This window comes from Hymenobacter artigasi, assembly GCF_012275535.1.
GTDB lineage: Bacteria > Bacteroidota > Bacteroidia > Cytophagales > Hymenobacteraceae > Hymenobacter > Hymenobacter artigasi.
In genome coordinates this window covers 576,717-633,982 of sequence record NZ_JAAVTK010000001.1, presented here as the reverse complement: position 1 = coordinate 633,982, position 57,266 = coordinate 576,717, and the positions used below count along the sequence as shown (strand labels likewise).

The 57,266-nt window shown below is 60.1% G+C and carries 51 protein-coding genes (2 of these 51 cut by a window edge); 20 read left to right on the top strand and 31 right to left on the bottom strand.

The genetic code is table 11. From position 1 onward, the window contains the following. Positions 1-1,304: the 3' portion of an aldehyde dehydrogenase gene (locus HBN54_RS02520; protein ID WP_168671556.1), read on the top strand. 139 nt of this gene lie to the left of the window's left edge; 1,304 of the gene's 1,443 nt are visible here — the last part of the coding sequence; its start codon lies beyond the left edge, outside the window; its stop codon occupies positions 1,302-1,304. On the opposite strand, the gene HBN54_RS02515 is transcribed toward HBN54_RS02520, so the two are convergent. Next, complete coding sequence (locus HBN54_RS02515) at positions 1,301-1,888, bottom strand: Uma2 family endonuclease (protein ID WP_168671555.1); 588 nt, start codon at positions 1,886-1,888, stop codon at positions 1,301-1,303. The two genes, HBN54_RS02520 and HBN54_RS02515, sit on opposite strands and share 4 nt — an antisense overlap. Positions 1,889-1,980: 92 nt before the next feature. On the opposite strand from HBN54_RS02515, the gene HBN54_RS02510 reads away from it, so the two are divergent. The 6 genes from HBN54_RS02510 to rfbA all read left to right on the top strand — a co-directional run bounded on the left by HBN54_RS02510 (position 1,981) and on the right by rfbA (position 8,359). Continuing rightward, a complete protein-coding gene (locus HBN54_RS02510; protein WP_168671554.1) occupies positions 1,981-2,613 on the top strand; it encodes an acyltransferase in 633 nt (210 codons plus the stop codon). A 29-nt stretch (positions 2,614-2,642) separates the two neighbouring features. Continuing rightward, positions 2,643-3,938: a nucleotide sugar dehydrogenase gene (locus tag HBN54_RS02505; RefSeq protein ID WP_168671553.1), complete on the top strand. Its 1,296-nt coding sequence runs from the start codon at positions 2,643-2,645 to the stop codon at positions 3,936-3,938. A 108-nt stretch (positions 3,939-4,046) separates the two neighbouring features. Next, a complete protein-coding gene (gene galE, locus HBN54_RS02500) occupies positions 4,047-5,066 on the top strand; it encodes a UDP-glucose 4-epimerase GalE (protein ID WP_168671552.1) in 1,020 nt (339 codons plus the stop codon). A 96-nt stretch (positions 5,067-5,162) separates the two neighbouring features. Beyond that, positions 5,163-6,218: a dTDP-glucose 4,6-dehydratase gene (rfbB, locus tag HBN54_RS02495; RefSeq protein WP_168671551.1), complete on the top strand. Its 1,056-nt coding sequence runs from the start codon at positions 5,163-5,165 to the stop codon at positions 6,216-6,218. A gap of 118 nt (positions 6,219-6,336) precedes the next feature. Then, complete coding sequence (locus HBN54_RS02490) at positions 6,337-7,344, top strand: SDR family oxidoreductase (protein WP_168671550.1); 1,008 nt, start codon at positions 6,337-6,339, stop codon at positions 7,342-7,344. 139 nt (positions 7,345-7,483) lie between these two features. Further along, positions 7,484-8,359 (top strand): glucose-1-phosphate thymidylyltransferase RfbA, encoded by an 876-nt coding sequence (gene rfbA / locus HBN54_RS02485; RefSeq protein ID WP_168671549.1) that lies wholly within the window; start codon positions 7,484-7,486, stop codon positions 8,357-8,359. Between the two features lie 100 nt (positions 8,360-8,459). Here rfbA and HBN54_RS02480 read toward each other — a convergent pair whose 3' ends face one another. Further along, entirely contained in the window at positions 8,460-10,118 is a 1,659-nt protein-coding gene (locus HBN54_RS02480) for an FAD-dependent oxidoreductase (protein ID WP_168671548.1), read from the bottom strand. 103 nt (positions 10,119-10,221) lie between these two features. Continuing rightward, entirely contained in the window at positions 10,222-11,634 is a 1,413-nt protein-coding gene (locus tag HBN54_RS02475; protein WP_168671547.1) for an ATP-binding protein, read from the bottom strand. 174 nt (positions 11,635-11,808) lie between these two features. On the opposite strand from HBN54_RS02475, the gene radA reads away from it, so the two are divergent. The 3 genes from radA (at position 11,809) to HBN54_RS02460 (ending at position 16,207) form a co-directional block, all read left to right on the top strand. Then, entirely contained in the window at positions 11,809-13,206 is a 1,398-nt protein-coding gene (gene radA / locus HBN54_RS02470; protein WP_168671546.1) for a DNA repair protein RadA, read from the top strand. A 240-nt stretch (positions 13,207-13,446) separates the two neighbouring features. Continuing rightward, on the top strand, positions 13,447-15,063 hold the full coding sequence (locus tag HBN54_RS02465; RefSeq protein ID WP_168671545.1) for a TlpA family protein disulfide reductase: 1,617 nt from the start codon (positions 13,447-13,449) through the stop codon (positions 15,061-15,063). Positions 15,064-15,187: 124 nt separating this feature from the next. Continuing rightward, complete coding sequence (locus HBN54_RS02460; RefSeq protein WP_168671544.1) at positions 15,188-16,207, top strand: SPASM domain-containing protein; 1,020 nt, start codon at positions 15,188-15,190, stop codon at positions 16,205-16,207. 91 nt (positions 16,208-16,298) lie between these two features. Here the strand turns inward: HBN54_RS02460 and HBN54_RS02455 are convergent, their stop codons facing one another. The 6 genes from HBN54_RS02455 to HBN54_RS02430 form a co-directional block, all read right to left on the bottom strand. Continuing rightward, positions 16,299-16,640, bottom strand: a complete 342-nt coding sequence (locus HBN54_RS02455; protein ID WP_168671543.1) for a hypothetical protein — start codon at positions 16,638-16,640, stop codon at positions 16,299-16,301. A gap of 147 nt (positions 16,641-16,787) precedes the next feature. Beyond that, positions 16,788-17,000 (bottom strand): hypothetical protein, encoded by a 213-nt coding sequence (locus HBN54_RS02450; RefSeq protein ID WP_168671542.1) that lies wholly within the window; start codon positions 16,998-17,000, stop codon positions 16,788-16,790. A gap of 153 nt (positions 17,001-17,153) precedes the next feature. Continuing rightward, complete coding sequence (locus tag HBN54_RS02445; protein ID WP_168671541.1) at positions 17,154-17,957, bottom strand: inositol monophosphatase family protein; 804 nt, start codon at positions 17,955-17,957, stop codon at positions 17,154-17,156. Between the two features lie 212 nt (positions 17,958-18,169). Further along, on the bottom strand, positions 18,170-19,900 hold the full coding sequence (gene lnt, locus HBN54_RS02440; protein ID WP_168671540.1) for an apolipoprotein N-acyltransferase: 1,731 nt from the start codon (positions 19,898-19,900) through the stop codon (positions 18,170-18,172). Then, on the bottom strand, positions 19,878-20,648 hold the full coding sequence (gene rsmI, locus HBN54_RS02435) for a 16S rRNA (cytidine(1402)-2'-O)-methyltransferase (RefSeq protein ID WP_168671539.1): 771 nt from the start codon (positions 20,646-20,648) through the stop codon (positions 19,878-19,880). Before rsmI ends, lnt begins: the two co-directional genes overlap by 23 nt. 190 nt (positions 20,649-20,838) lie before the next feature. Further along, the gene (locus tag HBN54_RS02430) at positions 20,839-21,087 is read right to left on the bottom strand and encodes a 4a-hydroxytetrahydrobiopterin dehydratase (RefSeq protein WP_168671538.1); all 249 of its coding nucleotides are present in this window, start codon (positions 21,085-21,087) and stop codon (positions 20,839-20,841) included. Between the two features lie 120 nt (positions 21,088-21,207). On the opposite strand from HBN54_RS02430, the gene HBN54_RS02425 reads away from it, so the two are divergent. The 3 genes from HBN54_RS02425 to HBN54_RS02415 all read left to right on the top strand — a co-directional run bounded on the left by HBN54_RS02425 (position 21,208) and on the right by HBN54_RS02415 (position 22,782). Beyond that, the gene (locus HBN54_RS02425) at positions 21,208-21,711 is read left to right on the top strand and encodes a hypothetical protein (RefSeq protein WP_168671537.1); all 504 of its coding nucleotides are present in this window, start codon (positions 21,208-21,210) and stop codon (positions 21,709-21,711) included. 50 nt (positions 21,712-21,761) lie between these two features. After that, complete coding sequence (locus HBN54_RS02420; RefSeq protein ID WP_168671536.1) at positions 21,762-21,980, top strand: hypothetical protein; 219 nt, start codon at positions 21,762-21,764, stop codon at positions 21,978-21,980. Between the two features lie 103 nt (positions 21,981-22,083). Further along, entirely contained in the window at positions 22,084-22,782 is a 699-nt protein-coding gene (locus HBN54_RS02415) for a metallophosphoesterase family protein (protein WP_168671535.1), read from the top strand. Positions 22,783-22,824: 42 nt separating this feature from the next. Here HBN54_RS02415 and HBN54_RS02410 read toward each other — a convergent pair whose 3' ends face one another. Together HBN54_RS02410 and HBN54_RS02405 are read right to left on the bottom strand one after the other, a co-directional pair. Further along, positions 22,825-23,619: an anti-sigma factor gene (locus HBN54_RS02410; RefSeq protein ID WP_168671534.1), complete on the bottom strand. Its 795-nt coding sequence runs from the start codon at positions 23,617-23,619 to the stop codon at positions 22,825-22,827. 161 nt (positions 23,620-23,780) lie between these two features. Beyond that, entirely contained in the window at positions 23,781-24,302 is a 522-nt protein-coding gene (locus HBN54_RS02405; protein ID WP_168671533.1) for an RNA polymerase sigma factor, read from the bottom strand. Between the two features lie 230 nt (positions 24,303-24,532). Between HBN54_RS02405 and HBN54_RS02400 the strand changes: the two genes are divergently transcribed. From HBN54_RS02400 to HBN54_RS02390, 3 genes are all read left to right on the top strand, one after another. Next, entirely contained in the window at positions 24,533-25,825 is a 1,293-nt protein-coding gene (locus HBN54_RS02400) for a serine hydroxymethyltransferase (RefSeq protein WP_168671532.1), read from the top strand. A gap of 173 nt (positions 25,826-25,998) precedes the next feature. Next, positions 25,999-26,877: a twin-arginine translocase subunit TatC gene (gene tatC, locus HBN54_RS02395; RefSeq protein ID WP_317170157.1), complete on the top strand. Its 879-nt coding sequence runs from the start codon at positions 25,999-26,001 to the stop codon at positions 26,875-26,877. A 261-nt stretch (positions 26,878-27,138) separates the two neighbouring features. Then, positions 27,139-29,079, top strand: a complete 1,941-nt coding sequence (locus tag HBN54_RS02390) for an ATP-binding protein (protein WP_168671531.1) — start codon at positions 27,139-27,141, stop codon at positions 29,077-29,079. A gap of 103 nt (positions 29,080-29,182) precedes the next feature. On the opposite strand, the gene HBN54_RS02385 is transcribed toward HBN54_RS02390, so the two are convergent. Next, positions 29,183-31,234, bottom strand: coding sequence for a M13 family metallopeptidase (locus HBN54_RS02385; protein ID WP_168671530.1), 2,052 nt, complete (start codon positions 31,232-31,234; stop codon positions 29,183-29,185). 187 nt (positions 31,235-31,421) lie between these two features. Here HBN54_RS02385 and HBN54_RS02380 point away from each other — a divergent pair, with 187 nt between their 5' ends. Together HBN54_RS02380 and HBN54_RS02375 are read left to right on the top strand one after the other, a co-directional pair. Continuing rightward, positions 31,422-32,039 (top strand): hypothetical protein, encoded by a 618-nt coding sequence (locus HBN54_RS02380; protein WP_168671529.1) that lies wholly within the window; start codon positions 31,422-31,424, stop codon positions 32,037-32,039. Between the two features lie 322 nt (positions 32,040-32,361). Further along, positions 32,362-34,395: a tetratricopeptide repeat-containing sensor histidine kinase gene (locus tag HBN54_RS02375; RefSeq protein ID WP_168671528.1), complete on the top strand. Its 2,034-nt coding sequence runs from the start codon at positions 32,362-32,364 to the stop codon at positions 34,393-34,395. Between the two features lie 49 nt (positions 34,396-34,444). Here HBN54_RS02375 and HBN54_RS23175 read toward each other — a convergent pair whose 3' ends face one another. Further along, entirely contained in the window at positions 34,445-34,627 is a 183-nt protein-coding gene (locus HBN54_RS23175; RefSeq protein ID WP_210427906.1) for a hypothetical protein, read from the bottom strand. Then, positions 34,600-34,824, bottom strand: coding sequence for an aldehyde dehydrogenase family protein (locus HBN54_RS23170; RefSeq protein ID WP_210427905.1), 225 nt, complete (start codon positions 34,822-34,824; stop codon positions 34,600-34,602). Before HBN54_RS23170 ends, HBN54_RS23175 begins: the two co-directional genes overlap by 28 nt. Before the next feature lie 109 nt (positions 34,825-34,933). Here HBN54_RS23170 and HBN54_RS02365 point away from each other — a divergent pair, with 109 nt between their 5' ends. Further along, on the top strand, positions 34,934-35,362 hold the full coding sequence (locus HBN54_RS02365; protein WP_168671527.1) for a hypothetical protein: 429 nt from the start codon (positions 34,934-34,936) through the stop codon (positions 35,360-35,362). A gap of 87 nt (positions 35,363-35,449) precedes the next feature. Here HBN54_RS02365 and HBN54_RS02360 read toward each other — a convergent pair whose 3' ends face one another. From HBN54_RS02360 to HBN54_RS02280, 17 genes are all read right to left on the bottom strand, one after another. Further along, positions 35,450-37,171, bottom strand: coding sequence for a M28 family metallopeptidase (locus tag HBN54_RS02360; RefSeq protein ID WP_168671526.1), 1,722 nt, complete (start codon positions 37,169-37,171; stop codon positions 35,450-35,452). Between the two features lie 40 nt (positions 37,172-37,211). Further along, the gene (locus HBN54_RS02355) at positions 37,212-37,826 is read right to left on the bottom strand and encodes a TetR/AcrR family transcriptional regulator (protein WP_168671525.1); all 615 of its coding nucleotides are present in this window, start codon (positions 37,824-37,826) and stop codon (positions 37,212-37,214) included. Positions 37,827-37,904: 78 nt separating this feature from the next. After that, the gene (locus tag HBN54_RS02350) at positions 37,905-38,582 is read right to left on the bottom strand and encodes a carotenoid biosynthesis protein (protein WP_168671524.1); all 678 of its coding nucleotides are present in this window, start codon (positions 38,580-38,582) and stop codon (positions 37,905-37,907) included. A 109-nt stretch (positions 38,583-38,691) separates the two neighbouring features. Beyond that, positions 38,692-40,197, bottom strand: coding sequence for a 1-hydroxycarotenoid 3,4-desaturase CrtD (gene crtD, locus HBN54_RS02345; RefSeq protein WP_317170156.1), 1,506 nt, complete (start codon positions 40,195-40,197; stop codon positions 38,692-38,694). A gap of 119 nt (positions 40,198-40,316) precedes the next feature. Further along, positions 40,317-41,516 (bottom strand): class I SAM-dependent rRNA methyltransferase, encoded by a 1,200-nt coding sequence (locus HBN54_RS02340; RefSeq protein ID WP_168671523.1) that lies wholly within the window; start codon positions 41,514-41,516, stop codon positions 40,317-40,319. Positions 41,517-41,555: 39 nt separating this feature from the next. After that, the gene (locus tag HBN54_RS02335; RefSeq protein WP_168671522.1) at positions 41,556-41,996 is read right to left on the bottom strand and encodes an SRPBCC family protein; all 441 of its coding nucleotides are present in this window, start codon (positions 41,994-41,996) and stop codon (positions 41,556-41,558) included. A gap of 40 nt (positions 41,997-42,036) precedes the next feature. Continuing rightward, complete coding sequence (locus HBN54_RS02330; protein WP_235955372.1) at positions 42,037-43,512, bottom strand: carboxypeptidase regulatory-like domain-containing protein; 1,476 nt, start codon at positions 43,510-43,512, stop codon at positions 42,037-42,039. A gap of 77 nt (positions 43,513-43,589) precedes the next feature. Next, positions 43,590-43,952: a curli-like amyloid fiber formation chaperone CsgH gene (gene csgH / locus HBN54_RS02325; RefSeq protein WP_168671520.1), complete on the bottom strand. Its 363-nt coding sequence runs from the start codon at positions 43,950-43,952 to the stop codon at positions 43,590-43,592. Between the two features lie 137 nt (positions 43,953-44,089). After that, the gene (locus tag HBN54_RS02320; RefSeq protein ID WP_168671519.1) at positions 44,090-44,743 is read right to left on the bottom strand and encodes a hypothetical protein; all 654 of its coding nucleotides are present in this window, start codon (positions 44,741-44,743) and stop codon (positions 44,090-44,092) included. Positions 44,744-44,873: 130 nt separating this feature from the next. Beyond that, entirely contained in the window at positions 44,874-45,872 is a 999-nt protein-coding gene (locus tag HBN54_RS02315) for a hypothetical protein (protein WP_168671518.1), read from the bottom strand. Between the two features lie 253 nt (positions 45,873-46,125). Next, positions 46,126-47,445 carry a CsgG/HfaB family protein gene (locus HBN54_RS02310; protein ID WP_235955347.1) on the bottom strand — a complete coding sequence of 440 codons (1,320 nt, stop codon included), beginning with the start codon at positions 47,443-47,445 and terminating at the stop codon, positions 46,126-46,128. A 152-nt stretch (positions 47,446-47,597) separates the two neighbouring features. Next, positions 47,598-48,023, bottom strand: a complete 426-nt coding sequence (locus HBN54_RS02305) for a curli production assembly/transport component CsgF (RefSeq protein WP_168671516.1) — start codon at positions 48,021-48,023, stop codon at positions 47,598-47,600. A gap of 38 nt (positions 48,024-48,061) precedes the next feature. Beyond that, entirely contained in the window at positions 48,062-48,463 is a 402-nt protein-coding gene (locus HBN54_RS02300) for a CsgE family curli-type amyloid fiber assembly protein (protein ID WP_168671515.1), read from the bottom strand. Between the two features lie 472 nt (positions 48,464-48,935). Next, positions 48,936-52,955, bottom strand: coding sequence for an SNF2-related protein (locus HBN54_RS24100; RefSeq protein ID WP_168671514.1), 4,020 nt, complete (start codon positions 52,953-52,955; stop codon positions 48,936-48,938). A gap of 130 nt (positions 52,956-53,085) precedes the next feature. Beyond that, a complete protein-coding gene (locus HBN54_RS02290) occupies positions 53,086-54,318 on the bottom strand; it encodes an ABC transporter permease (protein WP_168671513.1) in 1,233 nt (410 codons plus the stop codon). A 169-nt stretch (positions 54,319-54,487) separates the two neighbouring features. Beyond that, a complete protein-coding gene (locus tag HBN54_RS02285) occupies positions 54,488-55,297 on the bottom strand; it encodes a class I SAM-dependent methyltransferase (RefSeq protein WP_168671512.1) in 810 nt (269 codons plus the stop codon). A gap of 98 nt (positions 55,298-55,395) precedes the next feature. Beyond that, positions 55,396-55,788 (bottom strand): ribosome-binding factor A, encoded by a 393-nt coding sequence (locus HBN54_RS02280; protein ID WP_235955346.1) that lies wholly within the window; start codon positions 55,786-55,788, stop codon positions 55,396-55,398. Positions 55,789-55,997: 209 nt separating this feature from the next. Here HBN54_RS02280 and HBN54_RS02275 point away from each other — a divergent pair, with 209 nt between their 5' ends. Continuing rightward, positions 55,998-57,266: the 5' portion of a hypothetical protein gene (locus HBN54_RS02275; protein ID WP_168671510.1), read on the top strand. It continues 141 nt past the right edge of the window; 1,269 of the gene's 1,410 nt are visible here — the first part of the coding sequence; the start codon lies at positions 55,998-56,000; the stop codon falls past the right edge of the window.

Genomic DNA, 57,266 nt, shown 5'->3' with positions numbered 1-57,266 from the left:
TAGCCGCCGCCGAAGCCGCTTTGCCCGCTTGGCGCGCGCTGCCCGCCGAAGACCGGGGCCGCCTGCTGGTAAAAATCGCCGACCTCATCGATGCCAGCCTCGACCACCTGGCCCGCGCCGAAAGCCAGGACAACGGCAAGCCCCTTAGCCTGGCCCGCGTGATGGACATCCCCCGCGCCGCCTCCAATTTCCATTTTTTCGGCACCGCCGCCGGCCACTTCGCCACCGAGGCCCACGTGCAGGAAGGCGTGGCCGTGAACTACACCGTGCGCCACCCCGTGGGCGTGGTGGGCTGCATCTCGCCCTGGAACCTGCCGCTCTACCTCTTCACCTGGAAGATTGCGCCGGCCCTGGCCGTGGGCTGCTGCGTGGTGGCCAAGCCCTCGGAAATTACCCCGGCCACGGCTTTTTTATTGAGTGAACTGTGCATTGAAGCCGGCCTGCCGGCGGGCGTGCTCAACATCATCCACGGCAACGGCCCCAACTGCGGGCAGGCCATTGTGGAGCATCCGAGCATCAAGGCCATCAGCTTCACGGGCGGCACGGCCACCGGGCGGCACCTGGCCCGCACGGCCGCGCCCATGTTCAAAAAGCTCAGCCTGGAGTTGGGCGGCAAAAATCCGAACATCATCTTCGCCGATTGCGACCTGGCCGCAGCCGTGGCCACCAGCATCCGCAGCAGCTTCGCCAACCAGGGCCAGATTTGCCTGTGTGGCTCCCGCATCTTCATCGAGCGCCCCATTTACGAGGCCTTCAAAACCGAGTTTCTCAAGCAGCTGCAGGACCAGAAAATAGGTGACCCGCTTGAAGCCGATACCAAACAAGGGGCGCTGGTGAGCGAAGCCCACCTGCACAAAGTGCTGGCCTACATCAAGCTGGCCCACGAAGAAGGCGGCACGCTCCTCGCCGGCGGCCACCGCGTCACCGTGCCCGGCCGCTGCGAGGGCGGCTACTTTCTGGAGCCCACTGTGTTCGAAAACCTGCCCTTCGACTGCCGCACCAACCAGGAGGAAATATTCGGCCCCGTGGTCACCCTCACGCCCTTCGATACCGATGAGGAAGCCCTGCTAATGGCCAACAGCACCGACTACGGCCTCTCGGCTACCATCTGGACCCGTGATTTGCAGCGCGCCCACCGCGTGGCCCACCAGCTACACAGCGGCATCGTCTGGATAAACACCTGGCTGCACCGCGACCTGCGCACGCCCTTCGGCGGCATGAAAAACTCCGGCGTCGGCCGCGAGGGCGGCTTGGAGGCCCTGCGGTTTTTCACCGAGGCGCAGAACGTGTGCGTGAAGCTTTAAAAAGGCACCCCCGCATATACCTCGGCCAGCGGCACCTGGCAGCTGATGCTGCTCAAATCCAGTACGGCGCTCAGGTCGCGGGTTTCGGTGAGGACCCAGCGGCCCAAGTCGTCCAGCGTATGTAGCTCGGCGTGGATGGCCTGGGCATCCAGCGTGATGTATTGGCGCAGGCTGGGCACCTGGCGGTAGAGCATGAACTTCTCGCTGCGGTCGTACTGGCTGGTGGTGGGCGAAAGCACTTCGACCAGCAGCGTGGGGTTCAGCAGGGTGTCGGGCTTTTTTTCTTCGTTGAATTCCGGCTTGCCGCACACCACCGTCAGGTCGGGGTACACGAAGGCGCTGCCGCTCATGATTTGCAGGCGCTGGTCGCTGCCCACCACCGAGCAGCCTTTGCCGCGTAGCTGGCTGCGTATTTCGCCGCCAAGATTCATGCAAATCAAATTGTGCATGTAACCCGCTCCGGCCATAGCGCGGATTTCACCCTGAAAATATTCGTGTTTAAATTCCGCCTCGCGCTCCAGGCGCAGGTATTCTTCGGGCGAAACGTAGCTGGTGGGTTCGGTTTGGAAGGCGGGCTGAGCCATAATACAAGGACAATAAGGGAATTACCCAAAAGTACGAAGCTAACCCCGCCCTTCTCCTTACCTTTGCGGGCTGAACCGCCCGACCGCCCCGAATGCCCCATACTACCCCCGATTATTACGCCCATCCCACGGCCATCCTCGACGAGGGGTGCCAGATAGGCCGGGGTAGCCGCATCTGGCACTTTAGCCACGTTTGCGCCGGGGCCGATATCGGCGAAGATTGCAACCTGGGTCAGAACGTGTTTGTGGCCGATGGCGTGACCCTGGGCCGCAACGTGAAGGTGCAGAACAACGTGAGCCTCTACGGTGGCGTAGTTTGCGAGGACGACGTATTCCTGGGCCCCTCCGTGGTATTCACCAACGTGAAAAACCCGCGCAGCGCCGTGCCCCGCAAAGGCCCCGGCCAGTACCAGACCACTTACCTGGAGCAGGGCGTCACGATTGGGGCCAACGCCACCATCGTGTGTGGCACGCGGCTGGGCCGCTACGCCTTCGTGGGCGCAGGCAGCGTAGTCACGCACGACGTTCCGGCGTATGCCCTCGTATACGGCACGCCCGCCCGCCCACAAGGCTGGATGAGTGCCTACGGCCACCGCCTCAACTTCGACCAGCAAGGGCACGCCACCTGCCCCGAAAGTGCCGAAAAATATGAGCTGAGCACCGACGAGCAATCGGTGCGGCCCGTGGTAACAACCACCGCCAAACGGCCCAGGGGGAATTCATAATTCATAATTCATAACTCATAATTTTAGCAGTGTACGACCAACTATTGCGCAAAGAGGCCACGCTGGCCGTTATCGGCCTCGGTTACGTAGGCCTTCCTATTGCCCTCGAATTTGCCAAGCAACTCAAGGTGATTGGCTTCGACATCAACGCCGGCCGCGTGGCCCAGATGAAAGAAGGCATTGACCCGAGCGGTGAGCTGGAAAAGAAGGATTTCGAAGGCTGCGACATCACCTTCACCGATTCGCTGGAGGTGCTGCGCCAGGCGCAATTCTACATCGTGGCCGTGCCCACGCCCATTGATGAGCACGCGCAGCCCGACCTCAAGCCCCTGCTGGGGGCCTCGGGCTCGGTGGGTAAAGTGCTGAAAAAGGGCGACTACGTGGTGTTTGAGAGCACTGTATACCCCGGCTGCACCGAGGAGGACTGCATTCCGGTAATGGAGCGCCTCTCGGGCCTGAAATTCCCGACTGATTTTAAAGTGGGCTACTCGCCCGAGCGCATCAACCCCGGCGATAAGGAGCACACGTTGCGCCGCATCGTGAAAGTGGTGTCCGGCAACGACGAGGAAGCCCTCGATACCGTGGCCAAAGTGTACGAGCTGGTGGTCGATGCCGGCGTGCACCGCGCCAGCAGCATCCGCGTGGCCGAGGCCGCCAAAATCATCGAAAACACCCAGCGCGACGTCAACATCGCGCTGATGAACGAGCTGTCGATGATTTTCGACCGCATGAACATCAACACCTACGAGGTGCTGGAAGCCGCGGGCACCAAGTGGAATTTCCTGAAATTCTCGCCCGGCCTGGTGGGCGGCCACTGCATTGGCGTGGACCCGTACTACCTGACGTACAAGGCGAAGGAGCTGGGCTACGACGCCAAAGTTATTCTGTCGGGCCGCACCACCAACGACAATATGGGAGCCTACATCGCCCGCAAAACGGTGCAGATGATGATTAAGAAAGGCAAGGACGTAGCCAAAAGCCGCGTGCTGGTGATGGGTGCCACCTTCAAGGAGAACGTGGAAGATATCCGCAATTCGAAAGTAGCCGACGTAATCCAGGAGCTGAAAAACTTCTCGGTCAACGTCGACATCGTGGACCCGCACGCCGACTCCGACGAGCTGCACCACGAGTACGGCTTCCGCCTGACCCACAACGACGACGTGCGCACCGACTACGATGCCGTGATTGTGGCCGTGAGCCACGCGCCCTACGCCGCCAAAGACGAGGCCTACTTCCAGTCCATCACCTCCGACAACGCCGTGCTGGTCGACATCAAAGGCCTGTTCCGGGGTAAAATGAAGGACCTGCAATACTGGAGCCTGTAAACTAGTGCGTGGTTGTTGGTGCTTGGTGCTTGGCTGTTCACGGCTTGGCGGCTTTTGCAAGCACTGATTAAAAACCAAGCACCAAGCACCAACAACTAAGCACCAACCATGAAAAAGATTCTTGTTACCGGCGGAGCCGGCTATATTGGCTCCCATACGGTGGTGGCGCTCCAGCAGGCTGGCTACCAACCGGTTATTGTGGATAATTTCAGCAACTCGGAAGAGTCAGCTTTGGCCGGTATCGAGTCAATTCTGGGCGTTAAGGTGCCGACTTACCGCATCGACTGCGGCAATGAAGCTGCGCTACGCGGCGTGTTTGAGGCCGAGAAGGATATCAAAGGCGTGATTCATTTCGCGGCTTACAAAGCCGTAGGCGAGTCGGTGGCTAAGCCGTTGGCTTACTTCCAGAATAACGTGGGGTCGTTGCTTACCCTGCTGGCAGTAATGCCCGATTTTGGCGTCGAAAACCTGGTGTTCTCGTCGTCGTGCACCGTGTATGGCATTCCCGATGCGCTGCCTGTGACCGAGGCTACGCCCACCAAGCCGGCCTCGTCGCCCTACGGCCGCACCAAGCAGATGTGTGAGGAAATCGTGCACGATGTTTCGGCGGCCCCGACCAACAAGCTGCGCACCATTTTGCTGCGCTACTTCAACCCCATCGGGGCGCACGAATCGGCTAAAATCGGCGAATTGCCCTTGGGCGTACCGAACAACCTGGTACCATACATCACCCAAACGGCGGCCGGCATCCGCGAGAAGCTGACCATCAATGGCAGCGACTACGAAACGCCCGATGGCACCAACGTACGCGACTACATCCACGTGGTGGATTTAGCCAAAGCGCACATCGTGGCCGTGCAGCGCCTGCTGGACCGCAAAGCCAGCGAGTCTGTCGAAACATTCAACGTGGGTACCGGGCACGGCAATTCGGTACTCGAAGTGGTGCAGGCCTTCGAAAAGGCCAGCGGCCAGAAGCTCAACTACAGCATCGGCCCGCGTCGCCCCGGCGATGTGCCCGCCATCTACGCCGATGCCACCAAGGCCGCGCAGGTGCTGGGCTTTAAAACCGAAACTTCCCTGGTTGATTCGCTAGCCAGCTCCTGGAAGTGGCAGCAAACCCTGAAATAAATATGGGAAATGGGAAAATGTGGAAATGTGCTGAATAAATAGCCAGCGCCATCATTTTCATATTCTCACATCAACTACATTTTCACATCTGAAAACATGAAAATCCTCATCACTGGCGGCGCCGGCTTCATTGGCTCTCACGTAGTTCGGCTCTTCGTTACGAAATATCCCGAGCACCAGATTATCAACCTCGACGCGCTGACCTACGCCGGCAACCTGGAAAACCTGCGCGATATTGAGAAGGCTGGAAACTACCGCTTCATTAAGGGCGATATTTCTGACCAGTCGTTTATCGACCAGCTGTTTGCCAACGAGGAGCCCGATTCTGTGATTCACCTCGCGGCCGAATCGCACGTCGACCGCAGCATTACGGACCCGATGGCTTTCGTGAAAACCAACGTCATCGGCACGGTGAATCTGCTGAACGCGGCCCGCAACCTGTGGCAGCCCGGCGGCTACGACGGACACGTATTCTACCACGTGAGCACCGACGAAGTGTACGGCTCGCTGGATTTCGGCCCCGAGATGTTCACGGAGGAAACTTCTTACGACCCCCGCTCGCCCTACTCGGCTTCGAAAGCCAGCTCCGACCACTTTGTGCGCGCCTGGCACCACACCTACGGCCTGCCCATCAAGCTGAGCAACTGCTCGAACAACTACGGCCCCAACCACTTCCCCGAGAAGCTGATTCCGCTGGCTATCCACCGCCTGCGCACCGGCCAGCCGGTGCCCGTGTACGGCAAAGGCGAAAACGTGCGCGACTGGCTTTTCGTGAAAGACCACGCCACGGCCATCGACGCGGTGTTCCACAACGGCAAAAACGGCGAAACCTACAACATCGGTGGCGTGAACGAGTGGCAGAACCTCAAGCTCATCGAGCTGCTCTGCGACGTGGTAGACGAGAAAACCGGCCAGGAGGTGGGCACCTCGCGCAAGCTTATCAAGTTTGTGACCGACCGCGCCGGCCACGACATGCGCTATGCCATCGACAGCAGCAAAATCATGAACGAGCTGGGCTGGAAGCCCTCCGTGACCTTCGAACAGGGCCTGGCCCAGACCGTGGACTGGTACCTCGCCAACGAAGAGTGGCTGAACAGCGTAACGAGCGGCGCGTACCAAGACTACAACCAGAAGCAGTACGCGGGCCGCTAGCGCTACGCGCTAATTATAAATTGTGAATTATAAATTATAAATGTGGTTCGAGTAATCTTGAACGCATTTATAATGAGCAATTTATAATTTATAATTCACAATTTATAATTCAAAAAAAGTGTACGAAAACCCCTTCCACGAGCAGCCGCTCGATAATCTGACCTTTCTCATTACCGGCGGCGCGGGCTTCATCGGCTCCAACATCGTGGAGTACCTGCTGAAGTACGGCGTGAAAAAAGTGCGGACGCTGGACAACTATTCCAACGGCTTTCACAAGAACCTGGCGCTATTTTCGGATGATAACCGGCTGGAAATAATCGAGGGCGACATCCGCGATGCGGCCACCTGCGCCGCTGCCTGCGCAGGCGTAGACGTGGTGCTGCACGAAGCCGCCCTCGGCTCGGTGCCGCGCTCCATTAAGGACCCGGTGCTGACGAATGACGTGAACGTGGGTGGCTTCGTACAGATGCTGACCGCTGCCAAAGACGCGGGCGTGAAGCGCTTCGTGTACGCGGCTTCCAGCTCGACCTACGGCGACCACCCCGGCCTGCCCAAGGTGGAGGACCGCATCGGCAAGCCGCTTTCGCCCTATGCGGTTACGAAGTATGCCAACGAGCTGTATGCCGACGTATTTGCGAAAACCTACGGCATGGAAATCGTTGGCCTGCGCTACTTTAATATCTTCGGCCCGCGCCAGGACCCCGGCGGAGCTTACGCGGCGGTCATTCCGCTGTTCATCGACGCTATTCTGCAAAACACGCCGCCCACGCTGAACGGCGACGGCGGCCAGACCCGCGATTTTACCTTCGTGGAAAACTGCGTGGAAGCCAACATCCGTGCCGCCCTGGTCACCAACCCCGAGGCGCTGGGCCAGGTCTACAACATTGCGGTAGGCGACCGCACCTCCTTGGTGCAGATGTACGACATTCTGCGCGAGGAGGCCGGCTCGGATTTGGAGCCCAGGTTTGGGCCTGACCGCGCGGGGGATATCCGTGACTCGTTGGCTGACATTTCGAAGGCCAACCGCCTGCTGGGCTACCAGCCGCAGGTGCGCATCCGCGAAGGTTTGCGGCAGACGCTGGCATGGTTCAAAGCCAATCAGGCGTTTATTCAGGAACGTAATTAAATCGTTGTCATGCTGACGAACCGAAGGTCGGCGTCAGTCAAGGAAGCATCTTATCATGGCTGCTTTCGTCAGAATCAGTAAATAATTGTAGCGCAGACGTGATAAGGTCCTTCGCTACGCTCAGGATGACAGAAGTATTATGAAAGGAATTATCCTCGCCGGCGGCTCCGGCACCCGCCTGCACCCGCTCACGCTGGCCGTTTCGAAGCAGCTGATGCCCGTGTACGACAAGCCGATGATTTATTATCCGCTCTCGATTCTGCTGTCGGCGGGTATTCGGGAAGTGCTGATTATTACCACTCCCCACGACCAGGAGCAGTTCAAAAAGCTGTTGGGCGACGGCAAAAACCTGGGCTGTGATTTCCAGTACGTGGTGCAGGACGTGCCCAATGGCTTGGCCCAGGCCTTCGTGCTCGGTGCCGATTTCATTGGTAAAGACAAGGTAGCGTTGGTGCTCGGCGACAATATTTTCTACGGCGCAGGCTTGGAAGAATTGCTGAAATCGAACAACGACCCCCAGGGCGGCGTGGTGTTCGCCTACCACGTTCACGACCCCGAGCGCTACGGCGTGGTGGAATTCGACGATAACAAAACGGCCCTCAGCATCGAGGAGAAGCCAGAAAAGCCTAAGAGCAACTACGCCGTTCCCGGCCTGTATTTTTACGACAACGACGTGGTAGAAATCGCCAAAAATCTCGAAATGAGCCCTCGCGGCGAGTACGAAATCACGGATGTGAACCGCGAGTATCTCAAGCGTGGCACGCTTAAAGTGGGCATCCTGGGTCGGGGCACGGCCTGGCTCGATACGGGCACGTTCGAAAGCCTGATGCAAGCCGGCGAATTCGTGAAGGTGATTGAGCAGCGTCAGGGCCTAAAAGTAGGTTCCATTGAGGAAGCCGCTTACCGCCAGGGATTTATCGATGCCGACCAGCTCCGCGCCATTGCCGCCCCGCTGCGCAAAAGCGGTTACGGCGACTACCTGATGAACCTACCCGACCAGTTGATGCTACAATAGTAAAATGGCAAATGAGTAAATGAATAAAGTTGACGTTCAACTGCCTGAAAATGTGCAAACAGAACGTCAACTTTACTCATTTACTCATTTGCCATTTTACCTACTCGTCCAAATACTGGTGCACGAACTTGATGGCCATGCTGCCTTCGCCAACGGCGGAGGCTACGCGGGCCATGGCCCCGGCGCGGCTGTCGCCGGCGGCGAAAATGCCGGGTACGCAGGTTTCAAGTAAGTAAGGCTCCCGGTCTTTTTTCCAGACTTCGGTGTAGCGCGGGTCGGTCACAATATCGCGGCCGGTGAGGAGGAAGCCTTTGCCGTCGCACAGCACCTGGTCGCAAATCCACTCGGTGCTGGGTTTGGCCCCGATGAACACGAACAGGGCCCGGGCGGGGCGTTTCTCGACGGTGCCGTTCACGTCCACCATCACGGCTTCGAGGTGGTCCTGGCCACACACTTCCTTGATTTGGGAGTGCGGCAGCAGCTCGATGTTGGGCGTAGTGCGAATCTGCTCAATGAGATAGGCCGACATGCTGGCCGCGAGGTTGGCCCCGCGAATGACGATGAACACCCGGCGGGCATAGGTGGCCAGGTACATGGCCGCCTGCCCGGCCGAGTTGCCGCCGCCCACAATGTACACATCCTGTTCATCGCAGCTGCGGGCTTCGGTGCGGGCCGCGCCGTAGTACACGCCCGCGCCGCTCAGGCGCTCCATGCCCGGCACGTCGAGGGTGCGGTAGCTCACGCCGGTAGTGAGGACCACGGCTTTGGTGCTGATTTCGCGGCCATCGCTCAGGGTCAGGACTTTGTAGCCGTCCTGAATGCATAGGCTGGCCACTTCCTGCGGGGCCAGAAACTCGGCCCCGAGGCGTACGGCCTGCGTCCAGGCGCGGAAGGCTAGGTCGGCTCCGCTAAGGCCGGTGGGGAAACCCAGGTAGTTTTCGATGCGGGAGCTGGTGCCCGCCTGCCCGCCCGGCGTCTGGCGCTCGATGATAAGGGTTTTGAGGCCTTCGCTGGCTCCGTACACGGCGGCGGCCAGCCCCGACGGCCCGGCCCCCACTACTACCACGTCGTACAGGTCCTGCAAGGGCTGGTTGGCAATGTTCAAATGCTCAGCCAAGGCGGCTTTGGTGGGGTTGGCCACAGCATGGCCATCGGCGCAGATAATCAGCGGTAAGTCGCTGGACGTGAAGCCCCGTGCTTTCACCAAATCTTTGGCTTCGGGGCTGGTTTCGTAGTCGAGCCACTGGTAGCCTACCATGTAGCCGCTCAGGAAATCCTTGAGCTCGTGTGAGAGCGGCGACCATTGAAAACCAATGAGCCGGATGCCGCCAAATGCAGGCCTGTAGGTGGCCTGCCAGGCCGTAAGTAAATCGTGCAGAATCGGATAAAGCAGGTTTTCGGGCGGGTCCCAGGGCTTCATCAAATAATGGTCGAGCCGGGCCGAGTTGATGGCGCGCACGGCGGCTTCAGTATCGGCGTAGGCCGTGAGCAGCACGCGCTTGGCATCCGGAAAAAAATCGCGTGAGGCCGTGAGCAGCTCCACGCCTTCCAGCTCGGGCATGCGCTGGTCGGCCACGATGAGGGCCAGCGGTTCCTCCTTCTCATACAGCTCCTTGATGGTAGCCAGCGCCTCGGGGCCGGAACCCACGCGCAGAATACGGTACTCGGCGCTGAATTCCTGGCGCAGGTCGCGGGCAATGGCGGCCAGCACCTGCGGGTCGTCATCGACGGCGAGGATGATGGGTTTTTTGTCGGACATGAGTTGTTTTCTTGAGTAAGCGCAGAAGTGGGGCACCGCCTTGTAGCATAAGCTTTAGCTTGTGCCCGTCAGGAGTTTTGTTCAACGATGCACAAGCTAAAGCTTATGCTACAAGCTCACCTGTTACGGGCAGCCAGGCGCAGAATTCGGTGTGGCCAGGTACCGACTGAACCTCCAGCCGCCCATCGTGCTGCCGGATAATTTGCTGCGCAATATCGAGGCCGAGCCCCGAGCCGTCGCCAGCCTGCTTAGTGGTGAAAAAAGGCTCGAAGATGTGCGGCAGCACATCGGCCGGAATGCCGGTGCCGTTGTCAATCAAAAATACGCGCACAAAGCTGCCTTCCAACTCGGTGCGCAGCGTGATTTCGCCGCCCTGCGCGGGCAGTGCATCAATGGCATTATCAAGCAGGTTGGTCCACACCTGGTTGAGGCTGCTCACCTGCCCGCGAATAGCAGGAAGGCCGGCCGCATAATCGCGGACAACCCGCACGTTCTTTTGCCGCAGCTGGAAGCCGAGCATATTGAGGGTGCTTTCCAAGCCAATCGTTACGTCAATGGGTTCGAAGATGCCGGCGCGGTCCATGTGCGAGTACGTTTTCACATCGGCCACCAGCTTGCTGATGCGGCCGCCGGCCTCCTGCACGTCGCGCACCAGCTGCATAGTGGTGAGTTGGCCTTCGAGCCAGGCAAAAGCCGCCGGGCGGGCGGCGGGCGGCAGCAGCCCGGCCACGGTGGCCAGAGCGGCGGGCAGTAGGCCGGCTTCGAGCAGGGCCGGGGCGAGGTGGTAGCCGTTGGGCACGCTGTGGGTGGCGAGCCAGTCGGCCAGCTCGTCTTCGCGGTCGGCACGGGCCAGGGCGCTTTGTGGGGGCTGGGCTTCGCTGCTGGGTACGGCTAAGGCGGTGAGGGCCAGCATGGCGGCGGGCGAGGGGCAGTGGCTCACCAGCTCTACAAACAGGGCGGGCTTGGCCCCCACGCGGTTGGCCAGGGCCTGGGCGGCGCGGGCAATGGCAGCGGCGGGGTTGTTCAGCTCGTGGGCCAGGCCGGCCGAGAGCTTGCCCAGGGCGCGCAGCTTGTCGTCGCGCTCCTGGCCGCGCACCTGGTCGCGGCTGCGGTCGTTCATAATGCCCACGAGGCGCTGCACCAGCTCGGGGCTGACTTGCTCCAGGGCCGGAAAATGGTCGCGATGTAATAGGTAGAGCACGGTTTCGCCGGTGGCGGTGCCCTGGTTTTTTACTTCGCGCAGCCGGGAATAAGGCAGCACGCCCGATACCTGGCCGGCGCCGACGCGGAACACTGGCGTGGCCGGCCCGCCCTGCCCGGCGTAGAACTGGATGCCGCCGCGCACCACGGCCATCATAAAGTCGGCAGCCGCGCCTGCTTCGATAATGACTTCATTGGGTGCGTAGCGGTTGGCCTCGCCGTGGGCCAGCAGCCACGTCAGCGTGTCGGGCGCCAGGCCGGCGAAGGCGATGATGGGGGCGAAGTCGGCGGCGGTGAGGACGAGCGGTTCAGGCATGGCAAAGCAACCCCGCGAAGGGAAGAAGGTTGAGTGGACGTAGGCCGGGGCTGGCCGTACCTTGCACGGGCAATTGTAGACGGATAGCCGCCTGTAATGCTTCGTTAGCAGGCAACTTTTTTGCTGCCGTCGGCCTTATAAATAGTCACTCAATTTAGCAAAAAACACCCTTTCATGGCCAAAGCCAGAACCGTCTATTTCTGCCAATCCTGCGGCGCGCAGTCATCGAAATGGATAGGCCGCTGCCCCGTGTGTGGCGAGTGGAATACTTACGTTGAAGAAGTTATCCAGAAGGAAACCGTGGCCACCACCACCGGTCAGTGGAAGCCCGCCAGCACCGTGCCCGGCGGCAACACCAAGAAAGCTGCCAAGTCCGTCCCCCTCAACAGCATTCTGGCCGAAGACGAGCCCCGCATCATCACGCCCGACGGCGAGCTGAACCGTGTGCTCGGCGGTGGCATCGTGCCGGGCTCCATTATCCTCATCGGCGGCGAGCCGGGCATTGGCAAGAGTACACTCATGCTGCAAATTGCCCTCAGCCTGCGCCAGATGAAGGTGCTGTATGTGAGCGGTGAAGAAAGCGAAGCCCAGATAAAAATGCGCGCCGAGCGCATGGCCGACGGCCAGCACCCCGGCTGCTACATCCTGACGGAGACAAACACCCAGAACATCTTCCGGCAGATTGACCAGGTGCAGCCCAACATCCTCGTCATCGACTCCATCCAGACCATGCACTCCACGCTGGTGGAGAGTGGCGCGGGCAGCGTGAGCCAGGTGCGCGAGTGCACTGCCGAATTCCTGAAATTTGCCAAGGAAACCAGCACGCCGGTCATGCTCATCGGCCACATTACGAAGGATGGCAGCATTGCCGGCCCCAAAATTCTGGAGCATATGGTAGACACCGTGCTGCAGTTTGAGGGCGACCGGCACATGAGCTACCGCATCCTGCGCACCACCAAAAACCGCTTCGGCAGCACCTCGGAACTTGGTATTTACGAGATGCAGGGCGACGGCCTGCGCCAGGTGAGCAACCCCAGCGAAATCTTGCTCTCGCAGCGCGGCGAAAGCCTGAGCGGCATGGCCATCGGGGCTACGCTGGAAGGCAACCGCCCGCTGCTGGTGGAGGTGCAGGCCCTGGTGTCGCCCACGTCCTACGGCACCCCGCAGCGCAGCAGCACCGGCTTCGACGCCAAGCGCCTGCAAATGCTGCTGGCCGTGCTCGAAAAGCGCGCCGGCCTGCGCCTGGGCCAGCACGACGTATTCCTTAACATCGCCGGTGGCCTCCGCCTCGACGACCCCGCCCTGGACATGGCCGTGTGCGCCGCCGTGGTTTCCTCGCTCAACGATGTGCCCATTCCCGGCCACGTGTGCCTGGCCGCCGAAGTGGGCCTGAGCGGCGAAATCCGGGCCGTGTCGCGCCTCGACCAGCGCCTGGCCGAAGCCGAAAAACTGGGTTTTCAGGAAATGTATGTCTCCCGATTTAATGGCAAGGGATTGGACTTAGCCAGGTTTGGCTTGAAAGTGCACGCGGTGAGCCGGCTCGACGAAGTGCTGGACGGATTATTCGGTTAAGGAAAACCTGCTTGATTATCAGGCATCAGCCGCAAGGGTTTGCGGCTGGTGGAAGCCGAAGTGCTGGGCAAGCCGTGAAAAGCCGGAATTTTGATTTGGATTTTATAAACCAAAAAGCCTTATCTTCGGAGTACTGATAGGCTTTTACCGCGAATGGCCTGGTAAACTCCGTTGGTTCTATCCATTGTCTAGGTAGCTGCTGAGGTTGTTAATAACTGCTCGGGGCTGGTTTTTATTGTCATGATATCATCTTTCGTCACTTGTACGCGCCGGCTGGTCGGAGCAGTTCTGGTTCTGGTCCCGTTGCTGGGCCACACCCAGGGCCGGACCACCACGGTAGTGGGTGCTGCCGCCAAAGCGGTTCCGGCTGCGGCTGCTGCCTCGGCGGGCATGGCCACCCTCACCGGGCGGGTGAGTGGTCCTACCACTGACTCTGTTGCGATTTCGCTGCGCGAAAACCCGCTTGACCCCAAGGAAAAGCTGTTTCGGGTGCCGCTCAGCGACAAGGGCGATTTTAAGTTGGTGGTGCCCGTGAGCGGTGCCACCAAGGCCGACCTGGTGTATGGCGACGACGTGGCCCCGCTCTTTCTGGACCCCGGCACCGACATGGACGTGCGCTTTAAGGGCAGCGACATGTCGGGCACGCTGAAATTTAAGCCCAATGACGTGCCCTCTGGCTTCGCCACCAAGCTTCGCAACCGCGCCAACCTGACCGACGAGCAGCGCCATCGCCAACAAGCCGCCAACGCCAACAACTACCTGGTGGAAGCCGATGCCCAGTTTGTGGAAAATGATGGTTTTCAGGTGCTGCCTGATAATATTCAGCTCTACGAAGCGCCGTTTCTGTCCTTCCTGGAGTACCGCCGCAAGCACGAATACGAGTTTCTGGAAGACCACGCGGCCAAGCAGTCATTCACGCAGGAGTTTTATAACTATGCCCATGCCGAAGTGGTGTATGCCTACGCCAATGATAAGCTGACCTTTCAGGACCTGCGCGAGCAGGTGGTGAACACCGAGGGCCGCCTGAAAATGGCTCCCGACTACTACAACTTTCTGCGTGAGCCCGGCCTGCTCAACGAGCCCAACGCCGTGCAGAGCGAGCTGTACCACGAGTTCCTGCTCAACTACGTGCACTTCACCGTGAGCCAGGACCACCACCAGCGCTCCGACCCCGACTTTTACCCGGCTTGCTACGCGCTGGCCAGCAAGAAGCTCACCGGTCCGTCGCGGGCGGTTATACTGGGCCGCGTGCTGCAGGAGTCGTTCCGTTTTGGGCACGTGAAGCAGTCGGCGGCCATGCTGGCCGATTTCCGCAACTACGACCCCAAAAATCAGTTCTATCCCACGCTGCAGGCCGATTTTAATCAGCACAAGGACTTCGCCATCGGCGCCCCGGCCCCCGATTTCAAGCTGCCCACCGCCAACGGCGACACCGTGCACCTGCACGACTTCGCCGGCAAGCTGGTGTACCTCAACTTCTGGAAAAGCACCAACGGCCTGTGTCTGCGTGACCTGGCCTACGCCCAGGAGCTGATGCGCAAGTTTGAAGGCAAGAACATCACCTTCATCAACATTGCCTTGGACGAGAACGAGCAGGCCTGGCGCTCGCTCGTGACCGTGAAAAAGCTGCCCGGCGTGCAGGTACGCATTCCTGGCGGCGGGCTGCGCTCGGCCGTGGCCCGGGAGTATGCCTTGCAGGAAGTGCCTACCTACATGCTGGTAGGCGAGGATGGTACCTTCCTCAATACCAAGCCCAAGCGCCTGAGCAGCCGCGCCGCCGTGGACGAAATCAACCAGTCGTTTGGCAAGGCCAGCACCTACACCAGCGCTATCGATTTTCCGGCCACCAAGAAATAAGCGTTCGACTGAATGCAACCGAAGTAGCGCGAACTTTGTAGTTCGCGTCCCCGCGCCACTGAAACCCCTTATGGCGCGGGGACGCGAACTACAAAGTTCGCGCTACTGCTTTTAGCCCCTTTCTATGTCCGTGCTCACCGATAGCCTCAATGTATTGTCCAAAGCCACCCCGTTGCGGGTCTGGAACGCGACGCAGATTGTGGGCTCCTACATCCTGAGCAAGATTACCGGCAAGGCCCGCCTGCGCGGCCTGCCCATGGCGCTCAGCTTCGAGCCCACTACCAGTTGCAACCTGCGCTGCCCGGAATGTCCCAGCGGTCTGCGCTCGTTCACGCGGCCCACGGGGATGCTGCCGGCCGATTTGTTCAAGCGCACGATTGATGAAGTGGCCAGCCGGCTGTGGTACCTGATTTTCTACTTTCAGGGCGAGCCCTACCTGCACCCGCAGTTCCTGGAGCTGGTGAAGTACGCGGCGGATAAGGGCATTTACACCGCCACCAGCACCAACGCCCACTACCTGAACGACCAGAACGCCCGCAAAACGGTGGAAAGCGGCCTCGACCGTCTCATCATCTCCCTCGATGGCACCACGCAGGAAGTGTACCAGCAATACCGCGTAGGCGGCAAGCTGGAAAAGGTATTGGAGGGCACCCGCAATATCGTGAAGTGGCGTAAGGAGCTGAAATCGAGCACTCCCCGTATCATTTTTCAGTTCCTGGTAGTGCGGCCCAACGAGCACCAGATTGACGATGCCCGGCAACTGGCCGACGCGATGGGCGTAGACGACGTGTGGTTCAAAACCGCCCAGATTTACGACCACGCGCAGGGCTCGCCGCTCATCCCCACCATCGACTACTACTCGCGCTACCAGAACAACGGCAACGGCAACTGGAGCCTGAAAAACAAGCTGGTAGACCACTGCTGGAAAATGTGGCATTCCTGCGTCATCACTTGGGATGGCCTGGTCGTGCCCTGCTGCTTCGACAAAGACGCCGAATACCGCCAAGGCGACCTCAAAACCGAAACCTTCCGCCAGCTCTGGCGCGGCCCCAAGTACCAGCAGTTTCGCGGCAGCCTCCTCAAAGGCCGCGACCAGATTGAGATGTGCCGCAACTGCTCGGAAGGCACCAAGGTGTGGGGGTAAGGTTGAGGCTAATTATAAATTTTGAATTATAAATTATAAATTCACCGAATGGTTATTTATAATTTATAATTCAAAATTTATAATTAGCCCCCTATTTGTCCTTCTTCGTCAGGTCTTTGCCGAGGTCTTCGACCTGCTTGAGGAAGTCGTCGGTGTCGGAGTCGGCGTAGGTGCCGTAGGCGTTTGAGATGGTGCCCTTTGTGCCGTCGTGGGCCTCAATGGCGTAGAGGACGGACATGTCGTCGGGGTTGCTTTCGCCCTCGAAGCGGTAGAAATCCACGATGGTTACTTCATCAGCAGCGTAGCTCTTTTTTGAGTCGCTGCCAATGGTATGCAGGCGGCCATCCATGACGTTGAAATCCTGGGTGAAACCGTCCTTGTTCAGTTTGTTCTCAACGTTGACAAGCGACCGTTCTTCTTCTTTGTCCTGCATGGCGATGGGGTGTTTGGGTAAGGATGATGCGGTGCGGGGGGGGGCGCGCAAAAGCCGTTCCCGCCCCGGCTATACGCAGCCGGGGCGGGAACGGGTTATCCCAAAGCCATAGAAAAATGCAGAAGTGCTATGTATCAGCGCCTCGCGCTATTTGGCTGCCGCGCGCGCCTCAATGGTGCGCTGCAGGCTATCGATATCCAATTGCCCGCAGGCCCCGCCGCAACCCTTGGCGCAGCCGGCCGCCGTTTTGCTGAAAAACGCCCGGTAGAAAATGCGCCCGACGTAAAACGCCGCCGCGATGAACAGCACGCCAATCAGCAGGTACTGAATTTCGACGGAGGTGATGGCAAGCAGGAGCATATTGGGTAAACTGCTGAGGAAAAGGAATAGTTTACATTCAGTTCGTCATGTCGAGCGCAGCCGAGACATCTCGCGTGCAATAGTAAATCAGTCGATGAAACGAAGTGAGCGAGATGTCTCGGCTGCGCTCGACATGACGGGTAGGCCGGCTTTTTACTGCCAGAACTCACCGATGGCGGCCTGCATCTCGGCGTGAATGAGCCCATTGCTGGCCACCAGCTCACGGCCGAACAGCGGGTCGCCATCGGTCAGAAACTGGGTGACGTGGCCGCCCGCCTCGCGCACCAGCAGAATGCCGGCTGCCACATCATAGGAGTTCAGGTTGAACTCGAAGAAGCCTTCGCAGCGGCCGGCGGCCACGTAGGCCAGGTCGGCAGCGGCCGAGCCTAGGCGGCGCACGCCGTGGCTGCGGGTGAAAAACGAGCCGAGGATTTTCAGGAAATCATCCATCTTGCCGAAATCCTTGTAGGGAAAGCCGGTGGCGATAAGAGAGTTGTTTAATTCGGCTACGTCGGTGACGTGGATGGGCTGGTCGTTGCAGAATGCGCCGCCGCCACGCACCGCCCGGAAGCTCTCGTCGCGGCCCACCTCGTGCACCACGCCCACCACCAGCTCCCGGTGCTGCACCAGCGCCACGCTGATGCAGTACACCGGCAGGCCGTGCACGAAATTGGTGGTGCCGTCGAGCGGGTCAATTATCCAGATAAATTCCTCGGTGTGGGCGTCGGGGCCGGTGGTGCCTTCTTCGGTGATGAAGCCGGCTTCGGGCAGCAGCTGGCGCAGGCCGGCCACAAGGCGCCGCTCGGTTTCCTGGTCCACGTAGCTCACGAGGTCGTGCACGCCTTTGTGCTCAATCTTGGCGCGGTTAAACGTAGTGGCTTCCTCGCGGATGAACTCGGCCGTGGTGCGGCACAGGGCGGCGAGGTCGTGGGAGAGTTGGGTAAAATCGAGGGACATTGAAAGCGTCGTAGAAGGAAAAACTCCCCTCCTTTTTTAAGGAGGGGATGTGAGCGCCGAAGAGGCGCGAACGGGGGTGGTGAAGGCGTTGGACGAAGTGAGAACGAACGGCTGGCTGGCTAGGACTTTAATCGATTTTTAGCAAATGCAACTAAGTGTTAATCAGTTGCCGCTCAACGCCGCAACCACCCCCATTCGCGCCTCTTCGGCGCTCACATCCCCTCCTTGAAAAGGAGGGAAGCTTTTTTCTTTCTCGTCCAGCCTACCACAATGGCAAATACCAGCAGCAGCACCGCCAGCCCCTGCGCGCCCCGCCCAATCAGCTCCCCAAAGCGCACATAAAACGTCACTTCATCATTGAGGTGCACGGTGGCGCGGCTGGCGGTGGCAATCCAGGCCGGCTCGCGCTGGGTGATTTCGCCCCGCTGGTTGATGAAGCCCGTGAAGCCGGTGTTGGCCGCCCGGGCCAGGTCGCGGCGCGTTTCGATGCAGCGCAGCTGGCCGTAGCTCAGTAGCTGGCGGTAGCCGGGCGAGTCGTGCCACCAGGCATCGTTGGTGACGAGGCCCAGCAGGGTGGCCCCGTTGGCCATGTACTCGCCGATAAAGTCGCCGTAGATGGATTCGTAGCAGATGACCGGGGCCACGCGCAGGGCCGGCGCATTGGTCGGGGCCGGATACACGGTGCGCTCGGACTGGCTGCCCACGCTGCCCACGGTGCCGCCCAGGTCGATGTGCGCGATGAGCGAGGCCAGCACGGGCGGAATCTTCTCCACGCCGGGCACGAGGCGCGACTTGTGGTAGAAGACCACCGGCGCGGTGGCACTGGCGAAGTACGCGCCGGTGTTGAAAAAGTCGTAGTAGCCGAGGTCGTCGCGGTAGCGGGCGGTTTCGCTGGCTGCCTCCTTGCTTGGGTAGGAGCTGAGCGTGGTGATGCCCGTGAGCAGGGCCACGCCGGGGTGCCGCCCCAGCCACTCGCGCACGCGGCGGATTTTGGGGTTGCTTTCGATGGCGTTTTCCCAGTAAGGCTCCTCCAGTGCCGTTTCGGGCCAGAGCACGAGGCGCGTGGCGGGCGTGAGGTGCTGCTCGGAAAGAGCCAGCAGGCGCGTGAGCTGCTCATCGTAGGGAATAAACTTGGGGCCGCCCTCGAACTTTTCCACATAGGGGTCGAAGTTGGGCTGCACCACTACGACTTCGGCCGTGGGGCCTTTTTCCTGGTACTTGCTGCTCATCAGGTAAGACAGCGCGAGGGGTAGCAGGATGAAAAAGAGGGGCGTATTGAACGATGGCTGCCACTCAAAAGCTGACTTTCGCCCGGTTTCGATGCTGGTTGCTTCAGCCGCCCCGGTAGCTACGGGCTGGAATGCCAGCCCCGGCAAGTGCTTAAGCAGAGCCTGGAAAAACAGCAGATTCACCACCCACACCCACACCGAGCCGCCCAGGAAACCGGTGTACTCGTACCACTGCACCCACTGCGGCGCGGCCGCGAAGCCATTGCCCAGCGTGAGCCAGGGCCAGGTGATGTCCCAATGCAAATGCAGCTGCTCGAACGCAATCCAGTAGATGGGCAGCGACAGGTAGCCCCAGCGGTTGCCCAGCCGCTTCTTGGTCTGACGGAAGGCCATGAGCGGCAGGCACATGAGCAGCGCATTGAGCACTACGGCGGCAATGCCGGCGGGCAGGTCGGCGTAGCTCACCCACCAGGTAGTGAGGGCGTTCCAGCTCACCAGTAGGAGGTAGGTGCTGGCAAACACGCGGCCCTTGCGGGCCCCGGTGAGGGTGAGCTGCCGCTCCATCAACAAATACGGCACCCAGCCGATGAACAGCAGCGGCACCAGCCAGGCCGTGGGCCACGGGGCCCAGCCACCGCTTAGCAGCAAAGCGCCCAGCACGGCCAGCAACAGCGGCTGTTGCAGCAGGGGGCTAGTCTTCGTAGGCGGTGTCATCGTCGTCGTCGTCGGCAGCGCGGCGGTATCGGTCTTCGCGGCCGGGGCGGGGCTCGCGGGGGGGCGGGATGAGGTTTCCTTCGACGACAACGACAATTTCTCCTTTAATGGCGGGCCGGGCCGCGAAGTCAGCCTCCAGGCTGGCCAGCGTGCCGGTCACGGTTTCTTCAAATAATTTAGTCAATTCGCGGCTGACGGAGGCCGGCCGCGTCGGGCCCAGTACCTCGGCCAACTGGCCCAGGGTTTTCACAATGCGGTGCGGCGACTCATAAAAAATCATGGTCCGGGTTTCTGAGGCCAGCTGTTGCAGGCGCGTCTGCCGGCCCTTTTTTACCGGCAAAAACCCTTCGAACGTAAACCGCTCGGCCCCAAAGCCCGACTTGAGCAGCGCCGGCACAAAAGCCGTGGCGCCCGGCAGGCACTCCACGCCCAGGCCCCGCGCCAGGCACTCGCGCACCAACAGAAACCCGGGGTCGGAGATTCCCGGCGTGCCGGCATCGGAAATCAGGGCCATTATTTCGCCCTTCTCCAGGCGCTCCAGCAGGCGTGGCACCTGCTGGTGCTCGTTGTGCAGGTGGTAGGAGAGGAGGGGCTTTTTGATGCCCAGGTGCTGCATGAGGCGGCCGCTGGTGCGGGTGTCCTCGCAGAGCACGGTGCCCACTTCCCCCAGAATGCGGATGGCCCGCAGGGTAATATCTTCCAGATTGCCAATAGGCGTGGGCACGAGGTACAGAACCGTGTTGGGCATAGCGACAAAGGTAGAGTAGGTTGAACATCAAACTCCCCTCCTTACCAAGGAGGGGATGCCAGCGCGTAGCGCTGGCTGGGGTGGTTGTGGCGTTGCGCAATATGTGTCCGATTCGTTCTGCTTTCGTCCAACGCCACCTTTTCATTGGCGCGAAAACATCCCCTCCTTGGTAAGGAGGGGAGTCGGTTGCTTATTGCACCTCATACCGCGCCGCCACCGCATCAATCGCCGCCGCCAGCCGGTGGTCGCGGGCCGTCACGGCATTGCCCGCGTCGTGGGTGCGGAGGCGGAATTCAACCACGTTGTACTCGTTGCTGAACCACGGGTGGTGGTCGAGGCGCTCGGCCTCGGCGGCTACTTCGGTGAGGAAGGCGAAGGCCGTTTTAAAGTCACTGAACCGGAAGCTGCGGCGGAGGCTATTGTCGACGTTATTCCACATGATTTATGCTATATTTAAGAAATGAGTAAGGAGGTATGAGCAGGGCGGTAGACAACCCAAATGCTTAAACCAAAGTACACCTTTCCTATACGCACTATCACGCAATCACTTTCAATTCTCATGGCCATCGACCCCAATAACCGCCCCATTCGCGTCATCAACGACGATACGACCAACGAAGAAATGGAGGCCGGCCATCACATTCCCAACGCCGACCCGCCCAAGAACGAGGCGGCCCGCGGTGGTTTCGGCAACCGCGACGGTAAGGAAGGCTTCGGTTCTGATACCTCTGGCGGCTCGACGGCCGTGGGCGTGAACGAAAATGCCGACGACATGGCCCCGCCCCGCGACAACATGCGCTCGGAGGACGAAGGCCGCCCCGACCGCCCCAACCAGGACATGCCCGCCCTCGACGACTACACCGATACCATTGTGCCCAGCGGCCGCCCCATCGATGAGCTCGATGCGCACGACCACCGCCCCGGCGTTGATGAAATGCTGAACCCCAACTCCCGCGTGGGCATGGGCCAGATGGAGCCAAAGCCCATCAAGCCCATCACCGGCACCGATACCAACGCCGAGCTCAACGACCCTAATGCCGCCGATACTGCTATCAGTCAATAGGTTGAGGTAGGAGTGTCCGGCTATCTTTTCACTATTTTTTCCCTCCAATCATGTCCAATACGAAATCCAACCAGCAATCCAGCGAAAACAAGGGTGCCCCCACCCAGTCCGAGCAGCCCAAGGGTGTCGGCGGCCTGCCCGTATCGGACATGGATGAGGAAACCCGCAAGCGCCTGGAACAGGAAGCCCTCGATGCTGGCATCCAGGACCCTAACCGTAACCTCGACAAACCCGAGCTGGACAAGCCGGCCTACGGCGGCGGCCACTAAATGCCGCTAAAGCCGGGCCATTGGTCCGGTCATAGAGAACGTGTCGAATTAAAAAGCACGTCATGCGGTGCATGGCGTGCTTTTCTTGTTGTAATTGCCTGCCATGAGCCGCTACGCTACTACCGACCTGCACGGCTGCCTGCATACCTTCCGCCACTTGGTTGAAGTAGAGCTCAAGCTCAACCGGAAAGACGAGCTTTACCTGCTGGGCGACTACGTGAACAAAGGCCCCGACAGCCGCGGCGTGCTCGACTACCTGATGTATCTGCAAGCGGCTGGCTACCAGGTGCACTGCCTGCGCGGCAACCACGACCAGGCCCTGCTCGACGCCGCCCGCCACCGCTGGCGCTGGGACTGGCTGGGGCCGCGCGGCCGCCTGCCCACGCTGCGCAGCTTCGGCGTGTCGCGCCTCTCCGACATTCCCGCGCCCTACCTCGACTGGCTGGCCAGCTTGCCTTATGAGATTGAGCTCCCCGATTTCATGCTCGTGCACGCCGGCTACAATTTCGCCCTGCCCCCCGCCGAAATGCGCCAGGACTACCCGACCATGATGAACACCAAGAGCTACGTGTACGACCCCGGGCGGCTGGGCGGCCGCCGCCTGCTGCACGGCCACGTGCCCACGCCCACCGCCCAGGTGCGCGCCAAAGCCGCCACCCACCCCGGCGCGCTGGGCCTCGACACCGGCTGCGTGTACCGCCACAACCCCGAGTTGGCCCACCTCGCCGCCCTCAACCTCGATACCTGGAAGCTGACCCTGGTGCCCAACTGCGAGCCCGCCTACACCATCGGCAAGCGGTAGCGGCACAGCATCTTCATCATTCCGGGCAGGAGTTAAACTACGCTATTGCCCGTCGAGCACGCCGGCCGATACTACCCGCCGGGCCGAGGCGCGGTAGGGGCTGAGCGAGTCGGCGGCCACGGCACGGAGGGTGAGCAGGGCAGGGGCCAGCTCCTGGGCCTGCCAGTAGGCCATGCCGAGGTGGTAGCGGGCGCGGCGGGCCAGGGCACTGGTCGCGTTGTCGTCGCTCACGCGGCGCAGGTAGAGCTGGGCGGCGTTGCCCTGGCCCTGGCGCAGCAGCATCAGGCCGCGCAGGTAGAGCAGGGTATCGGCGCCCACGTTGGTGGCGCTCACACGGCCCAGCGAGTGCAGGGCAGCCGGGTAGTGGCCCGACTGGTACTGGTCGAGAGCTTCGGCCAGCAGGGGGCGGGTGTGCAGCAGGCCGGTGGTTACGGCGGGGCCGGGGTCGGGCTGGTAGTAAGCTTCCCAGTTGCGGGTGGGTCGGGCCTGGGTGGGGCGAGCCAGGTACCAGGCCGCTACGCCGGCGGCCAGCAGCAGCACCGCGCCCAGGGTTCCCCACACGGCCCCACGGCGCTGACGGCGCTTGGTGAGGTGCTGGGCGCGGGCCAGGGCGGTGCCGCGCTCGTTCATGCGGTCGTCGAGGGCTTGCAGGCGCAGGCGCAGGGTGTCGTGCCCGGCCGCCCAGCGCAGGTCGGCGGTCAGCTGCTCGTAGGCGGCGTGGGCATCGGCCAGGGCCTCGTCCTGCTCCAGCCGCAGCTCGAAGGCATCCTGCTCGGCCGGGCTCATCTGGCCATCGGCGAAGCGTTCGAGCTCATCGAAGTAAGGGCGGAGGTCCATGGGCACAGGGCGAAGGGTAGTTTGATAAAGAGCCGTCATGCAGCGCGCAGCGAAGCATCTTTACCGCAATAGTAATTCAATCAAAAGGATTAGTTGCGCGGTAAAGATGCTTCGCTGCGCGCTGCATGACCGTTCTTTTTATTAACGTAGCGTTCCACCCTTCACACCACCTCGCCCGTTATCGGCTCATAGCCGCCGCGCACCAGGTCGTAGAGCTTGCGCAGGCAGGTGCTTTTTTGGCGGCGGGCCACGGTGGCGTTGGGGAAGCCCATTTTGCCGCCCATCTTCTCGAAGTGGTAGCCCCGAAAATAAAAGTAGGTGAGCACCTGCTGGCAGTCGGTGCTGAGCTGGCTGAACTGGGCCAGCAGGCGCTGGCGGCGGCTGGCCTCGGCGGCGGGCAGGGGCTGGTGGGCGGGCACCTGGGCCGCGATGCGCTCCTGGGCCATGCCGTAGAGGTAGGCGCGCAGGTCCTCGGGCATGCGGGTGATGCGGCCGTCGGCTACGTGGTCGTAGAAATCGAGCAAGGTGTCCTGCAGCAGGCCGTGGGCCTTGTCGGCGGGCAGCTGGTGCTTGCGCTGCGCCCAGCGGGCAAACAGGTGCCGGCTGCGCTGGTAAAAGTCAACCAGCGATTTTTGATTGCCAACGCGCAGCTGGGTAAGGGTTTCGGCAAGGGGCGTGGACATAGCAGAAAGTAAAGGCCGTAGCAAGTAACGACGGAAATAGGGAATGGGGGCGGGGTTGGAGGGAGAGCCAGGAAAATCGTCTGTCATCCTGAGCGGAGCGAAGGACCTTATCACTGCCGAACGGTTTGCCGTAATCCAATCTGCTGCGAACGTGATAGGGTCCTTCGCTCCGCTCAGGATGACAGACAGACGGACGGACCTTATTCCTATCCCCTATTACCTTTACGCCCATGCAAACAGCCGCCCCCGCCCGCCTCCTCGATACCGCCGTTTTCGACCTCATCGCGCAGGAGAAAACCCGCCAGACCCACGGCCTAGAACTCATCGCCTCCGAAAACTATGTTTCGGAACAAGTGATGGCCGCCCAGGGCTCCGTGCTCACCAACAAGTACGCCGAGGGCCTGCCCGGCAAGCGCTACTACGGCGGCTGCGAAATCGTGGACCAGGTAGAGCAATTGGCCATCGACCGCGTGAAAGAACTCTTCGGCGTGCAGTGGGCCAACGTGCAGCCCCACTCCGGGGCCCAGGCCAACGCGGCCGTGATGCTGGCCTGCCTGAACCCCGGCGATAAAATCCTGGGCTTCGACCTGAGCCACGGCGGCCACCTCACCCACGGCTCGGCCGTGAACTTCTCGGGCAAGCTCTACCAGCCCAGCTTTTATGGCGTGGAGCGCGAAACCGGCCTCATCGACTGGAGCAAAATCAAGGACATTGCCCGCCGTGAGCGCCCCAAGATGATTATCTGCGGGGCCTCGGCCTACTCCCGCGACTGGAACTACGCCGCCTTGCGCGAAGCCGCCGACGAAGTGGGTGCCTTGCTGCTGGCCGACATTTCTCACCCTTCGGCCCTCATCGCCACGGGTTTGCTGAACTCGCCCTTCGAGCACTGCCACATCGTGACCACCACCACGCACAAAACCCTGCGCGGCCCGCGTGGCGGCCTCATCATGCTGGGCAAGGATTTCGATAACCCCTTCGGCCTGAAAACCCCGAAGGGCGAAATTCGCCAGATGTCGGCTCTGCTCGACTCGGGCGTATTTCCCGGCACCCAGGGCGGGCCGCTGGAGCATGTCATCGCCGCCAAGGCCGTGGCCTTTGGTGAGGCGCTGACGGATGATTTTAAAACCTACACCCAGCAGGTGGCGCGCAACGCGCAGGCGCTGGCCAAGGGCTTCGTGGGCCTGGGCTACGATATTATCTCGGGTGGCACCGACAACCACCTCATGCTGATTGACCTGCGCTCGAAGGGCATCAGCGGTAAGCTGGCTGAGAATACCCTGGTGCGGGCCGACATCACCATCAACAAAAACATGGTGCCCTTCGACGATAAGTCGCCGTTTGTGACCAGCGGCATCCGCATTGGCTCGGCGGCCGTAACTACCCGGGGCCTGGGCGAAACCGATATGCACCGCATCGTGGAGCTGATTGACGAAACCCTGATGAACCACGACAATGATACCCGCATCGGGCAGGTGCGCCAGCAGGTGAATGCCTGGTTGCAGGACTACCCGCTGTTTGCGTAAGTTTTTACGTATGTAGAGCTGAATAGTCAGGACGTCATGTCGAGCGCAGCCGAGACATCTCGCGTGTAGCAGTAATCCAAAGCTGTTGCAACGAAGCGAGCGAGATGTCTCGGCTGCGCTCGACATGACGTTCTGGTTTCCTCTCTCCAAAATTTAATCCCCTATTACCCTCCGTGCAACCTCAACCGCAACAACCAAAACCGCTGGGCGAACAGCACGAAATGTCCTTCATCGACCACCTGGAGGCGTTGCGCTGGCACATCATCCGGGCAGCTATTTCGGTGGTAGTGTTCGCGACCGGCGCGTTTTTCGCCAAAGACTTCCTGTTTCACGACCTGATTCTGGGCCCCTCGCGGCCCGATTTCTGGACCTACCGAATGTTCTGCAAGTTCGGCGAGTGGGTGCACGCGCCGGATTTGTGCATCGATAAAATCGGCTTCGTGATTCAGAACCGCGAGATGAGCGGGCAGCTCACCATGCACATCAGCACGTCGTTTATCGTGGGTATTCTGCTAGCGTTTCCGTATTTATTCTGGGAAATCTGGCGCTTCGTGAAGCCCGGCCTCTACCCGCACGAGCGGCAGAACTCGCAGGGAGCCGTGTTTTTCGTGTCCATCCTGTTCATTATGGGCCTGATGTTCGGCTACTACATTGCCGCGCCGCTCAGCATCAACTTCCTGGCCGGCTACGTGGTCGATGCCAGCATTGAGAACCAGATTGACATGCAAAGCTACCTGAGCACGCTTACCACCATGAGCGTGTCGTGCGCTTTCGTGTTTGAGCTGCCCATGATTGTGTTCTTCCTGGCCAAGGCCGGCATCGTTTCGCCCGAAATCATGCAGACGTACCGCAAGCACGCCATTGTGGTCATCCTCATCATCGCGGCCATCATCACGCCGCCCGATATTTCGGCCCAGATTATCGTCACCATCCCCATCATGCTGCTCTACGAGCTCAGCATTCACATTGCCCGCGTGGTGCGACGCGGCGACGCCGCCCGCCTCAATGCCAAGTTGGCCCGGCAGGCCGAACGCGACGCCGCCCAGCAATAAAAGGCGGCTGAACCGGCCTGGTGGGCCGGTTCGGCCGGTTTGGTTCGGTGTGGGAGGGCGTATATGAGAATTGTATCATCATGCCCTGAATCTGGTTTTGGTGATGGCCGGCACTTGCCTTAATCGGGTAAAATCAGGATTTATTCTGCATTTATACTATTTTTTGACGGGTTTTAGTTTCAGAATGGGAATTTGCGACGTTTTAAAAATAGCATTAAAGCGTGAAGGTTAACCGGGCTTTGCTTATCTTTGGCTAGCACTATGCAGCCATCTATGATGCGGCCCGGTTTTTTGCTGAAATGGCTGATAGCCCTGGGGCTGCTGGTGCCGTTGGTGCCCGCCGGGGCATCCGTGCCGGTCAATCCCGAGGTGCTACGCCAGCGGCTGGCCACCCGCCTGCCCGATACCACCCGGCTGCGCCTGCTCACGGCCCTGTGCTACCGGCTGCACGACGAGCAGCCCGCCCGCGCCCTGCCCTACGGCGAAGCGGCCGTGGCCCTGGCCCGCACCCTGCCCGCCGATGAGCAAGCCCCCGGCCTGCTACATAGCCTGTTGAGCCTGGCCAGCTGCTACGCCAACCTCTCCAACGGCCCGGAAACCCTGAACCTGCTGAGCGAAGCGCAGGAGCTGGCCCGCACCCAACGCGACACCGATGCACTGGTGCGTACCTATACCGCGCAGGGCAGCATCTACCACGAGCGCGGCGACTCTACCACGGCCTGGCGGCAGTACCAGCGGGCCCTGCAGATGTATAAGCGGCCGGGCGTCACGGCGCATACCCGCATGAAGCTGCTGGGTAACGTGGGCAGCCTGTTCTTCTACCGGCAGCGGGTGTCGCAGGCGCTGCATTACGATTCGCTGGCCCTGGCCCTGGCGCGCCGCCAAAGCGACTCCACCGCCGAGTCGACCTACCTCTCCAGCCTGGCTACCTACCAGATGCGGCTGGGCCGCCTGCCCCGGGTGAAACGGTTGCTCACGCAGGCGCTGGCCATCAGCCGCCGCCAGCACGCGGTGCGCAACCAGGCCGAGCAGCTGATTTTGTTCGCGATGTACTACATCCAGACCGACCAGCCTGACCGCGCCGATGCCGCCGTGCGCGAAGCCCTGAGCATCGCGCGCCAAAGCGGCTACCTGGAGCGGGTGCTCGATGCCTACAGCATTCTGGCCGCCGAAGCGGCGGAGTACGACCGTTACCGCGAAGCCTACGAGTGGAATAAGCGCTACGTGGACCTGAACGATACCCTGAACAACCGCCAGACCATGCAAACCCTGGCGGCCGCCCAGGTTAGCTACGAAACCCAGGAGCGGGCCCGTCGGCTGCGCCAGCTCACGGCCCAGCAGGCCGAGCAGGGCTGGCACAATCGCCTGCTGGGCGCGGCCGTGGCTGTTCTGGCTTTGGGCTTGCTGGTGGCCGTGTACCTGCACCGCAACCTGCGCCGCAGCCGCGCCGCCCTGGCCGCCAACAACCGCGCCCTGGAAAAAGCCTCGAAGGAACTGCGTGCCGTTGCCGTGTTCAAAGACAAGCTCTACGCCATTGTGGCCCACGACCTGCGCGGCCCGGTCACGGCCTTTGCCGGCGTCACCAGCCTCATTGATTCCTACATTGCCCAGAATGACCAGGCTGGCCTGGCCCGCCTGCCCGCCCTGGTGCGCCAGGCCTCCGACAGCCTCAACCACCTGCTCGACAACGTATTGAACTGGGCCGTGAGCCAGACCGGCGAGCTGGAGTGCCGCCCCACGCCCCTGCTGATAACCGACCTGTTTGCCGAGTGCCAGGCCCTGTACCAGACCACGGCGGCCGCCAGCTGGCAGCACATCACCATGGCTGCCCCGCCCAACCTGCGCCTGCTGGCCGACCGCAACATGACCCGCACCATTCTGCGCAACCTGGTGGGCAATGCGCTGAAATTCATGCCCGCCGGCGGCCACGTCCACCTCGAAGCCGCCGCCGACCCCGACGACCCCCGCATGGTCCTGCTCAGCTGCACCGATACCGGGCCGGGCATGAGCGCCGCCACTGTTTCATCGCTCATGAGCGGCCCGGCGCTGCCCGAGCCGTCGCCCATGCCCCAATCTACCGGCCTGGGTTTGGGCCTGGCCCTGTGCCGCGCCTTCGTGCACCGGCACGGCGGCACGCTGGTGATTCAGAGCCGCCCCGGCGCGGGCACCAACGTGACGGTGAGCCTGCCGGTGGCGCGGTAGTGGATTGGTGGAGTAATGGATTGGTGGGTTAGTGGATTTGCGCGGCTCAGTTCAAAATGACAATCCACCAACCCACTATTCCACCAATCCACTACTCCACCACTTACCAAATCATCACGCGCGTCGAATCGGGCCGGTAGAGTTTCTGGCCGGGCTTGATGCCGAAGGCTTCGTAGAAGGCCGGCACATCGGCCATGGGGCCGTTCACGCGGTATTGGGCGGGCGAGTGCACGTCGGTGAGCAGCTGCGAGGCCAGGCTTTCGTCGCGCACATGCATCTGCCAGCCCAGGGCGTAGCCCAGGAAGTAGCGCTGCGTAGGCGTGAGGCCGTTGATTTTCTTGCCCTCCTTGTACTGTTTCGTTTTCTTGAACGCATCGAGGCCGATGACGATGCCACCGAGGTCGGCAATGTTTTCGCCGGCCGTGGCCTTGCCATTGATGTGCAGCGAATCGAGCAGCGTATAGCCATTGAACTGTTTCACGATACCATTCACACGCTCGTTGAAGCGCTTGCGGTCATCCTTGCTCCACCACTCGTGCAGGTTGCCATGGGCGTCGTACTGGCTGCCCTCGTCGTCGAAGCCGTGGGTAAGCTCGTGGCCGATGGTGCTGGCCCCGGCATAGCCGTACACCAGTGCGTCGTCGGCGTCGGCGTCGAGCAGGCCGGGGATGGCGAAGGCGGCCGCCGGCAGCACAATCTCGTTGTTTGAGCCGTTGTAGTAAGCGTTGTAGGTCTGGGGCGTCATGCCCCACTCGGTGCGGTCCACGGGCTTGCCCAGCTTGTTCAACTCGTAGTTGTACTGCCACTGGTTGGCGTGCATTACGTTGGCGGCCAGTGAGCTGCGGTCAATGGTCAGGGCCGAGTAATCTTTCCACTTATCGGGGTAGCCCACTTTGGGGGTGATTTTGTGGAGCTTATCCAAGGCCACTACTTTGGTGGGCGCGCTCATCCAGTCTACTTTCTGAATGTGGTCGGCAAAGGCGGATACCACGTTTTTCACCAAGGTGTCGTAGCGGGCTTTGGCTTCGGGCTTGAAGTATTCTTTCACGAAAAGCTGCCCCAGCGCATCGCCCAGCGCATTCTCCTGCATGTCCAGCACGCGCTTCCAGCGCGGACGGATGGCCGTGGCCCCGCGCAGCACCGTGCCGTAGAAATGGAAGTTCTCATCCACAAACGGGCCGCTGAGCGTGGGCGCATACTCGTGGGCCACGTGCCAGGCGAGGTAAGCTTTCCAGTCGTCGAGCGGCTTGGTTTTCAGCAACTGCCCTACCGTTTGGTAAAACTCGGGCTGGCCCACGATGACGGTGTCCACGCTGGTGCCGCCCATCTGGCCGAGCCAGGTTTTCCAGTCGATGCCGGGCGTGAGCTTATCGAGCTGCGCAATGCTCATTTTGTGGTAGTTGGCATACGGGTCGCGCAGGGCTTCGAGCTTGCGCGAGGACTTGGCCAGCGTGGTTTCCAGGGCCATTACCTTGGCGGCATTGGCCTGGGCGGTAGTAGCATCCTGGCCCAGCAGCTTGAAGGTATTGGCAACGTGCTTCACGTACTCGGCGCGGATGTTTTTGGTGCGCGAGTCGGTGTTGAAGTAGTAGTCGCGGTTGGGCAGGCCCAGGCCTGCCTGACGCAGGTAGAGGGCCATTTTGTCGCTGTTCTTGTCGTCCTGGCCCACGCGCGGACCGATGAGCGCATTCACGCCCAGCGGTATTTCATGGCCGATAACGCCAGGTACTTCGGCTACCGTTTTCATGGCCGCGATGCGGTCCAGCTCCGGCTTGAGAGGCGTAGCGCCAAGCCGGTCGGCCTTCACCGAATCCATGCCCACGGCCCAGAAATCACCGATTTTCTGCGGATTGCTGCCGGGCGTGGCATTCTGGGCCCCGGCCGCTTCAATGCTGGTCTGGCGCAGGCGGGCGTACACCTCGTCCTGCACCTTTTTGCCGATGCCCATATTGCTCTCCGACGCCGGGATGGGGTTGTTCTTAATCCAGGTGCCGTTGGCGTAGGAGAAGAAATCGTCGCCGGGAGCCACGGTCGTGTCCAGAGCGGCGTGCAGGATGTCGGGTTTATCGGCAGTGGTGGCCGTTTTCAGGGAGTTGGAGGGGCAGCCCGTGACGGCCGCAGCCAGCAGGGGCAGGAGAAGCAGAGATTTTTTCATGCAGGGAACGGCAGGGCTTGATGATAAGACGAATAGTAGAATTTGGCAAAGATGCAGGCAACGACAATTGTCAATCTATAAAGGATGCTTGCGCGGGTAGATTCAGCAGGGTAATAATTTCAATTATTTTTTGATTTAAAACAATTCTAATATTGAATATTGATAAAATAATTTGCATATTTGATTTATGAAATATTACGCCCTCTTCGCCTGTCTGCTGTTCGCGCTGAGTGCGCCTAGTTGCCAAACGTCCAGCTTTGTAGTGAGAAGGGTCGCATCCACGGAGTATAGGTTTGCCAATGACGGTATCACTAAGGATAGTGCCCAGAAATATGCGGATGACCATGCTGTAAAACTGCCCCCACAGGTGTCTCCAACGGTGACTTTTCCAAACGCCCCGCTGATTTATTCTTTTTCAGAAGGCACGGGTACCGCTAAAAAGGAGGTGCGGTACAAAACAGATTCATCAGAGCCCCATAAACTTGTTTACTATGAAATCATAAATCCGGTAGCGGGGACGGACGATGCAAACCGGCAGTTATTGAATGGGGTTTATGAAAAATTGGCTAATTCAAACCTCGGCGTTATTATCGGTATTCAAGGCCCAATGCCGGATATCTATACCAATCAGCCCGATAAGACACACCCATTTCGAGCTATTGTAGACGCCAAAGTGCCTTTCCCCATTAGCATCGAAGGCCTTAAAAACCTCAATAACAAAGCAGCAGGCAGTAAAACCAAAAAAATCATTGAAAATGTAAACGGTGATTTTGGCCTGATTATTAACCCTCCTTATCCTCCATAAGGTAGGCTGAGCGGGACGGGGCTCCGGTTGCTGGCAGAACATTAGGCAAGTTTGGTCATGGTGTACTGAGCGGCTTTGGCAGTTTTAGGGCCGGTATTCCCGTGCCGCATACCGCAGCCTATCCTCAGGCGCTGATGCGTCACATCTCGCGCTTTCGTTTATGAAATGCTGGCTTTTCCTGCTTTTTGGACTTGGCTTACTGCCCTCCTCATCAAGGGCCCAACTGCGAACAACTGATAGCCTGCGAGCCATTCTGCAAACAAACCCCCGCCCCGACACCACCCGCGTGCGCCGGCTGCAAGCCCTCAGCCAAGCCTTATTCATGGACGACGCCGCCCAGTCCACTATCGTACTGGAGCAGGCCCTGGCCCTGAGCGGCCAGCTTCACGATTCGGTGGGCCTGGGCCAGGAGCTGCTGGGGCTGGGCACCCGCTACCGCCGCCGGGCCGACTACGGCCGCGCCCGGCAATACACGCAGGAGGCTCAGGCCCTGTTTGCCCGGCGGCGCGATATGGTGGGGCTGGCCAATACGTTTTTACAGTGGAGCCTGATTGAGAACGAGCAGGCTAACCCGGCGGCGGCGCTCCGGGCGGCGCTGCGGGGATTGACTTATGCTGAAAAGTCACACAATCTGAAGATAATCAACCGAACACGCGTAGCCATTGGCGGCGTGTATCTGCAGCTTGATAATTACCAGGATGCGCTATCGGTGCTGTTGCCCGTGTTCCGCAATGCTGCCGCGATGCGCGATGAGCATATGATAGCCTCGGCGCTGAATCTGGTGGGCAACTGCTACCGGAAGCTCAATAACCAGCCGCAGGCCCTGCGCTACCTGCGCCGCTCCGTGAAACTGAACCGCAAAACGGGCGATGTGTTAAATGCACTCAGCGACGAAATCAACCTGTCGGAGCTATACGCCGGGCAGGGCAAGCTGCAGCAGGCCCTGTACTATGCCAACTTAGCGCGGGCCGAGGCCAAAGCCACCAAAGACGTATACAACCTGCCACCCGCCGAGCTGGCTGTGGCCCGGGTGTACCTGTTGCAAGGTCGCACCGATAGCGCCGTGGCCCTGGCCAGGCATGCCTTCGCGCTAAGCCAGCAGTCGCGCAGCAACGAAAGCCTGCGCAACGGCAGCGACATTTTGGCCCAGGCCTACGCCCGGCAGGGCAACTTTGCTCAGGCCTACCAATATCAGCGGTTGTGGGTGGCGTACAAGGATTCGGTGGCGGGAGAAGAAACCCAGCGCAAAACCAGCGCCCTGCGCTACGGCTACGAGCTCGACCGCAAGCAGGACCAGATTACCCTGCTCACGCAAAGTCGCGAGCTACAGGCTCAGAAAGCCTTCCGGCAGCGCCAGGAGATGCACGCGCTGCTGGCCGGCCTGGCGGGCCTGCTGCTGCTGGCCGGCTTGCTGGCCCGCAATATTTTCCTAAAGCAGCGGGCCAACCGGGTGCTGAAGGAGAAAAACGAGCAGATTGCTCACCAGCGCGACCGCCTCGACCAGGCCCTCACCAAGCTGAAAGTAGCCCAGAGCCAGCTGGTGCAGAGCGAAAAAATGGTGGCCCTGGCTGCCCTCACGGCCGGCGTGGCCCACGAAATTCAGAACCCGCTCAACTTCGTCAACAACTTCTCGGAGGTGAGCCTGGAAATGCTCGCGGAGCTGCAGGAAGAGCGGCTGGAACCCATCCGCGACCCCGCGCTGGAAGCCTCGCTGCTGGATGATTTGAAACAGAATCTGCTCAAAATCAATCAGCACGGCGGCCGGGCCGCGGGCATTGTGCGCGGCATGCTGGAGCACGCCCACGCCGACCCCGGCCAGCGCCAGGCCGTGAACCTGAACGACCTGGCCCAGGACTACCTGCGCCTGGCCTACCACAGCCTGCAAAGCACGCATCGCGACTTTTCCGTGGCCAGTACCCTCGACCTGGACCCCGCCCTGGGCTCGCTGCACGTAGTGCCGCAGGAGCTGGGCCGGGTGCTCCTCAACCTGTTTACCAACGCCTTCTACGCCGTGCACCAGAAGGCCACGGTGCTGGGGCCGGCCTACACGCCCTCGGTGCGGGTGCGCACCCAGCGCGTGAGTGGCGGCGTAGAGCTGCACGTGCGCGACAACGGCACCGGCATCGCCCCGGTAGTGCTGGATAAGATTTTCGACCCTTTCTTCACCACCAAGCCACCCGGCGAAGGTACCGGCCTGGGCCTGTGGCTGAGCTACGACATCATCACCAATGGCTACAACGGCACACTCACGGCCCGTTCCGAGGAAGGCGCATTCACCGAATTTGTGTTGACCCTGCCGCAGGACCAGACCGTACCAACGGCGGCAACAGCGCTGGCCACGTCGGAAGGGGATTGAGGCCGCGCTGAAACGAAAAATGCCCTGCTGAATGCCGCCAAAGCAGCACTCAGCAGGGCGTTTTAATGAGCAGCTTTTGCAGAATAAAGCGCGTGCTCAAAAAGCTGCTTTCCTGGCCACCCACAATCTCATTGAGCAGGTGCTTAGGAGAAAGGGTCGGGGCCGCGTGGTACTGGGCGTTGAGGTTGACGCGGCTGACCTGGTTCACGAGTTGGTCGATGAGGTCGGCCACTTCCTGCGATTCGGAGCCGAAGATGCCCACCTGCTCTGCTGGCCGTGGTCGGAATTGATGAGGTACTGAATAGCCTCCTCCGTGTGGGCGCAGCGGGCCACCGGCACCACCGGGCCGAACGGCTCCTCACGCCACACTTTCATGCCGGCCTGCACCGGGTAGAGCAGGGCCGGAAATACCAGCGGACCATGGGGCACGAAAACCACGCACCGTTCGCGGTGTTTACCGCGTTATTTACGGGAGCTTCTGCGTAGCACGTAAGCCCTCGAAAACTGCCACATCCCGGCCAAAAACAAATTTTAATTTATGACGCTTCACCTGCTGCTGTTGCTCAATTTTGCCGTCGCGGCCTACCTCACCGGGCTTATCTGGACGGTGCAGGTGGTGCACTACCCCAGCTTCGGGCTGGTGCCAAAAGCGGCGTGGCCGGCCTTCCACGCGGCCCACACCCGCCGCATGAGCTACGTGGTGCTGGCCCCGATGGTGCTAGAATTGGGGCTGGCCATCTGGCTGGCCTGGGCCGGCCGCACCGCCCTGCCCGGCGGGGCCGGCTGGTGGAGTCTGGGGCTGGTGGGGCTGATTTGGGCCGCCACGTTCTTCATCTCAGTGCCCTTCCACAACCGCCTCGAACAGGGCTACGACTACGTGGCCATCGACGGCCTCACCCGCACCAACTGGCTGCGCACGCTGGCCTGGACGGTGCGTCTGGGGCTGCTGGGTTGGCTGCTGGCGTAATAAACGCATTAAACAAAAGCCCCGGCGGGGCGACACTTGGCTGACTAGTGTCGCCCCGCCGGGGCTAAGGAAGGTGCAGGAAGTGCCCTATTTTCCCGGCCCGCTCTTCTCCCGCGTGGCCTTGAACTCCGAGCCGTCCTTCCATTTCGGGAAGGTGGTTTCGCCGGCCAGTTTCTGGCCCACGCGGAACATCAGGCGGGCATCCTCGGCCGCGCCGCGCAGGTCCCAGGCAGGGTCGTACTGGTCGGCGGGCTGGTGGTAGGCTTTTTCTTCGAAGTCCTTGCGCTGCTTTTCGGCGAAGGCTTTGCCGTGCAGGCGGCTCTCAAACTGGCCGCTGGCGTAGAGGGCCGGAATGCCCACCTTGGCAAAGCTGAAGTGGTCGGAGCGGTAGAAGCTACCGGTTTCGGGGTGCTGAAAGGGGATGACGTAGCGGTTCTGCTCCTTGGCGGCGGCGCGGGCGTAGTCGTCCAGCTCCGACTGCCCGTAGCCTACCACGGTCACATCGCGCATCGGCCCAAAGGCCAGCAGCTCGTCCATATTAATGTCGGCCACCGTGTTTTTCACTGGGAACAGCGGGTGTTGGGCGTAGTAGTCGGAACCCAGCAGGCCCTGCTCCTCGCCGGTCACGGCCAGGAATATGATGCTGCGCTGCGGCTTTTCCTGCGCCTGCTTGAAGGCTGTGGCAATGGCCAGCAGGCCGGCGCAGCCACTGGCGTTGTCGAGCGCGCCGTTGTAAATCGAGTCGCCGGCAATGGCTTTGCCCACGCCCAGGTGGTCCCAGTGCGCCGAGTAGATGATGTATTCCTGCGGGCGGGTGGTGCCGGGTAGCACCGCTACTACGTTTTTCGAAGTTTTGCGGGTGACTTTGTTGCGAATGGTCGTGCTGAGGCTCAGGCCCAGCGCCTTGCCTTTAAAGCCACGCTTATTGGCGGCCGTGTACGCTTCGTTGTAGCTCTGGCCGGCGGCCGTGAAGAGGCGCTTGGCCGCGTCGAGGGTCATCCAGCCTTCCAGGGCCACTTTGCTGGCACCGTGGTCGGGCGTCTGGGGGTGCAGCTTGGCGCCGCCGTTGCTGCTTTGCACCACCGTCCAGGGGTAGGAGGCGGGCTTGGTGTCGTGAATGATGAGCAGGCCGGTAGCGCCGTGGCGGGCGGCCTCCTCGTACTTGTAGCCCCAGCGGCCGTAGTACGTCATGGCCTTGCCCTTGAACATCGTGGAGTCGTCGCCCGCATTGCCGGGGTCGTTGATGAGCACCACCACGGTCTTGCCCTTCACGTCGAGGCCGGCGTAGTCGTCCCACTGGTATTCGGGGGCCGTCACGCCGTAGCCGGCAAACACCAGCGGCGAATCCTTAATGGTGACCACCGGCTTTTCCTGCTCGGTGAGGAACATAAAGTCGTCGCGGTACTTCAGCTGCAGCGTTTTACCGTTGCCCGTCACCGTCGCAATCGAGTCGGGCTTGCCCGCGATTTCCACCAGCGGCACGGCCTGGAAATACGAGCCATTGGCCCCCGGCTGCAAGCCCAGCTTCTTGAATTCCGAAGCCAGATAAGCCGTGGCCTTGTCCTCGCCTGCCGTGAACGGTCGCCGGCCCTGGTATTCATCCGAAGCCAGCACCTTGATGTGCTGCGCGATGAGCGCTGGCGTGATGCCGTCGTTGGGGGCCGCCACGCTGGCCGTGTCGGTGGGGGCGGCTTCGGTTCCGGCCATGGTGGTGGCCGTTTCCGAAGTTGAGGTTTTGCCCTGGCAGCCCGCCAGCAGCAGGCCCGCAGCGGCCGGCACCAGCCAGCCGCTTAGTAGTGATAAACGCATCGGTACAGAGAGTTAACCCCGGCCGCGACGCCAGGGCTGCCTACAGTCGGGCAAAATGCTCGGCCGCAATCCGCGCGCCTTCATCGGTGCAGATACCCCGAATGTAATACAGGAAGATGCTGCGAAAAACCTCGCGCATGTTGTAGCGGTCGGGCGGGAATACCTGGGGGTTGAGCATCACGTTGAGCTGCTCAATTAATATCTTGGTAACCAGTTGAATATTGATGTCGGAACGAAACAGGCGGCTACGAATTCCGTCGTTGAGCAGCTGCTGGAGCTGGGGGGCCGAGTAAGAGTTCAGGTGCTCCATCACGGCATCCCAGGTGAGGGGGAAGTCGGTTTGCAGGTCGCCGTAGTACTGGCCCGGCACGGCTGCCAGGTCGCGCAGCCCCAGCTGCAACAAACCATAAAGGCGCTCCACGGCCGACGAATACTGAGCATAGAGGGCGACGTGCTCGCGCTTCTGGCGCTCCATATCGGCCAGCACGGCGTGGTGCACCAGCAGCTCGCGGCTGGGGAACTGGGCCGCCAGGTCGGGCTCGGTGGTGTTCAGGGCCTTGGCCAGGGCCGCGTCAGACGCATCGCGCAGGCCGTAGCGGTAAAAGACCGAGATGGCGGCTTCCAGAGAAGAGGTGGACAGCGTAGAATCAGGCATCTGCGAAAAGCGATAAGTCTGTTTTTAGAAAGAAGAGTGCGGCATTGCCTGGTCCCGCGCCGGGCATTGCCGCACCGGCTAAAGGGCTCCGAGCAGGAAGAAAAACAGCAGCTGCGTAATGTACACCAGCGGCACCAGCGGGTTGCGTTTGGGGAATGTGGTGCGGTTAAACAGCATCTGCAAGATACAGGCAAAGATGAACCAGTCGCGGAAATTCTGAAACGGAATCACGTTGGCCGACCAATGCCAAAAATCGAAATGCCCGGCCACCGGCTCCATACAGGCATCGAAGCCCACCATGAGGGCCGCCGCCAGCAGAATGCGCGGCAGCTCGCCCAGCGGCAGGTATCGCACCAGCATGCCGCACAAGTACGTGGTTACCACCCAGTTGAGGGCAATCATCGGCGGCACGCCTTTAAAGGGCTGTGAATCAAAGAGCTTGAAGCCCAGGGTGTCGCCATACGTGTAGTGCCCAAAAAACCGGCCCGTGTTCACGCCCACAAACTCGGCCCCAAAGCCCAGCAGCGCCACCGTGAGGCAAAAGCCCCAGAAGCTGGCGTTGCGCCCCGGCTGAAACCAGAGCAGCAGCAGCGCCGTGAGCCCGAGCGTGAGCGGCGTAAAGCGCAGGTAGAAATCGGGGTTGTTGGAAAAAGCCAGCCCCACGAAACCAGTGAAATGAAACAGCAACACCAGGCCCTGGGCCACACGCAGCCGGCGGTTAGTCGCGGCCGGGAGCGGCTCGGTGTAATCAACCATGGAAGAAAAACGGAATAGGGAACAGGGGATAGGTCGGCAATGGAAAGCAGGACGGTGGGCAGCGGCGATAGCATGCGGCCGCCGTTCCTTGTCCCTTATTCCCTATCCCTTATCCCTCATTAATTAACGACGAAACGATTTTGGCCGACAGCAGGCACAGCGGAATGCCGCCGCCCGGATGCACCGACCCACCACAAAAGTACAGCCCGTCGAGCCGCCCCGAAAAATTCGGGTGCCGCAAAAACGCCGCCAGCGGATTATTGCTGGAGCTGCCGTAGAGCGCGCCGCCAAACGACGAGGTATCGGCCGCGATGCCGGGCGGCGTCCAGGTTTTTTCGGCGGCAATCAGTGGCTCGATATCCGTGCCCAGAGCCTGGCGCAGCTTGCGGAGCACGGTGGCGCGGGTTTTTTGGGTGAGAGCGTCCCAGTCCTGGCCCTGGTCGTGGGGCACGTTCACCATAACAAACCAGTTTTCGTGGCCGGGCGGGGCATCAGCGGGCGTTTTTTTGGAGGTGATGTTGACGTACACCGTCACGTCGTCGGCCACGGTTTTCTCTTCGAAAATGGCCTTGAATTCGGCCTGGTAATCGGCCGAGAAGAAGATGTTGTGCACATCCAGCTCCGGAAACGCGCGGGCAATGCCCCAGTAAAAAATCAGGGCCGAGGAGGAGCGGGGCTGCGCCAGCGTGCGCTCCGGCGCGGGCTGGTGGGGCAGCAGGCGGCGGTAGGTGGGCACCACGTCCATGTTGCTCACCACCCGGCCGAAGTCGTACACGTCCAGCGCCGTGCGCAGGCCCGTCACCTGCTTGTCGGCGGTGATGATTTCCTCCACGGCCTCGTTGTAGCGGAATTTCACGCCGAACTCGGTGGCCAGCTTCACCAGGCTTTCGGCAATGGCGTAGATGCCGCCCTCGGGATAAAAAGCGCCGATGCCGTGCTCCAGGTGCGGAATCATGCTCAGCGTGGCGGGTGCCTGGTAGGGGTCGGAGCCGTTGTAGGTGGCGTAGCGGTCGAAAAGCTGCACCAGCCGCGCATCCTGGCCAAACGCCGTTTCGTGGCGCTGGTGCATGGTGCCCAGTAGGCCGAGCTGCGGCAGGGCAGCCACGGCTTTCAGGGTTTCGGGGCTGAAATAGGTGCCCGCTTTGTGCAGCGACTTGTGCAGGAAGGTGCCCGCCGTGGCGTCATACGCCTTCCCGGCGCGGCTCAGAAACCGCGTGACTTCGGCTGCCGGCGTGCCGAGCTTGGCCTCCACTTCGGTCGCAAATTTCCCGGCATCGGCCCAGGCGGTGAGGCGGGCGCCATCGGCAAAAAAGTAGTGGGTAATGGGGTCGAGGCGCTCGTAGCGGAAATAGTCTTCGGGCCGGCGGCCGGCCAGCCGGAAAATGTCATCCACTAGCTGCGGCAAGGTGAAGAGCGACGGCCCAGCATCGAACCGGTACCCGCCGGGCAGCGCAAACTGCTGCATCTTACCCCCGAACGTGGGCCCGGCCTCAAATACCGTGACCGGGTAGCCAGCCACCGCCAGCCGCGCCGCCGTGGCAATGCCGGCAATGCCCGCGCCGATGACGGCCACGGGCTGTTGCGAAGGCGTTATTTTGGTTGTCTTTTTAAACACTGAACTGCTAACCGCCGCAATGGGGGGAGAAGTTTTGCCGAAGCGGCCAAAAATAAAGCGGCGCGTCGGCCCGGACGTATTCTGTCCGCGCCAGCGCGCCACTTTATTTTTTAGACAGGCTATTCTACCGCCAGCACCAATCCCTTCAAATAAGCCCCCTCGGGGTGAAACAAGCTCACCGGATGGTCGGCCGGCTGGGTGAGGCGGTGCAGAATGCGCGCCGGCCGCCCGGCCTCAATGGCCGCCGCCAGCACCGCGCCCTCAAACAGTTCGGGGCTAACGACTTGTGAGCAAGAAAACGTGAACAGCAGCCCGCCCGGCGCGAGGTGCGCAATGCCCGCCGCGTTCAAACGCTTGTAGCCCATAAGGGCGGCGTGGCGCGCGCCCATGTGCTTGGCGTAGGCGGGTGGGTCGAGCACCAGCAGGTCGTACTCGGCCGAGTGGTTTTTGAGGAAGCCCAGCACGTCATCGGCATATGCGGCGTGGCGGTCGGCGTGGTTCGAAAGCTCCGCGTTGCGCTCGGTGAGGGCAATGGCTTTTTTGCTCGAATCGACGGAATGCACCAGCTCGGCCCCGGCTTCCAGGGCGTATACCGAGAAGCCGCCGGTGTAGCAGAACGTGTTGAGCACCTTGCGGCCGGGCGAGTAGCGGGCCAGTAGGACGCGGTTATCACGCTGGTCGATGAAGAAGCCGGTTTTCTGGCCCGTTTCCCAATCCACGGCAAACTGGTGGCCGTTTTCCATCACCAAATGCTCGGTGCCGGTGCTCTCACCAAAGAGGTAGCCGTTTTTTGCATCGGGCACGGCGTTGCCGGGCACGGTTTCGGCGCTCTTGTCGTAAATGGCGCGCAGCTTGTGGCCGAATACCACTTGCAGGGCCGCCGCAATTTCGGGGCGGGCACGGTACATGCCCACGCTGTGGGCCTGCACCACGGCCACGTCGCCATACACATCAATGATGAGGCCCGGCAGGCCGTCGCCCTCGGCGTGGATGAGGCGAAACACGTTGGTATCGGCCGTGCCCGTCAGGGCCAGGCGCTGGCGCAGGGCGTAGGCATTGCCTAGCTTGGCCTCCCAGAATGCGGGCGTAGGCAACTGGGCATCCTGGCCAAAGTCCAGCATGCGCACGGCAATGGAGCCGCCGCCCGAAAAATGGCCCACCCCCAGCAGCTCGCCATCAATGGCTTCCACGCGCACGGGGTCGCCCTCCAGGGTTTCGCCCTGCACGCGGGCAATGGCCCCCGAGAACACCCAGGGGTGGCGGCGGCGCAGGCTGTGGTCTTTTCCGTTTTTGAGGACGATGGTGGCGGGATTTAGCATAGGTCCGCAAAGGTACGGCTCCGCGCCGGGCCACCCCGCCTACCGGAACCAGCGCCGGTAAATAGGCCGCCGCCAGGCAAACTGCGCCCACATGGCCGGGTATATCAGCGCATCGAGCAGGCGCGAGGCCGTGCGGTACTCCAGCGCATCCACAATCACACTGCCGCCCCTGGGGCCGGGCTGAATAAGGTGACGATGCCGCCAGAACCGTAGTGGCGGCGGCAAAACCTGGCCCTCATCTACAAAAAAATGGGTGCCGTCGGGCTGCACACCATCGTCCACAATCAGCGAGGTCCAGGACAGGCGCTTCACCAGCGTATCAAGCTCAATTTCAACCCGGTCGCCGGTGTGGCAGCCATCGAAGCGGAGCAGCCGCAGCCGGGGAAACGGCGGCGCCAGGGCCACAAACAATTCGCGGGTGAAGCCGGCCATCACCACGGCCGGAGGCTGCGAAACGGAGGTGCGGAGCGTAACGTGCATAATTTGCTAACTCCGGCCGGCAATAATTGTTGGCCCGGCGCTATTTGTAATCGGGCAAAAAGGCGTTGGTGAACAGACGGGTGCGGTTCCTGCCGTCGAGGTCAGCTGTCCATACTTCGGGCGGTGCAACTTCGTCGGTAGTCCGATTCACGAAAATCAAATGAAATCCATCGGGAGCGAAGTGCGGGGTCAGGTCATTGGTGCCCAAGGTTTTGCCGCTGTTATTGGTGCCCGATGATAGGTCCACAGGCGTTCCGGTTCCATCGGTGCGGCGGCTGAAAATGCGCGCGTCCTGCTGCCGGCCAGCGGCAGAGTTGAAGCCTGTTACGTCCCGCGTGTACACAACCGTCAGTCCGTCGATGCTGAAGCTGGGCGAATCGACCCGGCCTGGCAGGTTGCTCACCAGCAGCCGGGGGTTGGTGCCATCGGTATTGTAGATGTAGAGCTCGGAGTCGAAGATATCCGCGCCCACGGTTTGCACCACCAAATGGCCGCCGTCCTCGGCAGTCCAGTCGCACTCACGGAAGTTGCGGCCGGCGGGCGCGGTGGCCAGCTCCATCCGCCCGGTACCGTCGCGGTTGATGCGGTAGAGCTTGTCGTTGTGCGCGTAGATGAAGTATGCCCCGTCCGGCGACCAGCGGTAGCCCACCCCCCGGTTGTTATATCCGTCCACATCCAGCGTAGTAATCTGGCGTGGGTTCGAGCCGTCATGATTCATCGTGTACAGCTGGTATAGGCCCGTAGCATTGGACGTGTACGCAATCAGGTCCCGGGTAGGGCTGAGCTGCGGGGCCGTTTCCACGGTGCTCCCAAAGGTGAGCTGCACCGGCGTAGCCGTGCCATCGGCCGAATAAATATCGGTATTGCCCACTACGGTGCGGGCAAACAGGTAGCGGTTGGTAGGGAAGGCAACCGTCTGAAAGCTCCATATGGGTCCTCGCGCCGTAACGCCTGCCGTGTTGCGCACCGTTACCTGCCAATAGTAGGTGGTGCTGTAGCGCAGGCTGGTCGCCGTCACGGCTGTGTCTTTTGAGTTGGTGAGCAGCATCCGCTGGTTGAGGTTGTTGCTTTCGAAAAGGGCCACATCGTAGCGTAGCGAGTCGCTGGCCGTGGCCCCCACCGGCCGCCACGACAGCAGAACCGTAGTGGGCTGGGCCGTGGCCTGGTTGGCGGGCGTGGGGCGGTTGGGGGCCGTGGGAGCAGCGGTACTTGATTTTGTCAGCACAATGGACACATCCGCTGTCTGCCCGTCATTCACCGTCACGTTGGTTACCACCTGCTGGTAGTCCACCTTACTTACCGTGACGGCAAAGCGCCCGGCGGGTGCGTTCTCAATCCGAAATTTGCCTGCCGCATCCGTTAGATAAGAGCTGGTAGCCGGGTTTGTCGTTACTGAAGTATTCGCTAAGGGCAGATTAGTGCGTCCGTCCCGTACGGTCCCTGTAACAGTACCATAATAAGCAGGCTCAACCAAGTTTTCTTGACAGGATATGAGCCCGCCTAGTCCGCATATCATAATAACAATGCTGGCGAACCGAAACCACTTAATCAGTAGTGAAAAAGGCATAAATAAGGAAGGAGGAAACCTACGCGTTAGTGGGTGGGAGTTTGGACGACGGAATCTTGTGCTAATGTATGGCCTTCCGCATCAAACACGCTCAGGTAAATGCGGTAAGTATCTTGAGGTCCCGCGTTTACCCGAGTTTGTGAGAGAGAGACCTCCTGTTGAGGAGCTAGACTGACTTCACCCCGCTGGGTATTGCGCGAGTGGCCACCGGCACTTTCGCGCTGCAATGCCATCTCATAGCGGTAGTGCGCGGCAGTGGGCTGAAGGTTGCGGCAGTGGCCCGTGATGGTGAGCATACCGTCTTGCTGCTGAAGTTCGAGGCGGGCCTGGCAGGGGGCAGGGGCCGCTGGGGTTTGCCAAGTGGCAAGCAAAAGAAACAAGAATAGCATAGCGAAGGGCTGAAATATAAAACTGACGGAAGAAAACAGATTGATAGCCAGACCTAACCAGCCAACAGCCTAGCGTAAAAAAGGCCGGAATGCGGAAGCACTACCGGCCTTCATGACTTTCTGCGCGGGCCAGGTAGCTAACGGCCTACCCGGCCTTGTTCGATGGTAATATTAATGCCCGCTCCCCGCATCTCTACGCTGTAGCCTTGCGGCGACTGTGTAGTAGTTTCCTTCTGCGTGAGCGTGTTGCCATAGCCAATCTGACTGATGTTGTAGGTGCGGTCATTTTGCCTGATTTCGCTTTGAACTTGGTTATTAGCTCCATTTTGCTGGATGTTCAGTTCGTTGTCATTGCCGCTCACCAAGCCCTGCAGCCGGTTGTTGCTGCCCCGCTGCGTCAGGTTAGATGAGTTGCCCTGGCCGTTCTGTGTGAAATCGGCCCGGTTGCCATTTCCTTGCTGCGACATATAGGCCCGGTTGTCGCCCCCACTCTGGATAATGCCCAGAACGTTGGCCGCACCAGCCTGCACGATATAGGCTTGGTTACTCAGGTTCGAAAGGCTACGCTGGTCGATGCTGGCATTGTTGCCGGCACCAGTCTGGAACAGCGTTGAGGTGTTCCGCACATCACCTGCTGCCGACGGCGTGAGCGCCGCGGGCAGCGCCCCAATATCTTCAACCAGCCGCTGCTCGGCTGTAGCGGCCTCGCTGGGATTACGCTGCTGGGCTTGGGCCGAGCGGCCGGCCAATGCCAACGCCCCGGCGAGCAAAATATAGTGAAGCGGTTTCATAGGCAAGTAAGATATATTCAAGACAGAAAAGGTTAGGAGCTAAATGGGCCAAGCCCTGGATTTCTTCGAAAAGAAACCCAGAACTTGGCGCATTCAGTGAGCTTGGAAAGATGCCAAGCCTCCAAGCTGATTAGTGCTGGTGCACAACAGCCGTGTTCAGGTTGCCGCTCTGCGTGGTGTAGGCAGCCGACGACACACGCTCCTGCAGGATGTCGGAGTTGTTGTTCTGGTAGAACGAGCCGGGGCCTGACTGCACTTGCTCGGCGTAGTTGCCCGAGCTCTTCTGCTCGATGTCAGCCTGGTCGCCGTAGCCGGACTGCGTCTGCTTGGCGTAGTTGTCGTTTGCAGCACCCATGGCCGTCCCTACCGACTGACGAATGCGGGCGTTGTTCAGCTGGCCGGTCTGCACTTGCAAAGCCGTGTTGCGCATCCCGTCCGAGCCTTGGCCGATGTAGGCATCGTTGTAGTAGCCGCTCTGCGTCTGGGCAGCGTGGCTATCGCGGCCTTGCTGGTCAATCTGAGCAGCGTGCAGATTGCCCGACTGCGTCTGAGTAGCACGGTTGCCAGTGCTGCCGGTGGGGTAGCCCGTGAAACGAGTTTGGTTGATGCGCGCACCGTTATCGAAGCCCGACTGCGTTTGGGTCGCGGCGTTGTTAGCCGAGCCCACGCCTTGGTCAACAACGGCAGCATTCCGGTAGCCGTTAGTTTGGGTTTGGGTCGAGGTGCTGAGCGTACCAGCCTGGGTCGAACCCATGAAGCTACGGCCGCCAGCCACGTTGCTAGTACCATTTAGCGTCTGAACCTGGTATGCATTGTTGCGGTCGCCCGACTGGGTGAGGGCAGCTGTGCTACCGCTACCGGCAGCAAGCGTACCGGTGCGATTGTCCGTCTGGTCTACATTGCTGTAGTTATTCGAACCCGTCTGCTGGATGTATGAATCTTGGCTGTAAGCACCGTAGGCAGTATTGAACCCACCGGCGGCGGCACCAGCACCCAAGGAATTGGGGCCATTAGGCGTGAGGGGAGATACTACCGTACGAGGAGTGCGGGTGAAGGTGTTAGTTGGGGCTTGAGCGTTAGCTGCAACGGCAACGACCATTGCAGCAGCGAAAATGGAAAGAGTCTTCATACGATTGTGGGTTTTTTGAAAAAAAGTGAATAATGATTGATTTGTTTGTGTTCCTGATAGAACATGACAAATATATAATCTCAAAATACACTATTCCAAATCGAAGAATAATAAATAATATTAAAAATATTACAAAAATGAATTTTATTTATAATTATATAACTTTACTAATTAATAATTGCACTGTGCGTTTAAATGAATGCTTGATAATCAAGTATTTAAATTTTTATAAAAAATTAACAAAAATTTATATCTATTGACCAATTTTGTTTCTGCCGATGTAGAAAACAAGTCCAGCCCGCCCACCCCAGAAGTAGTCATTGTATCTGCCTTGGCTTACTCGGTCGATGCGGTCGCTGAAAAACAGATGGTTGTCAATGCCTAGCGTTACCCCCAATTTGGGAGTAACTAAATATTCCCCGCCCAATCCAACTAGCAAGTGAGGTAGCAGGGTATGGCGACCCAGTGCATCGGCCGTATTAGCCCGCGTAATACCGCTGCCCGCCAGTAAATAGGGCGTAAACCGGTCGTAAGGAAATAAATTGACGAGCAGTCCAGCCTCAGCATAGCTAAACTTCTCATCAAAATACCGTCCGTTTGGCCCAGCGGCCAAGCCACCCTGACCTACATTTACAAGACCCATTAGGTAGCCATCCCCAAAACGGTAGCGAAGATTAAGCTCGCCCACCGGGCGGTATTGTGGCAGGTTAAAGTCTCCTTGATAAAGCTGTACGCCTCCCGAAGCCCCCAAACCCAATGGCCGACGCTGGTAGCCGGTTTTGCGGCCCAATACATCGATGGCCAAATTGTCCTGCTTCTCGCGTAAGTAGGCCTGTATGCTCAGACCATGCTGAGCTGCTGTATCAGCCGGTGCCCAAATGCGCTGTAGAATGCCTTCATAAATAAGGGACTGCACCGATTTCTCGATGGCTTCCTTTACCGCCATTTCGCTGGGTTCATTGTACGTAAAGCCTGTTTCGGTTTCCAGCAGGCGCTTGAAGGACACAAACTGAAACAGACTCGCATCAACCTGCTGCGAGAGAATGGTTTTGGATGTGTAAACCGTTTTGAGAATCTTGCCAGTGCTGGTGCTGATGGCGCGTAGGTACACCGTCACGCGGTCTTGGCGGTACTGCCCCGAGGCCCCAGCACCAAAATAGCGCAGGCCCGCGCCCCCCGTCAAGATGTTGGAGTCATAGGAGATAATACCGCCTTCTAACATAATACCGGCGAAGAGCAGTGGCGGTAGTGGCGGCTGGCCCTGGCCGGTCTGCTCCGAGTATTCGGCCCGGGTAGAGCGAATTATCTTGCGCTCGTTCAGTAGGTTGCCCAGATTTTCGCGCTCAATGGGGTCAAACCATTTCGACTCCTCTAGGGCACGGAGCAACACACTGGTTGCGCCCTGCGTGACAGCTGTAGAAAAGCTGGCACCATTAGCCTGAGGCTTATATTGGCCGGTTTGGTCCCGAAATTTATAGACGGCTACTACCACCCGTTGCCGTACCGGCGGCAGGGTTCGCCACACATCGCTGCCGCCTACTTCCGCCCCGAGACGGGCGGGTTCAGTGTTCATGAACGATTGATGGAGGTAAGGGGCGCAGCCACTGAGCCCTGCCGCTAGCAAGAGCACCACGGCAGTCAAAGTGCGACGCAGAAACATGTGGTTGAAGATAAAAAGCTAAAAGACCAAAAAAGTGCTGGCAACCATCTAAGGTGGTTATGCAATCAGGGGGTATTGGGAATGGTAATCGTCGTTTGATTGCCCGTCGAACTATCCGTTACCTGCACTGAAATGCCATTGGCACCAGGAGTAACCTGAATTTGGTAGTTGCCCACGGTATAGCTGCCTGGCCGAATGGCTCCCGAACCGAACTGAGAGGCAATGAGTCGGTTACTAAGCTGGGATAGCACCTGCTGGTTGAGGTTGTTGGCAAAGTTGGCCAAGGGGTCGGTGGGGGTGCCCGCGCTGGTGCTGGCCGGGTCGGGAATGGAGTTTTGGGCCTGTGCCGAGCTCAGGAGCCAAGTGTAGTTGAATGTGTTGCCTCCACCAAAAGAGGGATTTTTAGGCTCATAGACAAAGTCCTGAGCCTTTGATGCGCGCCCTGTTAAAAACAACGCGAGAAATAAGCTAAGCGTAAAGAAAGTTTTCATTGAAGGCGCTGGAGTGAAGGAGATGAGTAAATGTATGCTTAATAGGTCTCGAGCGGCTGCTTATTGCCCTTCTCCAGCTGCCGGCTAAGATTCTGCGCTTGTAGTAGAAAGGCAGTAGCCATTTCAATTGCTTGCTGAGCAGCTTCTTCAATGAGGTCGTATTTAGCTTGGAGCGGAAATTCCAACAACTCGTCATCATTCACTGATATAGCTACAATAGCGTTGTTGCCACGAGCCGGCCGTTCGTTGATGGTGATGGTAAAGTCATCATTGCCCGGCGGAGGCTCCCAACGATTAAAAAACTGGTCGTAGAAATCATGGCCGATTTTAGTGATGGTCTGGTCTACAATCAGGCCGCTCGACTCTGGCCCTAGCTTGGCCCGCTGCTGCTGCGACTGTATCGAGTCAGCCTTCAGCAGCATGCGCAAGGCTTCTTCCATCTTTTGAGGTGCGAGTGGAGCGGCTGGGGTCGGCAGTGGGGCTGTCGATTTTTCCCGTAGTGGCCGGCCCACTGTTTGGGCATACACAGTGGTCGTACTTAAACTACCCAATACGCCGGCCAGTATCCAGGGCCGCAAAGTTGGTAGCCATAAACGCACGTAACGCTGACGAAGCATAGTGAAACGTATGAAAAAGCTGCCGTTGCGGCTAAAATCAGCTTATAGCAAGAAAAATGTGAACAAACGTAAGGAGAATTAGCGCAAAAGGCAAGGCAGCCTCCATATTAAGCGACTAAGTACAGTGAAAATGCAATAGCCGTATAAGCTGACTTGCGCTGGGAGTATGGTTTACTCATCTGTTGAATACATAACAAGTGCACGACAACGCCGCTCACTCTATGTAGAGAGTAAAATATCGTGAAGGCAGTGCTGGCCCGGCAGGCTGAAATTGCTCGTCACCTAATTCTTGCACCTACCCCAGCAGCTCCTCAATATCCTCGCGGGTGAGGTGCTTAATCACGGTTTCGTCGGTAGCGATAAGCTCGCTTACCAGCGCTAGTTTGCGGCGCTGTAGGGCCAGTATCTTTTCCTCCACCGTGCCCTGCGTAATGAACTTGTAGGTGAACACCGGGCGCTGCTGGCCGATGCGGTGGGCCCGGTCCACGGCCTGGGCCTCCACCGCGGGGTTCCACCACGGGTCGAGGATGAAGACGTAGTCGGCGGCAGTGAGGTTGAGGCCCACGCCACCGGCTTTGAGGCTGATGAGAAAGATTTTCAGGTCCTCGGTTTCCTGAAAGCGCGCTACTTCGGCGGGCCGGTCGCGGGTTGCACCGTCGAGGTAGGCGTAGGGCATCTGCCGCTCATCCAAGGCAGCGCGCACCAGGGACAGGTGCTGCACAAATTGACTAAATACCAATACTTTGTGTCCCTCGGCTACTACATTGCGCAGCATGCGCAGCACTTCGCGCAGCTTGCCCGACTCATGGACGTAGTTTTCGTCGGCCAGGCGCGGGTGGTTGGCAATCTGGCGGAGGCGCGTGAGGCCCTGCAGCAGCAGAAACTGGGTGCTGGCCGGGCCGTGCTCGTCGAGGTTGCGCAGGATTTTGTTACGGTAGAAACTCTTGGTTTCCTCGTAGGCGTGGGCCTGCTCTTCCGTCATCTGGCAGTAGCTGAGCTGCTCCGTTTTCGCGGGTAGTTCTTTGGCAACCTGGGCTTTGTGGCGGCGAAGGATGAAGGGCTTGATGAGCGCATGAAGGCGGCGCGTGCGGCCTTCGTCCTGGTCTTTCTCGATGGGCTTGAGGAATTCCTTGCGGAAAAATGCCTGCGTGCCCAGCAAGCCGGGGTTGATGAAGGACATCTGCGACCACAAATCCATCGTGCTGTTCTCCACGGGCGTGCCCGTGAGAATGAGCCGGTGCTTGGAGTGCAGCTGCCGCACGGCCTGCGAGGTGGTGCTCGACGGGTTTTTGATGGCCTGCGACTCGTCCAGAATCACGTAGTCGAACTTGTAGCCGGCCAGCAGTTCCGTATCGAGCCGCACGATGCCGTAACTGGTCAGCACCACGTCGTAGTCGGCGAAACGGTCGGGGTTTTTGTCGCGGTAGGTGCCGGTGTAGGCCAGTACGCGCAGCTCGGGGGTGAACTTCTGGGCTTCGTTCAGCCAGTTGAAAACCAAGGAGGTGGGCAGTACCAAGAGTGACGCAGCTCCTTGAGCCTCACCACTTTCGCGGCGGTGCTGAAGCATGGCCAGCGTCTGGATGGTGTTGTGCGTCAGAATAAAATTATCCGTCACGTACAGCCGGTCCGGTGCATCCACCGAGATGCATTGCGCAGGCATCACGCCCACCAGTTCTACCGATTTGATACCCCGGTAGGGCTGATACTTTGTTTTGGGACGGTACAACACCGCTTTGCGTGCCAATCGGAAAGGCGTAATGTGGGGCGGTAGACTCAGCGTTAAGGTGTACGCCAGCTGCCCGGTCCGGCTTTCTGCCTTATGTGTATAGCCTGGGGTTTTGCTCGATTGTTTCACGGTACCACCCAGCGACTGTACCAAAAAGGTGACGCCCTCAATCAACGCAACGGAGACCGAGGTGAACTGGCACACGTCGCCCTGTGCCGACATGTAGCCGTCGGAATCCATCAGCCCTTGAAGTAAAGCCAGACGGGTAGGAGTATCGTTGAACAGGTAGTTGTCGGGAATAAACTTGTCTTTCGACAGTTTGCCCTTTAGTCCTAGTCCTTTGATATGTTGCATCAGCTCGTTGGTCCAGCCGGCAGCATTTTTTACAAAAATATAGTCGCAGGTTTCGCCCTTGCGGCGCATTGCCAGGGAGGGCGGCAACTCCTGTGTCACGTAATTCACAATCTCGGTATCGCCGGTAGAAAGGCCGATGCTGTGCTGCCGGAAGCAACCATCGCCTAGCAGCAAACCCAGGAAATAGGGGTCTACTGGCACAGGTTGCGCGGCCAGGGCCACAGGCTTCACCATCGGCACAAACCACTTCGTATTGCCGTGCTTGTCGTGCAGGTCGTTGCGAAACTCGTGCAAGGCCTTCACCCGATAAGCCTGATTCCGGTACTTCTGCACCGGGCTTTGCACGGCCCACAAGTGTTCGGCGCAACACTCAGCAGTAGCCCCATCGGTGAACGTAACCCGGAATATTTCTTTCTCACCCTGCGGGAATACGCCTGTAATGCGGGAAGTGCTCCCCTGCGAATTAATAACCGGGTCGCCCGGGCGCAGCTCACCCATTCTGCGCCAACCGCTGGGAGTCATCACCTTCGCGTGCAGCGGTTGGGCTTTGCCCAAACCCATATCGTCGGCCAGGCAGCCGCCGAAATGGTAGTCCTGCACGAAGCGCAGCCAGTTGTAGCCGGCTTTCTGGTAGGGGCGTAGCTCGCCCAGAAAGCCCACGGGCAGCGGGTGGTCCTCCACTTCGGCAAAGTCGCGGAGCTTTTCCAACTTGCGGCCCATGCGCACGGTGGCCAGCTCGTTGCTTTGCAGGTCGGCCACCAGGGCCAAGTGGTGGCGGCGCAGGTTAAGGCCGTCCTCAGTTTCTTCACCGAAGGCAAACAACTCCAGGTAATCCGTAAACCACTCGTCGGGGATGATGGCAATCTGGCCGTTGGGCAGCTTGAACTCGCGCCGGCGCTGCAAAATGTGGCCCCGGAGCCGGATAAACGGCACTTCGATGTCGCCAAAGCGCACCGTGCCGCGCACGTCAAACCAGTCGCCGGCTTCCTGAATGCCCACCTGCACGCTGGTGGGGCCGATGAAGTAGTTCTTGGTGGCCGTAGCGGCGGCTTCCACCGTGTAGCCCAGCTCGGTGAGGGCCGGGGAGTTGTCGTGCAGCCATTTAAAGGCCTCGGCCTTGGGCAGCGAGCCGTGACCATTAGCCACGGTGAGTCGGCGGGCCTGAAGCTCCTCCACGGTGGCCTGCTCCTGCTCGGGGCTGCGCAGCAGGCGGTGGAACACGTAGCTGTCGGCCGTCTTTTCGAGGTGCACGCTCACGGGCTTGCTGGTGCCCAGTGGCATGAGGTGCGGGCCGTAGCGGAAGCTCAGCTCGAAATGAATCTGTTCGGTTTCGGCTCCGGTGAGAAGGGGCGCAATGGGCTTGGGCAGCGGAATGCGCCCCCGGCGCGGTGGGCCGGGTGGGCGCACGGGGGCTTCGGGCGCGGGCAGGGCGGGCAGGGCGTCGCTGAATGTGAGCCGGGGCCGCGCTACGTAGCGCTCCGACCGAATGTCGAAACCCCGGGCATGCACCTCAAACGACTCCATGAGCGGAGCCACGAATTTCTGGAAATAGCTTTCCTCCACCTGCCGGGGCACCACGATAAATTTTTTCTTCAAAAACGGCAGCAGCTTGCGGCCGTCCACGTCGGTGCGGAAGGAGTAGAGCAGGTCGTTGAGCAGCAGCCAGGCCGGCTGCAGGCAGACCAGTACCGCGTCTTTGTATTGAAAATCAAGCTTCTGGCCCTGGTACTGGATGGTGGGGAAGTAGTGGGTGCCTTCCTCGTTGCGGCGAAAGTGAAACAGGATGGATGCCTTGGCCGGGGCCAAGCCGATTTCCTTCCACGTTGGCTCGCCATCGCGGCCCATAATAAAGACCTGCTTGCCCGCCAGGCGCGCCAGAATACCGGCCATGCGCGTTTGCACGTGCTTGGAAATGAGTTCCTGGAGTGGTTTGTCGCCCTTTTCGGAATTGTAGGTTTTGAGGAAAAACTCGGCCGTGGCAATTTTGCGAGGCCAGAATTCTTTCACCACGGCTTCCTGCTGAATATGGTCGCAGAGCTCTACCAGCTCAAAGTCGGTGGCATCGAGGCCGGCGGCGAACTCGTGGGCGTTTTTCCCCGAAACGGTCTGGTGCTGAAGTGTTAGCTGGCCGCGAGGGCCCAGCTGCACCACATAGGCCGCGAACAGGTGGCCCAGGAACTCGTGTTCGAAGAGCGAGTAGACGATTTGAAACGGTTCTGCGGTAGATACTTTCATAGCCGGGCACGCGGAAGGCGCAAGGTAGGGCAGAAAGCGTCAAATTGGTATAGTAGCGCTTTGCTGCCAGGAGCGAATGCCACGTCCTTACGCCAGAAAATCACCGGAGATGACCAAAAGTCAATAAACGCTATAAATTCTCGCGCAAGTCCAACTTGCTCGCGTTCAGGGCCGGGCGAATGCTTACGGCCAGCGTAATGACGATAATGGACACGCAGGTAAAAATCAGGTCTGAAGCCTGCATTTTTACCGGGTAGGCATCCACCACGCTCGTGGCCATGCCCATGCTCACGAAGCCAAACCGCTGCTGCAGCCAGCACAGTGTGACGCCGAGAATGAGCCCGGTGGCCGCGCCCACCAGCGCCACAATGGCCCCCACGTACAGGAAGGTGCGCCGCACCGTTTTCTGGCTCGCGCCCATCGCCAGCAGCACCGAGATGTCCTTTTTCTTATCAATGACCAGCATCGAGAGCGAAAAAAAGATGTTGAGCGAGGCGATGAGCAGGATGAGCGTGAAGGTGATGAACACAAACAGCTTCTCCACTTTAATGGCCTTGAACAGGCTGACGTGCTGCTCGTCGGAATCCTGCACTTTGAAATCGGGCCCCAGCAGCTTGCGCACCTGCTCTTTCACCTTTTCAATTTCGAAGCTCTGGCCCACCTTCACGTAGAGGGCCGTGCGGCGGGTGCCGTAGCCCAGCAGGCGCTGGGCAAAGGTGAGGGGCACGAAAATGTAGCTGTCGTCGATGTGCTGCTCGATGAGGAAAACGCCACCGGCCGTCAGGTTCTGTTCGTTGAAGGCGTTCTCGGGGTTGAAATCGAGGGTTTTTTTGCCGGGCGTGTTGCGTGGGTACAGCAGGCGCATGGGGGCCAAGCGGTTGTTGAGCGTGATGCTGAGCTCGTGCTGCACGCCGGCGCCCACCAGGGCCAACTCCAGGCTATCGCGGCGCAGGCGGTGGTCGCCCTCGCGAATGTTGGCGTCAATCTGGCTCTGGCCGAAGTAGTTATCGCTCAGGCCGCGCATCTTCACCACCATCTGGCGGTCGTGGTATTGCAGCAGGGCATTATCCTCAATTACTTCCGTGAGCAGGGCCACGCCGGGCGTGTTTTCCAGCTTCATCAGGAAGGTGCGGTCTACGTCGAAGGCCTTGCCTTTGGCTGCGGAGATGACGAGGTTGGGGTCGGACTTGCCGTAGAGCGTGCGCACCAAATCCTCCAGCCCGTTGAACACCGACAGCACAATAATCAGCGCCATGGTGCCCACCGCCACCCCAATCATCGAAATGTTGGAGATGATGGTGATGATGTTGCGCTTATTCTTGGACCGGAAGTAGCGCCGGGCAATGAGGATGGGGACGTTCATAAATCACGGACTCGTCGGGTAGGTCACGGATTATCCGGATGGGGCAGACGGCTCCTGCGTGGGTTTTATCGGGGCGCTTTACGGGGTTAGCGTTCGGAAAGCTAAGGCAAAATGCGGGTTAAACGGTAACGGGCACAGATTCAGGTGGTTTGCCCGCTTGTGTTACGCCTTACTTCCAGGCTTTCACGATGAGGCCGGTACCGGAGTCGTGCACCGTGCGGGCATCGAGCCAGTTCAGCAGCAGGCAGAACGGGAACGTGATGAGGTAATAGAACGGCAGCACGATGAAAAATAGGCGCGACTTACCCAGCATCAGAATGGGGTATTTCATGCTGAGGCGCCACGAAATCTGACCCGGCTCGCCGTAGGAATAGCGGGCCTCGATGCGCTCGAAACCGGCGGTGCGCAGCTTCTGCTGAATCTCGCGGATGTTGTAGCCGTCGCGCACGTGCTCCTCGATGAAGCTGGTTTCACCATCGTCGTGCACGTCGGAACCGCCCTGGTCGCTGGGAGTCGAAATCAGCAGCATGCCGCCGTCCTTCAGCGAAGCGTGAATGTTGCGAAATACCTCCACATCTTCCAGAATATGCTCCATTACATCAACCGACAGAGCCAGGTCGAAGGAGTTCGGCTCCTGATAGAGCACCAAATCCTGCACGGCAAACTGCACGTTCTTGCGGCCAATCTGCTGGAAAAACCGGTTGGAATCGGCTACCTGGTCGTCCTTCACGTCCACGGCCAGGATGTTCCACTTCGCGCTCAGGCTGCTCAGCCAGTATGTATACTGCCCGTAGCCGGAGCCGGCGTCGAGGATGTTCAGCGGCTCCTGGGTGCGGCCCTTGGCCCAGCGGCGCAGCTCGCGGTGCACGTGCCAGGTGCGCAGCAGCAGCAAATCGAGCAGGTGGTAGAACAGCCGGCGCAGCCACGGCGTGCGGTTAAATACCTGGCCGAGCGTCTTCTTAATCGGGTCGTAGTACAAGTCGGTAAATGGGTAAGTGAGTAAGTGAGTAAATGAGCAAGAAGGCACAGCTTCATGAGTTGTCTGCGCCCTTACTCATTTACTCATTTACCCATTTGCTAATTGAATAAACGCGGGCGGGCGGGTTTGTCGTCATTCTCGGGCGCGTCCTCCTGGGGCGGAGCCGGAATGTCGAGCGTGCCAAGCACCTGGTCCATGTGGGCGGCGTAGGCGGCGCTGTCGTCGTGGAAAAATACGAGCTCGGGCACCACGCGGGCCGTTTTGCGGATGCGCTTGGCCAGGGCATGGCGGATTTCCCTGGCGTTGTCGCGCACTATTTCGATGCGCTCGTTGGCATCGTTGCCCAGCAGCAGGCTCAGGTACACGCGGGCCTGGCCCAGGTCGGGCGTCACCTTCACCATGCTGATGCTGGGGGCCATCCCGCCCCCGAAAAGGTGCGGCAGGTCGCGCTGCAATACAGCCGCCAGCTCCTGCTGGAGTAGGCTGGCCATTTTTTGTTGTCGTTTGCTATCCATAATGACTGGCAAAGGTACGAGGTGTTTTTAGGGTATGAGGGTGTGGGGGTAGGAGGGTAGGGGGGATGGGGCGGAAGGCATAAAAAGAATAGCTGTCAGCGTTGGGGTCGCACAATACCTTTGCGCTACCCCCACAGCCTTATACCCTCCTACCCCCACACCCTCTTACCCTCATACCCTAACGAGTGCTTCGCTTTTTCAAAAGCTCGTTGCCTACGCAGCTGCTGGCCCTGGTGCTGCTGGTGCTGGCCCTGCGCCTGCCGCTGCTCTGGGCCGGCCTGCCCCTGACGGCGGCCGAGCTCCGGGCCCTGCTGGTGGGCGAGCGGCTGCACGGCGGCGCCATGCCCTACCGCGACCTCTACGACGGCACCGCGCCGCTGGCCGCCGCCACATTTGCCGCCCTCGATGCAGTGCTGGCGCGGCCCGTGTGGCTCTACCGCATGATGGCCCTGGGGCTGCTGTTCATCCAGGGCCTGCGCCTGAACCTGGTTTTCAATCGCTACGATGTGCACCCCGAGCGCGGCTACGTGGCCGCCCTCACCTACCTGCTGGTGGGCAGCGTGAGCACCGATTTGGATGCCCTCTCGCCACTGTTGCTGGGCAATACCTTCATCGTATTTGCGCTGAGCGCGCTGCTGCCCACCTCCCGCGAGGGCTACGACAACCGCCGCCTCTTCCGGGCCGGCTTCCTGATTGGGCTGGGGGCGCTGTGCTACCTGCCGCTGAGCCTATTTGTGATAGTGGGACTATTCGCGGTAGTGATTTTCGCCGCCAATTCCTTTCGGAGCTCCCTGCTGCTGCTGTGCGGGTTTTTCTTTCCGTATGCGCTGGTAGCCACGTTTTTCTTCTATACCGGCGCACTGCCGGGGTTCACGCAGTTTCATCTCCAGCCGGGACTCACCGACCTCATTGCCAGTGGCTTGCCTGCCGGCCTGCAATTGCGTCTGCTCATTGTGCCCATGCTGGTGCTGGGACTGGCGCTGCTGCGGTCGCTGGGCACGTCGCTGGGGCTGGTATTCCAGATAAAATTCCGCCAGATGATGCTGGTCTGGCTGGTGGTGGCCGGCGTGGCTGCCGCCGTAGAGCGCGGCGCGGCCCCCGGTGCGCTGGTGCTGCTGCTGCCGCCGCTGGCCTATTTCAGCCTGTTTCTGTGGCAGCGCTACCGCCAAAGCTGGCTGCTGGAGTTGCTGCTGCTGCTGCTCATCAACTCCGTGTTGGTGCTGCGCTACCGCGCCCAGGTACCGCGCCTCGAAAGCCTGCTGCACATGCCTGCCGAAAGCCGCTTCGGCCTCGAGCCCGACCCGCGCTATGCCGCCCTGCGCGGTCAAACCCTGCTCATTCTCGGCCCCGACGACCGCGCATATTTCAACAATCACCCCGCCACGCCCTACCTCGACTGGGCACTGTCGCAGGTCGATTTTGGCCACCTCAATGAGTATGCCGCCGTGGTGCGC

Bases quoted from the DNA above. Each gene is read 5' to 3' on its own strand.
- HBN54_RS02465 (WP_168671545.1), top strand. From the start codon at position 13,447: ATGATATCATCTTTCGTCACTTGTACGCGCCGGCTGGTCGGAGCAGTT.
- HBN54_RS02310 (WP_235955347.1), bottom strand. From the start codon at position 47,445: ATGAACACTGAACCCGCCCGTCTCGGGGCGGAAGTAGGCGGCAGCGAT.
- galE (WP_168671552.1), top strand. From the start codon at position 4,047: ATGAAAAAGATTCTTGTTACCGGCGGAGCCGGCTATATTGGCTCCCAT.
- HBN54_RS02360 (WP_168671526.1), bottom strand. From the start codon at position 37,171: ATGCGTTTATCACTACTAAGCGGCTGGCTGGTGCCGGCCGCTGCGGGC.
- lnt (WP_168671540.1), bottom strand. From the start codon at position 19,900: ATGACACCGCCTACGAAGACTAGCCCCCTGCTGCAACAGCCGCTGTTG.
- HBN54_RS02515 (WP_168671555.1), bottom strand. From the start codon at position 1,888: ATGGCTCAGCCCGCCTTCCAAACCGAACCCACCAGCTACGTTTCGCCC.
- HBN54_RS02460 (WP_168671544.1), top strand. From the start codon at position 15,188: ATGTCCGTGCTCACCGATAGCCTCAATGTATTGTCCAAAGCCACCCCG.
- HBN54_RS02390 (WP_168671531.1), top strand. From the start codon at position 27,139: ATGCAGCCATCTATGATGCGGCCCGGTTTTTTGCTGAAATGGCTGATA.
- HBN54_RS02305 (WP_168671516.1), bottom strand. From the start codon at position 48,023: ATGAAAACTTTCTTTACGCTTAGCTTATTTCTCGCGTTGTTTTTAACA.
- HBN54_RS02415 (WP_168671535.1), top strand. From the start codon at position 22,084: ATGAGCCGCTACGCTACTACCGACCTGCACGGCTGCCTGCATACCTTC.
- rfbA (WP_168671549.1), top strand. From the start codon at position 7,484: ATGAAAGGAATTATCCTCGCCGGCGGCTCCGGCACCCGCCTGCACCCG.
- HBN54_RS02380 (WP_168671529.1), top strand. From the start codon at position 31,422: ATGAAATATTACGCCCTCTTCGCCTGTCTGCTGTTCGCGCTGAGTGCG.
- HBN54_RS02315 (WP_168671518.1), bottom strand. From the start codon at position 45,872: ATGAAGACTCTTTCCATTTTCGCTGCTGCAATGGTCGTTGCCGTTGCA.
- HBN54_RS02375 (WP_168671528.1), top strand. From the start codon at position 32,362: ATGGACGACGCCGCCCAGTCCACTATCGTACTGGAGCAGGCCCTGGCC.
- HBN54_RS02350 (WP_168671524.1), bottom strand. From the start codon at position 38,582: ATGGTTGATTACACCGAGCCGCTCCCGGCCGCGACTAACCGCCGGCTG.
- HBN54_RS02430 (WP_168671538.1), bottom strand. From the start codon at position 21,087: ATGTGGAATAACGTCGACAATAGCCTCCGCCGCAGCTTCCGGTTCAGT.
- HBN54_RS02425 (WP_168671537.1), top strand. From the start codon at position 21,208: ATGGCCATCGACCCCAATAACCGCCCCATTCGCGTCATCAACGACGAT.
- HBN54_RS02400 (WP_168671532.1), top strand. From the start codon at position 24,533: ATGCAAACAGCCGCCCCCGCCCGCCTCCTCGATACCGCCGTTTTCGAC.
- HBN54_RS02280 (WP_235955346.1), bottom strand. From the start codon at position 55,788: ATGGCCAGCCTACTCCAGCAGGAGCTGGCGGCTGTATTGCAGCGCGAC.
- HBN54_RS02480 (WP_168671548.1), bottom strand. From the start codon at position 10,118: ATGTCCGACAAAAAACCCATCATCCTCGCCGTCGATGACGACCCGCAG.
- HBN54_RS02450 (WP_168671542.1), bottom strand. From the start codon at position 17,000: ATGCTCCTGCTTGCCATCACCTCCGTCGAAATTCAGTACCTGCTGATT.
- HBN54_RS02445 (WP_168671541.1), bottom strand. From the start codon at position 17,957: ATGTCCCTCGATTTTACCCAACTCTCCCACGACCTCGCCGCCCTGTGC.
- HBN54_RS02420 (WP_168671536.1), top strand. From the start codon at position 21,762: ATGTCCAATACGAAATCCAACCAGCAATCCAGCGAAAACAAGGGTGCC.
- HBN54_RS02410 (WP_168671534.1), bottom strand. From the start codon at position 23,619: ATGGACCTCCGCCCTTACTTCGATGAGCTCGAACGCTTCGCCGATGGC.
- HBN54_RS02290 (WP_168671513.1), bottom strand. From the start codon at position 54,318: ATGAACGTCCCCATCCTCATTGCCCGGCGCTACTTCCGGTCCAAGAAT.
- HBN54_RS02455 (WP_168671543.1), bottom strand. From the start codon at position 16,640: ATGCAGGACAAAGAAGAAGAACGGTCGCTTGTCAACGTTGAGAACAAA.
- HBN54_RS02300 (WP_168671515.1), bottom strand. From the start codon at position 48,463: ATGGAAGAAGCCTTGCGCATGCTGCTGAAGGCTGACTCGATACAGTCG.
- HBN54_RS02510 (WP_168671554.1), top strand. From the start codon at position 1,981: ATGCCCCATACTACCCCCGATTATTACGCCCATCCCACGGCCATCCTC.
- HBN54_RS24100 (WP_168671514.1), bottom strand. From the start codon at position 52,955: ATGAAAGTATCTACCGCAGAACCGTTTCAAATCGTCTACTCGCTCTTC.
- radA (WP_168671546.1), top strand. From the start codon at position 11,809: ATGGCCAAAGCCAGAACCGTCTATTTCTGCCAATCCTGCGGCGCGCAG.
- HBN54_RS02335 (WP_168671522.1), bottom strand. From the start codon at position 41,996: ATGCACGTTACGCTCCGCACCTCCGTTTCGCAGCCTCCGGCCGTGGTG.
- HBN54_RS02340 (WP_168671523.1), bottom strand. From the start codon at position 41,516: ATGCTAAATCCCGCCACCATCGTCCTCAAAAACGGAAAAGACCACAGC.
- rsmI (WP_168671539.1), bottom strand. From the start codon at position 20,648: ATGCCCAACACGGTTCTGTACCTCGTGCCCACGCCTATTGGCAATCTG.
- HBN54_RS02355 (WP_168671525.1), bottom strand. From the start codon at position 37,826: ATGCCTGATTCTACGCTGTCCACCTCTTCTCTGGAAGCCGCCATCTCG.
- HBN54_RS02365 (WP_168671527.1), top strand. From the start codon at position 34,934: ATGACGCTTCACCTGCTGCTGTTGCTCAATTTTGCCGTCGCGGCCTAC.
- HBN54_RS02330 (WP_235955372.1), bottom strand. From the start codon at position 43,512: ATGATATGCGGACTAGGCGGGCTCATATCCTGTCAAGAAAACTTGGTT.
- rfbB (WP_168671551.1), top strand. From the start codon at position 5,163: ATGAAAATCCTCATCACTGGCGGCGCCGGCTTCATTGGCTCTCACGTA.
- HBN54_RS02385 (WP_168671530.1), bottom strand. From the start codon at position 31,234: ATGAAAAAATCTCTGCTTCTCCTGCCCCTGCTGGCTGCGGCCGTCACG.
- HBN54_RS02475 (WP_168671547.1), bottom strand. From the start codon at position 11,634: ATGCCTGAACCGCTCGTCCTCACCGCCGCCGACTTCGCCCCCATCATC.
- HBN54_RS02405 (WP_168671533.1), bottom strand. From the start codon at position 24,302: ATGTCCACGCCCCTTGCCGAAACCCTTACCCAGCTGCGCGTTGGCAAT.
- csgH (WP_168671520.1), bottom strand. From the start codon at position 43,952: ATGCTATTCTTGTTTCTTTTGCTTGCCACTTGGCAAACCCCAGCGGCC.
- HBN54_RS02320 (WP_168671519.1), bottom strand. From the start codon at position 44,743: ATGAAACCGCTTCACTATATTTTGCTCGCCGGGGCGTTGGCATTGGCC.